The organism is Bacillus sp. CZDM1, from assembly GCF_055502545.1.
The window spans coordinates 230,686-273,127 of record NZ_JBUESO010000009.1; the positions used below are offsets into that span (position 1 = coordinate 230,686).

Genomic DNA, 42,442 nt, shown 5'->3' on the forward strand with positions numbered 1-42,442 from the left:
CGTAAAGGTATCTAGCCCAAGGGGAAGTATCGAACTCCCAGCAAGAGTTACAAAAATAACGAGAGAGGACATGGTATTCGTTCCCTATCACTGGGGTAAATCCTTGGCAATCAATCATTTGACAAACCCCGCATTAGAACCGAAATCGAAAATACCAGAATTCAAGGTTTGCGCAGTCAAATTAGAAAAGATTGCACAGCAGGCAGGTGAAAAGCTTGGCTAAGGTTTTATATATTGATTACGAAAGATGTATTGGCTGCCGAGCTTGTGTCATTGGATGTGAAGAATGCAGCGGGCATGACCATTTATCGAGGATGTTTGTTGATGAGTTAAATCCAGGAGAAACGGTGGCAGCCTCGCCAACTCCCTGTATGCACTGTGTAACACCAGCATGCGCGGAATCATGCCCTGTTCAAGCCATTGCAATTGCAGATGATGGAACGGTATTATCTGCCTCATTAGAAAAATGCATTGGCTGTAAAAACTGTACATACGCTTGTCCATTTGGAATTCCAAGAGTGGATGATGTGAAAAAAGTAATGTACAAGTGTGATATGTGTTATGACCGGACTTCTAAAGGAAGACCGCCAATGTGTGCCAGTGTTTGTCCGACAGATACGATTCGTTTTGTGGATGAACACGAAATTAAAGCAGAACCACCTAAGGAAGTTCAGTTTAAGTGGGATTTTGGCGGTACAGTGATTGAAACAAGGACTGTTATTGGAATGCCGGATACGGAAACAAATAGATATGGATTCAGAGAAGGCGATGGTGTTCAATCATGAAGAAAATAGAGGGATTTCTTCGAAAGTTGTCTTTTAATATCAGAAGAGATAAAGAATTAGAATTAAATAGAAGAGGTTTTATCGCCTCTTCCTTATCGTTAATGGGCGTATTATTTGTAAGTTCAACCCCTTTAATGGCATTATCGAAAAATCGCGAAGAAGAAGCCCATGATTCTGAGGTATTTATTGTAAATGAAAAAGATATCGCTGTTGGACAGAGTGTTTCATTCTATTATCCTGATGAGAATGATTCTGCGATACTGGTTAGAATCTCTGAAAAGGAATATAGGGCATATAACAGTAAATGTACACATTTGATGTGTCCGGTTTATTGGGAAAAGGATACTGGGAAGTTAACCTGCCCGTGCCATAATGGCTTCTTTAATGTGGAGGATGGGTCCGTTCTAGCAGGACCGCCGCCGAGGGCGCTTCCGTCCATTAAGTTGAAATTTAAAGGTAAAAAAATCTACGCTGTTGGAATCACTCAGGCTCAGCATTAGGAGGCGGGTTTTATGAAAATGGCATGGTGGGTTTTTATGAGTCTGCTGACCGTGCAAATTATCCTTATTCAATACATGGTAGAGGAGTATCTAGCAGGTCATTACGACAATCTTTTCTATTATGTATTGGCCTTAGGCTTTATGTTTGTTTTGACACTGATAACGTATCTATTCTTTAGAAGAGTGGACAAAGTAATGGATCATTAAAGGAGGACGAAAGGGTTGCAAATGAATGATGAAAAAATAACATCTGTCGTAAAAGATTTCTTTCATAAAATTCATGCAGATGATTTGATGAGCAAATTTTTTAAAGATCATGATCAGGAGAGAATTCAGCATCACCCTCAGACATTTTTACAGCATGGATTGGGCGAAGGAAAATATAGCAATGAACAGATAGCAAACGCACATAAAGATATCCCGATCAATGATGAACATTTTGAAGCAATGGTCGGGAATTTCATCGCAACACTAGATGAGAATGGGTTTAGTGCAGATGACAAACAAAAGATACATGGAATATTACAAGGATATAAAGGCGATATTTTAGGTAAATAAAATAGTGGTGCCCCGTTATCGGGACACCACTATTTTTTTAGGCAATTGAATTCTGTACTGTATCAGCTAATTCGTTGTATTTATCAAACAGCAAGGAACCTCGTTTATAGATAGAAGGTTCATAATCATCTTCTTTTGGAGCTAATATGGGCAGCTGGGCAATGAGATCAGTCCCCAATTTTGATGCTAGCTGCTCCGAACCGCCTTTACCGAAAAGATAATACTTTTGCTCGAGATCTGGCGGCTGAAAATATGCCATATTTTCGACGATACCTAAGATATTATGATTATTGATTGCCGCCATTTTACCTGCTCGTTCTGCAACATGTGAGGCGGTTGGATGTGGAGTTGTGACAACAATCTGATTGGAGCTTGGAATCAGGCGGTTCACGTCCATGGCAACATCACCTGTCCCAGGCGGCATATCGATTATGCAGTAATCCAGAGGACCCCAAATCACTTCATTAATAAATTGGTTGATGACTTTTCCGAGCATAGGTCCGCGCCAAACTACTGGATCATTATTTTTAACAATAAAACCCATTGACATGATTTTTACACCATGGGATTCAACAGGAATGATTTTATTATTCATCGATTTCGGACCAAAACTAATATTCATCATGTTCGGAATGCTGCTTCCATATATATCAAAATCAATTAATCCTACCGCTTTTCCCTGTCTAGCCAACGAAACAGCAAGATTTGCAGATACAGTAGATTTACCGACCCCGCCTTTACCCGAGATCACCGAAATAACTTTTCCAGATAACATACTCTCACCTCTTTTTGTTTAATGCTGTTCTCGTAAAAATTGTTGTTAAAATCTTAAAGCCGATTTTAACGTGGAATAAGCTGTTTTGAGCTATAGAACTAAGTTTGAAGGCTCTTTTCTCAATAATTTAGGCTATTCACAATGAAAATACGGCCAAATAAATCGTTTTTACTTTTAGGCTGTGTTATTATTCAAAGTTGATTTTCGTGTAGGGTTGATCATTCATAGGCGGAGAATTTCCGCCTATTGTAGAAAAGGAACCTTAAGAAGCAGATATAAGCGGAGATATTCCGGTTAGCTGCTTCAAATAAGACAAAATCCAATGATTTGGATACCCATAAGCGGAAAAACTCCGCTTATTATGAAAGAAATATGGGGATTTCCCAATTTAAGCGGAAATTCTCCGCTTATTTTCCCAACACAGTAAAATCAACATTCAGCTTTAACACAGCCTACTTTTATAAAGCAACAACATTTGAGAAAAGAGACTTGTTTAAAGACAATTTTTCATCGAGCTCTGAAGGTACTCTATCCAAGGCTCCCAATTTTTTATCATATATGCTGGTTCTCCATCAGACAAATAACCTAAAAAGCTCTTCGAATCATCGACGACCACATCATTTCCTTCTCGCAGTCGAGAGATTAAGTCATGAATAATGATATATTCCTCTAACAATAATTCACTTGAATACTCAAGCTTAACCCCGTTCTTGGCGATATGGACATCGCCTAGTGCCTTATCAGAATTGTCAAGATAGATTTCATAGTGGCTATCCGACCTCTTCTTTAGAAAAGGCAAGTCATATTTGGCAAAATCAACTTCTTTATGAAAAGTTAATGTTGTAGTTAACAGTCGACATACCTCCTTACTCATCTCTAACAGTATTTACCATTAACTCTCATAAAAAACATCTTTTTCAAGGAAGTTGCGACATGAATAAATCATGCATAATATTTGTATATTCATACACAGATAAATGAAAGCGTTTCCAAATATAAAAGTAAAAAAAGTTCAATAAAAACTGAAAATTAGGCAATTTATTTCTTGAATAAATATTACTGAGTATGTATAATAATTCATTATATAAGAGACTTAGGAGTGGGGAAAATGAGGGCTGCAATTATCGGTGGAACGGGATATGGTGCAATAGAGTTAATAAGGCTTATAAACAAGCATCCGCATTTGACAGTTGGTTCAGTTGTTTCCAACTCTCAGGCTGGGAACGACATTAGCGAATCCTACCCACACCTTACTGAAATAATAAATCAACCATTTGAAAGCTATGATCCGGATAGATTAGCAAAAGAGAATGATATTGTATTTTTAGCTACACCGTCAGGCGTCAGTAGTAAGATGGCGCCGCAGCTTGTAGATAAGGGTATTAAAGTAATCGACCTTTCAGGAGATTTCCGGCTAAGGTCGCAAAATGAATATGAAACCTGGTATAAGCATTCAGCACCAGATGAGGAATACTTAAGTAAGGCAGTTTATGGATTGAGTGAGATTTATGAAGAAGAAATTAAACGTGCCACTTTCATTGCTAATCCGGGCTGCTACCCAACGGCAACCAGCCTCGGTTTGCTGCCAATTTTGAAAGCAAATCTTGCAGACCCAAATTCTATTATTATAGATGCAAAATCAGGGGTATCTGGTGCCGGCAGAGGTCTTTCTTTAACAGCACACTACGCTGAAATAAATGAAAATCTAAAAGCATATAAGCTCGGAGCACACCAACATATACCGGAAATTGAACAAGTACTTAAAGATGAAAGCGGCAGACTGGTAACGATTTCGTTTACAACTCATTTAGTTCCGATGTCTAGAGGAATTATGATAACAGCCTATGTTAATTTACTTGGGAAAATATCAACGAGTGAAGTGAATGCGTTGTATAAAGAGTTTTATGAAAATCATCCATTTGTCAGGATTAGGCCAGAGGGAATCTATCCTTCAACCAAAGAGGTTAGTGGCAGTAATTATTGTGACATCGGATTACATGTTGACCAGCGAACGAATCGTCTAACCGTGATTTCAGTAATTGACAATTTAGTTAAAGGTGCAGCAGGGCAGGCGATACAGAATGCAAATTTAATGAATGGCTGGGCTGTAAGTACAGGGCTTGAAGACATATCATTATATCCTTAATAAATTTATTGATTGAATAATAGATGGAAAGTTATATAGAGACTTGGGTTGACAAACAATGAAGACATTCAAGGGGGAAATTAAATTGATACCAGCCATTTCAAATAAAGAGATTGTAGTTTTAGAAGAAGGAAGTGTCACTCTGCCGAAGGGGTTTGTGGCTGGGGGTATGCATTGCGGGATAAAAAGAAAACGTCTTGACCTTGGTTATATTGTATCAGAAGTTCCAGCATCGGTTGCTGGCGTGTATACAACAAACATTTTCCAAGCAGCTCCCCTTTTGGTTACTCAAGAGAGTATAGCAAAAGAGAATAAAATTCAGGCTATCATCGTCAATTCCGGTAATGCCAACGCCTGCACAGGGGAACAGGGATTGTTAGACGCTTTTGAAATGCAAAAAGGATTTGCCAACGAGTTAGGCATCGAGGAACACCTTGTTGCAGTTACTTCAACCGGAGTTATTGGTGAACTATTACCGATGGATAAAGTAAATACAGGGATAAATCAAATTCTTCAGACAAAATATGCAACAGAAGAAAATTTCAAGAATGCAATATTAACAACTGACACGTGTATTAAGCAGGTTGCTGTCCAAATGAAAATAGACGGAAAGACAGTCAGCATTGGCGGTGCGGCTAAAGGATCTGGGATGATTCACCCAAATATGGCAACCATGCTCGGTTTCGTCACATCAGACGCCAATATAGCGCATGAGGATTTGCTTTCTGCCCTTAAAGAAATAACAAATCAGACCTTCAACATGATTACGGTTGATGGAGATACAAGTACGAATGACATGGTTTTAGTCATGGCAAACGGGTTAGCAGGGAATGACCAGCTAACAAAAGATCACCCAGATTGGGATTTATTCAAAGCAGGCTTAAAGCTCGTAAGTGAAGAGCTTGCGAAAAAAATTGCAAGAGATGGTGAAGGAGCAACTAAGCTCGTTGAAGTTCAGGTAAACGGTGCATACAGCCATGAAGCAGCAAGAGCTGTAGGGAAATCAATTATCTCTTCTAACCTTGTAAAAACAGCTATTTACGGCACTGACCCGAACTGGGGAAGAATTGTTACAGCCATAGGATATTCAGGAATACCGGTTGAGCCTAATGCATTGAAAGTGGCAATTGGCCCTTACAAGGTATTTGAAAATGGCTTGCCTTGTTCATTTGTAGAAGAAGAAGTAAAAGAGTACTTAGAACTAGAAACCGTTAAAATTCTTGTTGAACTAAATCAAGGTGATGAAAGTGCAACGGCGTGGGGCTGCGATTTAACGTATGATTATGTGAAAATCAATGCTTCCTACCGCACCTAGTGGGAGGGTCTATGATGAACTATATAGTCATTAAGTGCGGCGGAAGTGTGTTAGAAAATCTCCCAAGGTCCTTTTATGAAGATGTGATTTCGCTTCATCAAATAGGGAAATGGACTCCGATTATTGTTCATGGCGGCGGTCCACTTATCAATAAATTATTAAAAAACTTAAACGTTGAAACCTCCTTTGTAAATGGACTAAGAGTAACCAATAATGAAGTGTTGGATATAGTAGAAATGGTGTTAAGCGGAACTGTGAATAAACAAGTTGTACGGAACATCATTGAAACAGGCGGAAGTTCATTCGGTGTCAGCGGGGTGGATGGGAGTTTATTAAAAGCCATTCCGACTTCAGATGAAAGTTTAGGTTTTGTAGGAGAAGTCGTTGAAGTGAATACTTCAGTTATCGAAGGTATCGTAAACCAAGGACATATACCTGTTGTTTCACCAATCGGGATTGGTGCAGATGGACAGCGTTATAATATAAACGGCGACGTTGCAGCAAGTGCGGTCGCCAAAGCACTGGGAGCAAATCTCTGTTTTATAAGTGATATTCCTGGTATCTTAGTCGAAAAAAATGGAGAAAAGTCTAAACTTGATAAGGTTACCAAAACAAAGGTGGAAGAACTGATTGAAGATAAAACTATCTACGGCGGGATGATTCCTAAGGTCAAAGCCGCAATCGATGGGTTAGTTCATAAAATTCCGATGGTCGGTATTATAGATGGATTTGAAAAAAATAGCCTGATAGATTACGTGAACGGCAAAAATATTGGAACAAAAATTGTTTTAGAAGAGGAGATTGCATAATGACCATTAACACTTCCGTTTCCCCTATTTCGTCAGTAATGGCTACGTATAGCCGCTTTCCTATTACGTTGGTTAAGGGGAAAGGAAGCTATGTATGGGACGATCAAGGGAAAAAGTATTTAGATTTTACTTCAGGCATTGCGACTTGCAACTTAGGCCATGTGCCGGATGTGGTTAAAGCAAAGCTTGAGGAGCAGCTGCAAAATCTTTGGCACTGTTCAAACCTTTACAACATTCCAAATCAGCAGGAGCTGGCGGCGCTGCTTACAGCCAATAGCTGTGGAGATCAGGTTTTCTTTTGCAATAGCGGAGCGGAAGCAAACGAGGCGGCCATTAAGCTGGCAAGAAGGTACGCACAGAAAGTAAAGGAAACAGATTCTTTCGAAGTCATTACCTTTCAGCAATCCTTTCACGGCAGAACATTGGCAACATTATCGGCCACAGGGCAGGAAAAAATCCAACAGGGATTTGCTCCATTAGTCAAAGGCTTTAGTTATCTGCCATTTAATGATATAGAAGCACTTGATCAGTTAAAAACGCTCCAGCCTGCAGCCATTTTACTAGAACTTGTCCAAGGTGAAGGCGGAGTCATTCCGGCAAATCCGGAATGGGTAAAGAAAATTGCAGAAATCTGTAAGGAGAAAGACATCCTTTTAATGGTTGATGAAATTCAAACAGGAATCGGCAGGACCGGCACACTGTTTGCATACGAACAATACGGTATTGAGCCGGATGTAATTAGTGTAGCAAAAGGTCTTGGATCAGGATTTCCAATTGGGGCAATCATTGCGAAAGAAAAGGCTGCAAAAGCATTCGAACCTGGTACTCACGGAAGTACCTTTGGCGGCAACCCATTAGCTACAGCAGCAGGAGTCGCAACTCTTTCCCATATCATTGAAAGTAATTTACTAAATCATGTTAATGAAATTTCAGAGTACTTTGATGAACTCTTAATGAAGTTTAAAGAAAAGTACAATTATATAGAAGAAATTAGGGGAAAAGGTCTCCTAAAAGGAATCGTTGTCGGAAACAAGGCTCCGCAAATTGTTCAAAAGGCAATTGAAAATCAACTGTTGATCCTAACAGCGGGACCAAATGTAGTAAGATTGCTGCCGCCATTAACGGCCACTAAAGAAGAAATGAATGAATTCACCCATGCATTGGAAAAAACATTCCAAGGTATAGAGAAAGGCGAGTGAGTGTTTTGGAACAAGGTTATCTTACTTTGGAAACAGGGGAAGTTTTTGAAGGAGTACTAATAGGTGCAAATAAGGATTCTATCGGAGAAGTTGTATTTAATACAAGTATGACTGGCTACCAGGAGATCATTACAGATCCTTCTTATGCAGGACAGCTCATAACATTCTGCTATCCAATTATCGGAAACTATGGAATCAATGCGATGGACGATGAATGTATTTCCCCTTCCTTAGCAGGTGTGGTGATTGGAGATTTATGTGAAACACCAAGCCATTACCAATCCATTAATAATTTCTCCGAAAAACTAATGCAGGCAGGCGTTCCAGGAATTGCAGGCGTGGACACAAGATTACTTGTCAAAACGATCCGAAGCCGCGGAACGGTAAAAGGATATTTAAGTAAGACTAAACAAGAAAATTTTGATGAAAACAAAACCATACCATTTTGGGTAGAGAAGGTTTCAACTAGAAAAATGCAATTTTTCAAAAATGAGGGACCACACGTTGTCCTAATCGATTTTGGATATAAAAAGTCGATACTGAATGCGTTACTCGATGAAAATTGTTCGGTTACCATCGTCCCTTTTAATACCTCTTTTGAAAAAATCAATGCCTTAAAGCCAGACGGTGTGCTATTAAGTAACGGGCCTGGAGATCCAATGGCCTTGAAACAATGGTTTCCAGAAATCAAAAAGATTACACAGCACTATCCGACTTTAGGTATCTGCTTAGGTCATCAGTTAATTGCACTAGCTTATGGAGCAAAAACAGAAAAACTTGCCTACGGACATCGAGGCGGCAATCATCCAGTAAAAGAATTAGCAACGGGTAAGGTAAAAATTACAGCACAAAATCATGGGTATGTTGTCGTTGATGAGAGCATTGATGCCCAGGTATTCCAAATCTCATACCGTAACGTGAATGATAAATCCATCGAAGGGTTAAAGCACCGACGCTTTCCGATTCAAACCGTTCAATTCCACCCGGAAGCACACCCAGGACCAAGTGACACCCAATACATTCTAGAAGAATTTGTTTATCAGATAAATTCCGTGGGAGATAAACGTTATGCCATTAAATAAAAACTTAAAAAAAGTATTAGTAATTGGATCAGGACCGATTGTAATCGGGCAGGCAGCAGAATTTGATTATGCGGGGACACAAGCCTGTATCGCTCTTAAAGAAGAGGGAATACAGGTAGTACTAATCAATAGTAATCCAGCGACGATTATGACGGACGAAACTGTTGCCGATAAGGTATATATCGAACCATTAAATGTAGAAACCATTGAAAAAATTATTCAAAAAGAAAAACCTGATGGAATTATTGGAACGTTAGGCGGTCAGACAGGTTTAAATCTAACGGTAGAACTCTATGAAAAAGGTATTCTCCAAAAATACAATGTAGCGTTGTTAGGAACCTCTGTAGAATCGATAAAAAATGGCGAAGACCGTGATCGTTTCCGCAGTTTAATGATAAAGATTGACGAACCGATTCCAGAATCTGCGATTATTCATACGTACGAAGAGGGTGTATCGTTCGTCAACGAAATAGGCTTCCCTGTTATTATTCGACCGGCCTACACACTTGGCGGACACGGCGGCGGCTTTGCTCATAATGCGGAGGAACTTGAAAATGTTCTGAAAAAGGGATTAACAGCCAGCCCAATCCACCAAGTTCTTGTTGAGAGAAGCATTAAAGGCTGGAAGGAAATTGAATACGAAGTCATAAGAGACGCTAATGACACATGTATCATTGTTTGTAATATGGAAAATATAGACCCTGTTGGCGTTCATACTGGTGACTCTATTGTTGTTGCTCCATCGCAAACCTTAACGGATGTTCAGTATCAAATGCTGCGGAACTCTTCTTTAAAAGTAATACGAGAGTTAGAGATTATCGGCGGCTGTAACATCCAGTTTGCTCTTAATCCAGAATCCAACCAATATTGCATTATTGAAGTAAACCCAAGGGTAAGCCGTTCTTCGGCATTAGCATCAAAGGCTACCGGTTATCCAATTGCTAGGACGGCAGCTAAATGTGCGGTTGGTTATCATTTAGATGAGATTGTAAACCCAATAACAGGTAACACCTTTGCATCCTTTGAACCTGCGATTGATTATATTGTTGTTAAGCTTCCACGATTTCCATTTGATAAATTTCCAGAAGCAGATCGTACATTAGGTACGCAAATGAAAGCAACTGGAGAAGTCATGGCGATTGACCGTACCTTTGAAGGCGCACTAAATAAAGCAATTCGTTCAATGGAATTAAATATATTTGGACTTTGTCTGGAATCAAATAAAAATATAGATAATGAGGTCTTATTTGAAAAACTTGAAAGACCAAATGACCAAAGGTTATTTATAATAGCAGAAGCATTCAGAAGAGGGATTTCCCTAGAGGAAATTAAACAGATAACAGAGATCGATTCATGGTTTTTAAATAAAATCAATTCGGTCGTTGACTTAGAAATGGAATTATCATCTTATGCATGGAGTGAAGTACCGCTTTCATTATTAAAAACAGCGAAGCGTCATAATATTTCCGATAAGTTACTTTCACAAATATACAGCATCGAGGAAAAGCAAGTAAGAAGTAAATGGAAAGAACTCAACTGGAAACCTGGCTACAAGATGGTTGATACCTGTTCTGCAGAGTTTGATGCCGTTACTCCTTATTACTACTCGACATGGCTTGGGGCGGATGAGGTAGAGGAAACAAACAGTAAAAAGATTCTTGTTCTTGGTTCAGGACCGATTCGGATTGGTCAAGGAATTGAATTTGATTACTGCTCTGTCCATGCTGCAAAAGCAATTAAGAAGATGGGCTATGAGGCAGTCGTCATCAACAATAACCCAGAAACAGTTAGTACAGATTACTCAGTCGCTGACCGCCTTTACTTTGAACCATTAACGGCTGAAGATGTTCTTACGGTTATTGAAAAAGAGAAGATTGAAGGCGTGTTAATCCAGTTTGGCGGGCAAACGGCAATTAATTTGGCTCATGACCTCGAAGAAGAGGGAGTAAAGATTTTAGGCACAACGGTAGAAAATGTCGACACTTTCGAGGATCGGAAAGAATTTTATCAGTTACTTGAAGGTTTAAACATCCCGCATATTGTAGGTGAGACCGTATCACATAAAGATGAATTGCTAGCAGCTGCAGCAAGTCTTGGTTATCCAGTATTGGTTCGTCCCTCCTATGTAATCGGCGGCCAATCGATGTTTACTATTTTTACAGAAGAAGAATTAAACTATTATATCACTCAGCTTGAAGAAAACTCTTCGCAGGATAAAATGTGGCCATTATTAGTAGACAGATATATTCCTGGATTAGAATGTGAAGTGGATGTCATTAGTGATGGTAAGAATGTAATCGTACCAGGAATCTTTGAACATATCGAAAGAGCTGGCGTACATTCTGGGGATAGTATTAGTGTTTTTCCACCTATTTCACTAGCGGATGAGGTTAAAGAAACATTAATTGATTATGCTGAAAAAATTGCCAAAACTTCTCCGATTATTGGTATTATGAATATCCAATTTGTGATTTATCAGAATCAAGTTCTTGTCTTAGAAGTAAATCCGCGTTCTTCACGTACGGTACCTATAATGAGCAAGGTTACAGGCATTCCAATGATTGAGTGGGCAGTAATGGCTCAGTTAGGAATATCATTGGATTCTCTATCGAATGAAACTGGTTTAGTAACAGAGCCTAAATACTATTCGGTTAAGGCACCTATTTTTTCAAGAAGTAAATTAAAGGGAGTCGACCACGTTCTTGGACCGGAAATGAAATCAACAGGTGAAGTGTTAGGTTTAGGAACAACCTTCCATGAAGCGCTCGAAAAGGCTTTCCCTGCAACAAGTGGTGAAACAGAGAACTATCTATTATGTTCGATATCTGACCGGGAAAAACCAGCCAGTCTTCCGATTCTCCAGCAGTTTGTGAATGAGAATTACAAGCTAATTGCAACAGAAGGGACAGCAAGATTCCTTCAGGAAAAAGGATTTACAATTAAAAAGGTTATTAAGGATAACGAAGATGTAAATGAACTTTTCAAAAATAATAGTATTCAAGCAGTAATTAATATACCGAACCAAGGTAGAAATAAAATTAAATTTGGTTTTTACATTCGTGAACAAGCGACTCGCTACAATGTACCGGTATTTACTCATCTTGATACAGTTGAGGCAATGATTAGCCTTCAGGCCCAATTGATTACACAATCAGAGGTAAGGACAGTAACGGAATATTACAATATAAAAGAGAGCGGTGTGGAACATGTCAAATGTGATTAAATGGAACGCAAAGGGAGTATTACCAAAGCCACAATTTAAAGGCAAGGATTTCTTAGCCTTGACCGATTTACAGACTGATGAAATTCTCTATCTTTTAGAGGAAGCGAAGGAATTAAAAAGTCTTCAAAAACAAGGAAAACCACATCCTTATTTGAGCGGAAAGGTTCTAGGGATGATTTTTGAGAAGGCTTCTACCCGTACTAGAGTTTCCTTTGAGGTAGGGATGCTTCAATTAGGGGGCCATGCGATTTTTTTAAGTCCAAAGGATCTCCAGCTTGGCAGAGGTGAAAGTATTTCGGATACAGCTAAAGTTTTATCACGATATATTGATTGTATGATGATTAGGACGTTTTCACATAGCACCGCTGAAGAACTAGCAGAGCATGCCACGGTACCGGTTGTTAACGGCTTAACAGATTTACATCATCCAGTACAAGTAATGGCGGACTTACTAACGATTCAAGAACACAAAGGGAAATTGGCAGGGTTAAAAATGTGTTATTTAGGGGATGGCAAAAATAATGTCACTCACTCATTAATAGAAGGTGCAGCAAAGGTTGGAATGCATATTTCGGTTGCCAGCCCGCCTGGATACTTACCTGATGGAAAGATAACAGAGAAAGCAATTGAATCTGCCAAATTAACAGGGAGCAAAATAACATTTACACATAATCCGGTAGAGGCTATCACGGATGCCGACATTGTCGTTACAGATGTTTGGACCAGTATGGGTCTGGAAGCAGAAACGGAAAAAAGATTGAAGGACTTTGCACCATATCAAGTAAATGCGGAAATTTGTCAGTACGCTAAACCAGATTATATCTTTTTACATTGCTTGCCAGCACACCGAGGAGAAGAAGTAACAGCAGAAATTATTGATGGTCCTCATTCAGTCGTGTTTGATGAAGCAGAGAATCGACTGCATGCGCAAAAGGCAATTTTAAAACTTTTACTAGAATAGTAGATTTTTTTGAAATTTAATGTATAATAATCCTATTGGTTGAATAATAATACATGCGAACAAGAGGAGAATATAAAATGGCTAAGGAAAAAATTGTTTTAGCATACTCAGGTGGACTTGATACTTCAGTTTCAGTTAAATGGATTCAGGAGAAATACGGATATGATGTCATTGCACTAGGTCTTGATGTTGGTGAGGGTAAAGATCTAGAAGCAATTAAACAAAAGGCATTGAATGTAGGAGCTGTTAAAGCTTACATGATCGATGCGAAAGAATTATTAGCTAAAGAATATATTTTGCCAGCTTTAAAGGCGAATTGTTTATATGAAGGGAAATACCCACTGTCATCAGCGTTATCTCGTCCATTAATTTCAAAATTATTGGTTGAAGTAGCTGAAAAAGAAGGAGCTGCAGCTGTTGCGCATGGCTGTACTGGTAAAGGAAATGACCAGGTTCGCTTTGAGGTTTCCATTCAAGCTTTAAATCCAAACCTGAAGGTTGTTGCACCAGTTCGTGAGTGGGGTATGACTCGTGATGAAGAAATTAAGTATGCTGAGGAAAATGGTATTCCAATTCCAGTAGATTTAGACAATCCATTCTCGATTGATGCTAATATCTGGGGACGTGCTTGTGAGGCAGGAGTTCTTGAAGATCCTTGGGCAGAGGCACCGGAAGCAGCATTTGATTGGACAGCACCAATCGAATTAACACCAGATCAAGCTGAGTATCTTGAAATTGAATTTGAGCAGGGTGTTCCAGTTGCACTAAATGGCGAGAAGCTGCCATTAGTGAAATTAATTGAAACTCTGAACGAACTTGGCGGCAAGCATGGCGTCGGTCGTATTGATCATATTGAAAATCGACTAGTAGGAATTAAATCTAGAGAAGTTTATGAAAATCCAGCAGCTTTAATTTTAATTAATGCACATAAGGAATTAGAATTCTTAACACTAACGCGTGAAGTAACACAGTTCAAAACCCAAGTAGAACAGCAAATGGCAAAAATCATCTACGAAGGTCTTTGGTATTCACCAATAAAACCAGCTCTCGATGCTTTTATTGATGAAACGCAAAAGGTTGTATCTGGGACTATCCGAGTGAAACTTCATAAAGGCAACCACACCGTTGTTGGTCGTAAGTCACCAAACAGCCTTTATAATGAAGAATTGGCAACCTATTCAAAAGGCGATGCCTTCGATCATAATGCGGCTGTTGGATTCATCAAAATTTGGGGTCTGCCAACAAAAGTATATTCAGAGGTAAATAATAAAGAAACGATAATGAAATAATAATTGGGTGCCCTCGAAACCTTTCGGGGGCAGCCGTATTTATTGCGTAAAGGAGAGCTATTGATGTCCAAATTATGGGGCGGAAGATTTACGAAAGAAACCAACAAGTTAGTCGAAGAATTTACGGCTTCAATTTCCTTTGATCAAAAGCTTGCCAAAGAGGATATTGCCGGCAGCATGGCACATGTTCAAATGTTAGGGGAATGTGGCATTATTCCCGCTGAGGATGCCGATAAAATTAAAGCAGGCCTGCTTGAAATTAAAAAGATGGTTGACAATAATGAAGTTGAGTTTTTAGTAGAAGATGAAGATATTCATATGAATATCGAGAAATTATTGATTGAAAAAATAGGTCCTGTCGGAGGCAAGCTTCATACTGGCCGTAGTCGAAATGACCAAGTGGCAACTGATATGCACCTTTACTTACGAACAAAGACAACGGAATTGATTAAATTACTTGAAGATGTTCAAAATTCTTTGCTTGTACAGGCAAAAGAGAATGTTAACACGTTAATCCCGGGGTATACCCATCTACAGCGTGCTCAGCCAGTCTCCTTCGCTCATCATGTCATGGCTTATTTCTGGATGTTTGAACGAGATAAAGAGAGATTGATTGATAGCTTAAAGCGTGTTAATTGGCTTCCACTTGGTTCTGGTGCCTTAGCAGGAACTACTTTTCCTATCAAACGTGAACGGGTGGCAGAGCTGCTCGGGTTTGAAACGATCTATCCAAACAGCATGGATGCAGTTAGTGACAGGGATTTTATTTTAGAATTCCTTTCGATTGGTTCCATCATCATGACTCATATTTCAAGAATATCGGAGGAGCTTGTGATTTGGTCAAGCCAAGAGTTTCAATTTGTTGAGCTCGATGATTCTTTTTGCACGGGATCCAGCATTATGCCGCAAAAGAAGAATCCAGATGTTCCTGAGTTGTTAAGAGGAAAGACTGGCCGTACTTTTGGTAATTTGATTGGCTTACTGACAGTCCTTAAGGGCTTGCCGCTAGCTTACAATAAGGATTTGCAAGAGGACAAGGAAGGGATGTTTGACACAGTGGAGACACTGGAAGGATCCCTTATGCTGTTAGCGCCAATGATTGAAAGTATGACTGTAAACAAAGATATCATGCGAAAAGCGATTAATAATGACTTCTCAAATGCAACGGATATTGCCGATTACTTGGTTAGAAAAGGTCTGCCATTTAGAGAGGCACATGAAGTCATCGGGAAGATTGTTTTATATGCGATTCAGAAGCAAAGGTTCTTACTTGATTTAAGCTTTGAAGAATACCAAGAGTTCAGTTCTTTATTTGAAGAGGATATTTATGAGGTATTATCACCAGAGCATGTAGTAGCCGTTCGAAATAGCTTCGGAGGGACATCACCAGAACAGGTGGTAAATCAAATCGAGCTTGCTGAAAGTAAACTAGGTAAATAATCGAAAACCACCTAAGGGTGGTTTTTGTCATTGTATGAGAGCCCGAGAATAACTAAAAAAGGAAAGAGCAGTCACTCATAGGGGCGATGAGGGCCCGATAATAGCTAAAAAGAGAAAGAGCGGTCACTCATAGGGGTTATGAGAGCCCGAGATTTCCTAAAAGAAGTATTGGCGGTCACTTATATAGCAAAGCTGCTTTTCATTTGTATTACTGTCGAAAATATTAGATAATTTCCTCATATGATTTTTTCTAAAGGAGGAAAACCATGAAAATACGTGTCTCAGTTGTTCAGTATCACTTACATACGATTCAGTCCTTTGAAGAATTTGCCGCACAATGCGAGCATTATATAAAAACGGCTGAGGAATTTGGAGCAGAGTTTGTTCTTTTCCCTGAGTTCTTCACCACACAGCTGCTATCGATAGGAAAGGGCCAAGGGCAGAGTCTGACTATCAATGACTTGCCAGGTTTCACTGACCAATACCGAGAATTATTTTCTAATTTTGCTAAACAAACCAACATGCACATTATTGCTGGAACACATGTGATTGAAAAGGGCGGCAAGCTATATAATACGGCTCATTTATTTTATCCCGATGGAAGGATTGGCGAACAGGCAAAGCTCCATATTACCCCTACAGAAGTGAACGAGTGGAACATGGAGAAAGGTGACAGCTTTCAAATTTTTGAAACAAGCAAAGGGAAAATTGCCTTGCTGACCTGCTATGACATTGAGTTCCCTGAAATCGTCCGGATGGCAAAGGCTAAAGGAGCTGATGTGATATTCTGTCCTTCATGTACAGACGACCGCCATGGCTTCCATCGTGTTCGTTACACTAGCCATGCACGTGCTGTTGAAAATCAGGTATATGTTGTTTTGACTGGAACTGTGGGGGCGCTGCCAACCGTCGATTTCATGCGTGCTAATTTCGGTCAGGCGGTAATCATAACGCCAAATGATATTCCGTTCCCTCCAAAAGGTATTCTTGTGGAAGGGGAACTGAACAACGATATGGTTGTGACAGCAGACCTTGATCTGGAGTTATTATATGAAGTTAGAGAACGAGGATCCGTAACAACCTGGCGCGATCGTCGGACAGATTTATATCCGGATTGGGAAAAATAAATGACAAAGGGTGGAGCTGCCTTGTATCATAGTGAATTTTATGTTTTTGACCAAGAAAAGCCAGTCCCTGTAGTCATTCGCAATTACACTCAAGTAGATTTTGATGAGCTCATTCAAATTCAGTCAGAATGCTTTCCACCTCCATTTCCGTCAGAGTTATGGTGGAATAAAGAGCAATTATCCAATCATGTTATGCGTTTTCCAGAGGGTGCTATATGTATTGAAGTGGGTGGTGTGTTAGCCGGTTCCCTTACAGGTCTTTGTGTCCACTTTGATTCTAACCAAATGGATCATACATGGGAAGAAATCACGGACCATGGATTCATTACAAATCATAATCCTAGTGGTAACACACTATACATTGTGGATATCAGTGTACGGCCAAAGTTCCGAAAGCTTGGTCTTGGAAAACTAATGATGCAGTCCATGTATCATGTAGTAATTCAGAAAAAACTTGAGAGGCTGCTGGGCGGCGGCAGAATGCCCGGGTATCATAAATTGGCTGATACGATGACACCTGAGCGGTATTTAAATAAAGTCCTAACAGGGGATATAAAAGATCCTGTTATTACCTTTTTGCTTCGTTGCGGAAGAGTGCCAATTGGCATTGTAGAAAATTACCTTGATGATGAAGAATCATGTCATTATGCAGCATTAATGGAGTGGAAAAATCCATTTTTAAAAGAATAGGGGAGTCTTAGCTAATGGAATATAAACGTATAACAAGTATTACAGATCCAAACTTTAAAAAACTGCATGATTTAATGAAAGATATTTTCCCGCCAGAGGAAGTATTAGAGTATGAATTATGGAAGGAACCTCTAGAAGATTCAGGTATTCGTGTATTTGTTGCTGTGGAAGGCAGTGAAGTTGCAGGGGCAACTGAGTACCGTTATTATCCTGATTGGAATATTGCGATGACAGATTTCACGATCATTAGTAAGCCTGGTCTTAGCCTAGGAAGATTCTTAGCACAGAACCGCTTAAAGGACTTGCAAAAGCTAGCTGCAGAAAACGGTAAAGAGCTTTTCGGTATGTTTGCTGAAATATATGATCCTTATCGGGTAGGCCATGAATTTGGCGGTGTGAAGGTTATGGATCCATATGTACGCCGCGAGGTTCTTTCACATTTAGGTTATAAACGAATTGATTTAGACTATGTACATCCATCTTGGGAGAATGATGGTGAGGCCGTTAAAGGACTCGATTTTTGCTTTATGCCAATGAACGATGAGTTAGAATCTATATCTGCGGCACTTGTAGCTGATTTTCTTACTACCTATTACGCCATTCTATCAAATAAGCCACAAGAATGGCTCGAAATGATTGAACAAATAAGAAGTAAGGAAACCATCTCCTTACTACCGCTTTAATCTTATTTATTCGGGAGTCTGTTATTACGGACTCTTATTTTTTTATTTTTATCTACAAACTTGTCCACAGTTCACAGGCTATTCATATTTCTAACGTTATTATGTTAAAAAACTGTGAAAGTAATTGTCATTAGAGTGGAACGGGAGTATAGTAAAGATGTAAAGGAGATAGTGAATATATTCACAATCGCCTATATCGTTTACCGGGTCCTATTGCCTAATGGCAGAAATCTCTCTATAGGACACGATGATTTAATCATTTTTCCCCCTTATATATTTGTAAAGAAGCAGGAATATCCTGCTTCTCTTTTTTTGCAGCAATAAAATGCTGCCTGTTTTTTTAAAAGGGTTATTTTCTACGCTTATTTGTAACGCGCTGGTTGGCTGCATTTGCTCGTGCCATTGCTTCAAGGTCTGCATGATCCGCAAATTCAGCAGAATACTCCACATCGTTTCCATCTGATTTCATGTTTTTAGGTACCTGTGGAAGAGATGCTTTATTTTTATCACGAGAATTATGTCCACGCGAACGGCTCATTAGTAAAAAACCCCTTTCAAAGTTAACTAAGTGAGAACAGAAAAGTTCCCACTAATAGCTTTTACTTATTTGAGGAGTTCATGAATGGAAAAAATTTTTATCTAGCTCAGTCGCCGACAAGCAGGCACCTTCCGCTTATTTCTTATAAACGAGTTTTTTTGTCATGGAAGCCGCCAGCACGGTCTGCCATTTTAAACTCACGCTGGTATGATACTTCCTGCATACTTGTAAGTGAATATTTTCCTCTATCCTTATCTTTTTTCTTCTTTTCTGCCATATTGCTCAGTCCTTTCAACATTTTATTTTGTTAATCGTTAAAAAGCTTATGGAAAAAATTAAGCACATTCTCCATTTTTACCTTTTCAGAACGGAATGATACTCCATTGTGGAAAAAATATGATAAAGTATTGGAGAGGTGAATGATATGGCTGTTATTACAAAAATCACCACACAGCAGAAAAATAAAGATCGCTTTAATATTTTTATGGACTATGGAAAAGGCGAGGAATATGCCTTTAGTGTCGATAGTGCTGTATTGATTCGATTTGAATTAAAAAAAGGGATGGAGATTGATGAATTTTCCATCTTAGAGATACAATTTCAAGACGATATCAGGAAGGCCTATAATCGTGCAGTTCATTATTTGGCAAGAAGAATGAGATCTGAAAAAGAGATAAAGGACTATCTTGCACAAAAGGAAATAGAAGAACCTATTATTAAAGAAGTTATTCATAAATTGGCTGCTCAAAAATATATTAATGATGAGGAATATGCCCTTTCATTTGTAAGAACCCAGATGAATACGACAGATAAAGGTCCAGACTTAATCCGTATGGAGTTAAAAGAGAGAGGCATCAATGAGGGGATAATCAAACAAGCAATAACGGAATACTCTTTAGAAGATCAAGTTGAAAAAGCCATTAAGGTGGCAGAAAAGTTAATCAAAAAGAGTTCAAAGGAATCTCAACGAATCGTTAAGCAAAAAGCAGAGCAATTCCTATTAAGAAAGGGCTACCCCTTCGATGTGATTCATCTGGCGCTAACAGAAGCAAATACGGATAAGGAACAAGATGAGGAAATGGAAGCCATAAGGTACCAAGGCGAAAAAACACATCGAAAATATAGTAATTTTACCGGTTTTGAATACAGCCAAAAAATGAAACAAGCTCTTTTCCGTAAAGGATTTTCAATGGATTTGATTGAAAGGTATTTAGAAGAAGTCGAAAAATCATGACGCAGATCCGTCATGATTTTTTACTTTCGATGATAATCTCATCTTGATCGAGTTGACTCATTATTATTTCGGCAACTTCTTTAGGTGAACGAAAACGGGAAGTGTCGGCAACGTGATTGCTATCTGCCCAAAATGGGGTATCCATTCCGCCCATATAAATGGCTTTAATTTTGATCGAGCTATTGTCGTACTCTTTTTGCAGGCTTTCCGTAAAGCCCCTAACAGCAAATTTACTTGCTACATAAACAGCTTCATTAACTTTTCCTCTTAAACCCGCTGTTGAAATGATATTTATCAACAGACCTTCACCTTGTTCTTGCAGTAAAGGTAATACAGCTTTTGTCATTAGTATCGTTCCGAGAACATTCGTGTTAAGCATTTCGCTGATTTCGTTCTCCGTTATGTTAACAAAAGGTCCGAAATGACCAACACCGGCATTATTAACCAAACCAACAATTCTGTGATTTTTGCTTATTTCTTTTATCTTTATAAAAATATCTGTTTCTTTTTGAACATCAAGAACAATGAAATCCGCTGCACCGCCAGCTCGTTCGATTACGGTTTTTACAGCTGAAAGTTTATCCACAGCCCTTCCCATCATGAAGACATGATAACCCTGCTGCGAAAATAATATGGATAATTCCTTACCCAATCCAGAACCTGCTCCGGTAACAATGATGGTTTTCACTGAAATCTCTCCTTCAACCTTTATTATTTACATAAAAATAACTATACTAAAATAAGAGGAAAAACGAAAATGGGAGTGGACTTAAATGCAACAGGAAAAACGATATAGTACGATGTCTGAGCATGAATTAAAGCAGGAAATTGCCCAATTATTAGAAAAGGGGAGGAAAGCAGAGCAAATGGGAATGGTCAGTGAATATGCTGTATTAGAAAGAAAAGCAGCGATGGCTAGGGCCTATTTATTAGATCCTACTGCATTTAAACCTGGTGAAATTTATGAGCTTGAAGGCGACCCTGGGGAATATTTTAAGATAGACTATATGAATGGTGTATTTGCCTGGGGATACCGATTAAAGGGAGATGGCAAAGAAGAAGCACTGCCAATATCGATGTTAAAATGGTTAAAATAGAAAAAAGACAAACCAGAGAGTAATATCTCTGGTTTATCTTTTTTGAGCAGTTAGGCTTGCTTCCGGGTTTGGCGTTTTAAAATGATCAGGTCTTGGGATTGTTGGGTTTCACCATTTATTTGTGAATGAGCATGCTTTGATTTAGCCCAAGGGGTTGTAAATGGCTTGCCTTCATGATTTTTCTGGTTTCCCATAATTAAAACCTCCCAAATTTTAGAAATACTCAGGTGTATCATTTTCACGCTCACCAGAAGCACGCATACGCTCCTGTGGATGGGTGTTGATCGTTCCGTCGGCCCGTCTGGAAGCATATTCTGCTTTCGCTCGTGGCTCTCCCTCTAACTTGTTGTTATTTTGGTTCGGGAAATTCCTTGCTTTATTTCTCACCATGTTGGTACCTCCATCGAAAGGGAATGAGAAACCGTGAAAAGCAAAGTGTCTTCACACCAGTGCTTATCACGTAATAATAGTATTCGATATTTAGCTTAAGGTTATGTTATAAGAAATTGGCAATGAGGTGAATGTATGAACGATTACCATGAAAGATTAGCAAAGCTGTTGTTAGAAAAAAACGAATTGCTCTCCTACAATCAAGCCCGGACCTGGGTTGAGTTAATGTGGGAGGACTTTGAAACCACCGCTGCTAAGGCAGGAAGAGATTATCTTGGCAGTGAAATGACAGAAAGAATTGTCACGCAATGGATTCAGAATTACGGCGGGAGACTCCATGATTTTGTTGCCAAAAATCCAAAATATAAAGACTTCCTCATTCAAGACAAGAATTCATTGAATTAAAAAGGCGAGCGACTATTAGTCACTCGCCTTTAACATTAACTGGGGATAATACTGAGTTTTTTCCTTAATTTACTTTCGCTGAACACCCAGCCAGTATAGGAACTAATTGGATTTAACTCTAAATCTAACTGCACGACTGCAACGAACGGATAATGCCCATTACTGCGGTACCTCAAGTCAATAAATCGAACTTCGTAATAGTCATCGTACTCATCTAATTCCCATCGATAAACAGGCGAGAATGACAGGAAGGCAGCTAGGTTTTTATCCTTTTTAGCAGCTTCGAGCACAGGTGTTTCCGGTACGGGCACTCGCTTAAAACGGTCTAGTATCTCAACATTCGTTCCTGCCGCCCTGCCGACAAAGAACTCACCTTCATTCATCGCAGCTATTCTCCAAAGATGATACTTCATAGTTGGTGCAATAATGATTTCTGTTGCGTCTGGAATTAATTTCTTAACCGCTGCCTTTACTTTACCTTGAGCGTAAAACCGGAGGAGGTAATATCCAAATAACACAACAAACATCGTTAAAAATGTATAACCGGGGTCTGCACCAAAAACCCAAATAATAATGGCGACTACGTGTATTCCAAAGATAATCGGGTCAAAGGTATTGATTACTCCAAGCGCGACCCATTTTGATGTGAAGGGTCTAAGAGCCTGCGTACCATAGGCGTTAAAAATGTCTACAAACACATGAATAAACACCGCGGCAAATGTCCATCCCCAAAGGTGGAGGAGATTTGCATTAGGGAAAAAAGGATATATCACTGCTAAAAGAATAAGAGGCCATAAAAGTACAGCTGGAATTGAGTGGGTGACACCTCGATGATTACGAATATAGATGGCATTATTTCTTAACTTTAATACGGTATCAATATCAGGTATTTGTGAGCCTGCAATGGTAGCAATTAATACACTCGTTGCCGTTACAGAGCTCCCAGCTACTACAGGATCAAGAGTCGCAAGACCGCCAAGGGCAATTCCCATTACAACATGAGTTCCAGTATCCAAAAGGAAAATTCCTCCTCTAATAAAATCTTGTCAAATTGAACAATTTCGCTTATGGTTAAAAAATGCTTATTATTATATTCCCTTATTTCTTTTTGTTTAACAGGCTGGAGGCATTTTAGTAATGGTAAATGAGTTGAAAAATATAGAAAAAATCTCAATAGAAAATTTTCAAGAGGATTTAATCTCCTGGTTTAAAGCCGAACAACGCGAATTGCCATGGAGAAAAGACCAAGACCCTTATAAAGTATGGGTTTCGGAAATCATGCTGCAGCAAACAAGAGTCGATACGGTTATTCCTTATTTTAATCGATTTATTGAATGGTTTCCAACAATAGAAGACCTTGCGAAAGCAAATGATGATAAAGTTCTAAAAGCCTGGGAAGGACTAGGTTATTATTCGCGAGTAAGAAATTTACATTCTGCTGTAAAAGAAGTAAACGAAAAATACGATGGTCAGGTACCAAATACTCCAAAAGAAATTTCAAACCTTAAGGGGGTTGGTCCCTACACGGCTGGCGCAATTTTAAGTATTGCCTATGGTATACCTGAACCCGCGGTGGATGGTAATGTCATGAGGGTTTTATCACGTATCCTCTCGATTTGGGAGGATATTGCAAAGCCATCTACTAGGAAGGTATTTGAACATGCTGTTAGAAAGCTAATCTCCCATGATGATCCTTCTGCGTTTAATCAGGCTTTAATGGAACTAGGTGCATTAATTTGCACTCCAACATCACCTTCATGTTTACTCTGCCCTGTTCGTGATCATTGTCAGGGATTTCATGAGGGAGTAGAATCCGTACTTCCTATTAAGACGAAAAAGAACTCACAAAAAAATGTTGAGCTTGCAGCAATTATTGTGAAAAATGAAATGGGAAAAGTTTTAATTCATAAACGTCCTGAAACTGGACTATTAGCAAATTTATGGGAGTTTCCAAATGTTGAAATTCATCAACCGTTACTGATGGATCGTACCCAAATCACTGATCTTTTCAAAGATACCTTTGATATGAATATTATGCTTGAAAAGGGTATTGGTCAAATAGAACACATTTTTTCCCATTTAATCTGGAATATCCGTGTATTTACAGGAACAATTAGTTCCGATTTTTCAGAAGATGATGGATGGAAATTTATTTCATTAGATGAAATGGAAGACTATGCATTTCCTGTTTCTTTCCAAAAGATGCTGAAGTTGTATAAAGAAAATATTTAAAAAAGAACGCCTGAGGGCGTTCTCCTTTATTAATCATAACTAGTTTTTGTGCCATGTGTATAATCTGCTTCTTGCCGCTTTATCCCGCCGCGATTTTCAATTTCTTCAATGATTTCACGATGAATCGTTACGCCTTCACTATTTAAGTAGGGTGCTATTTGCTGCAATGAGTGGTGAAAGAAGGCTAGTTCGCTGTCCCTCCATTCGGCTTTGGAGACCATAGAAAGTTCTGTCATATCCCGTCCTACATACATAATCTTCTTCCTTTCTCAATTAATAGCCTTAGGTTTTGTAATCAATTGTCTTCTATACATTAAAACGCTAAAATGAATAGAAAACTTGTTTATGAAGGGAATTAGAGTATATGACACAAAAAGTAGCACTTATAACAGGCAGCAGCAGGGGAATAGGGAAGGCGACAGCCTTAAGGCTTGCTCAAGCAGGGTATGATATTGTCATCAACTATGCAAGAAGTAAAAGCTCTGCACTTCAAGTAGCTGAAGAAATTGAAGCACTGGGAAGAAAAGTTTTAGTGGTAAAAGCAAATGTTGGCGATGTAAGTAAAATTAAGGCAATGTTTCAACAAATTGAGGAAGAATTTGGCAGATTAGATATTTTTGTAAATAATGCTGCCTCTGGAGTTCAGCGCCCAATAATGGAACTAGAAGAAAGTCACTGGGATTGGACATTAAATATTAACAGTAAGGCATTATTATTCTGTGCTCAGGAAGCAGCAAAGTTAATGGAGAAAAATGGCGGAGGCAAGATTGTCAGCATCAGTTCTTTAGGGTCTATTCGTTATTTAGAAAATTACACCGTAGTAGGTGTTTCTAAAGCCGCATTAGAAGCCTTAACGAGGTATTTAGCAGTTGAGTTAGCAGCTAAAAATATTGTTGTAAATGCGGTCTCTGGAGGAGCTGTCGATACAGAAGCGTTAACGCATTTTCCAAACCGCGAGGAGCTTCTTCAGGAGGCCAAGGAGAAAACTCCAGCAGGGCGAATGGTGGAAATTGAGGACATGGTTAATTGCGTTATGTTCCTATTATCAGAAGAATCCAGCATGATTAGAGGACAAACGATAATTGTTGATGGCGGAATTTCCTTACTGGTTTAAAAAAATTTTTTAAAAAATTATTAGGATAATCTCCACGAAGCGGGACATATTAATTTCGTGGAGGTGATTAACATGGCAAACAATCAACAACCAAACAAAACTTCTGCTGGAACAAACATCCAAGAGGTTAGACAACAAAACGCTCAATCTCAAGGCGGTGCAGGTTCAGCAGGTCAATTTGGAACTGAATTCGCCAGCCAAACAGATGCTGCAGAAGTAAGAAGACAAAATCAGCAATCTCAAGCTGGACAAGGTTCTGCTGGAGCTGCTGGTTCAGCAGGCCAATTTGGAACTGAATTCGCTAGTCAAACAGATGCTGCACAAGTGAGAAAGCAAAACCAACAATCTCAAGCTAATAAAGGCCAAGGAAACTCAGGTCAATTTGGTCAAAGCTAAAGTAGTAAGAAGAAGGCACCCTAAGTCGAAGGGTGCCTTCTTTTTGTTTTCGACAAAACTTCTCTTTAGTCTACATAAGTAGTCAAAGGATAAATCTGTTTATTAAAGAATACATATTAGGAAGTAAAAATAAGGCGGTGTGGTATATGGATCATTTTAACCGTTTAGTATCTGAGCAGATGATGACAATGGAAAAATTACTATACCTTCAAGGTGAGCTTGAGCGGTGTCAAGAAATTGAAGAGCAACTACAGACCCTGCAAAATGAAACGGAGTTAGAGAGTGTCCAATTTGATATTAATCAAATGAAAAAAGAGTTAAAAGAGATTCAGGAAATCTTTGAAAAACAAACGGAGGAAGTTATCCAATCCTATCGTGAAACTGATTTGGAGCCGTCAATTTAGGTCAAAAATCAAAAAAAGATTGAAAAATATGCAAATTTTTTCAAAGAGTCATTGAATTCAATGGCTCTTTTGTTTTAAATTCTTTACTCAACCGTTATAATAATAAGAAATAGTAAATGAACTTTGTTGCCATTTGTCGTTTAATTGCAGGAAGAAAGGTTACAAAGCGTTTAGGAAGGAAGTAGGGGAGAATCATGGGCGTACCCATCGAAGGTGAACCAATACAAATACATAGCTATAAACACAATGGGCACATCCATCGCGTCTGGGATGAAACTACCGTTTTAAAGGGATCGCAAAATCTGGTAATTGGCGGGAATGATCGCACAATTGTAACGGAGTCAGATGGAAGAACATGGATTACAAGAGAACCAGCGATTTGTTATTTTCATTCACAGTATTGGTTTAACATTATTGGAATGATTCGTGAAGATGGTATTTATTACTATTGTAATCTCAGCTCACCATTTATATTTGATGGTGAAGCAGTTAAATATATTGATTATGATCTTGATATTAAGGTATTCCCTGATATGACGTTTAATTTGTTAGACGAAGATGAGTATGAACGCCACCGACGTGAGATGAAGTATCCTGAGGTTATTGACCAAATCCTGAAAAGAAATGTAGAAAAGCTAATTCACTGGATTCGGCAGCGTAAAGGACCTTTTGCGCCAGATTTTATTGATATCTGGTATGAGCGTTATTTAACATACAGACGATAATGGAAGAATGTTCGGAAAGATGATGAAGGCATCTACACGTATAGTAGCTGTCTTCATCATCTTTCCCTGTTCTTATTAATGTGACAGCAGGAAAGAGGGGCCAATCTTGAGCAGTGTTCGCAGATATCTCGAATTTGTTAAGCCATATCGCCTTCAAATTATAGGGACGATTATTATTGGGGTTTTAAAATTCGCCATCCCGCTTATGATACCCATGCTCATTAAGTATGTAGTGGATGATATTATTGGGGCAAGTGGTCTAACAAATGATGAGAAATTAAATAAATTACTAATCATAATGGGAATTATGATTGTTGTTTTTGTCGTCGTAAGGCCGCCGATTGAGTATTATCGTCAATATTTCGCGCAATGGACTTCAAGTAAAATTCTTTACGATATCCGTGATCGGATGTATACACATATCCAGAAACTCAGCTTTAAGTATTATGCCAATACACGGTCAGGAGAAGTTATTTCACGCGTTATTAATGATGTTGAGCAGACGAAAACATTTGTTATTACTGGTCTTATGAATCTTTGGCTTGATATCGCAACGATTATTATTGCAATCATTATTATGTTTTATATGAATGTGAGTCTTACTTTTGTATCCATCTTGCTATTCCCGCTTTATGCTATTTCTATAAAGTACTTTTTTGGTAATCTTCGTAAGCTCACCCGTTCGCGCTCACAAGCACTTGCAGAGGTACAAAGCTATTTACATGAACGGGTTCAAGGAATGCCAGTGATTAAAAGCTTTGCAATTGAAGAGTTTGAACAAAAGCAGTTTGACAAACAAAATAAAAACTTTTTAGATAAGGCATTAGAGCACACGAGCTGGAATGCAAAGGCATTTGCTGCCGTTAACACAATTACCGATATCGCACCTTTGCTCGTTATCGGATACTCAGCTTACCTTGTTATTCAAGGAAGTTTAACGCTGGGAACAATGATTGCGTTTTTTGCGTACATTGATAAATTGTACAATCCGTTAAGAAGGCTTGTGAATTCTTCCACAACCCTGACCCAGTCATTCGCCTCGATGGATCGGGTGTTTGAATTCCTTGATGTGAAATATGACATTGTCGATGCTCCCAATGCGGTTGATTGTAAGGATGTGAAGGGGGACATTACGTTTGATCATGTTCAATTTACATACAATGAATCAGAGGAAATGATACTGAAGAATATCAATCTTGAAGTGAAAAAAGGTGAGACGATTGCCCTTGTTGGGATGAGCGGAGGGGGAAAGTCGACACTTGTCAGCCTGATTCCTCGTTTCTACGATGTCACGGAAGGAAAAATTCTCTTAGATGGAGTAGATATCCGTCATTTTAATGTTCAGTCCTTACGGGACAAAATTGGAGTAGTGTTTCAAGACAATATCTTATTTAGTGAATCTGTAAAGAACAATATCTTATTAGGTAAACCTTGCGCAAGTGATGAAGAGGTTTATCAAGCTGCCAAAGCGGCCAATGCGCATGATTTTATCGTGAATCTAGCAAATGGGTATGATACGAAGGTCGGCGAAAGAGGCGTAAAGCTTTCAGGCGGTCAAAAGCAAAGAGTGGCCATCGCCCGCGTATTTTTAAGGAATCCGCCGATTTTAATATTAGATGAGGCAACATCAGCTCTTGATTTAGAGAGTGAACACCTGATCCAAGAAGCGCTTGATAAGCTGGCGAAGGATCGGACGACGTTTGTTGTAGCCCACCGATTATCGACCATTACCCACGCTGATCGAATTGTCTTAATCGAACATGGGAAAATTGTCGAAGTGGGCAAACATGATGAATTAATGGAGAAACAAGGCAATTATTACAAATTATTTCAAGTTCAGCAGCTTGAACAGCATAAAGAAAAAAAACCGCTGGAAGCATAGATATAAACAGCAAGAAATGACGTATGGAATTGCATACGTCATTTTTTATTAAGGCTAATTTCATACGAGATGGATTTGCTGGTAAATACTCGATTTTGGCAGGTAGAATAGTTAATCTCAAATGGTTTTTTAATCGCGGATTGCTCCTGCCTCTCGGGAAGTCATTGCACCTTGTCCTTCACTTACATCTTTTTGAATTTCTTGTTTTACTTTTTGTGCATCAGTGCCAGCAAATTCTGGTTTCATAATAGTACCCAAATTCTCTTTAGCTCGTTGATCCTGTTGCATAAAGGTCCTCCTCAATTTACTGATTAACAATCATATTATTTACAAAAAAACACTCGGTATATCCCTAATGATTTAAGCGAATTTCACCTAACAGTAAAAAGGCTGCCATTTCGGCGGCTTTTTCTAATTGAACTAAAGGATTTTCAATACCCTAACTATTTCTCTATGGTATAATTAGTGTAATATTACACTAATGGAGACGGGAGGGGGAATTGTGAAATTATTTAGAGGTTTTAGTTTTTGGCTTTCTATACTGTCTTTTTTTATTTGCCTTTTTAACCTATTTGGCTTTGATGATAAAAACTTACTGTTATTCTTTACAAGTCCACCGTTTTGGATAATTGAAACACATTGGTTCGTCGTGAACTTTATGCACCCTTCTGAAATTCCCTTGGCTATAATCTATGTTTCGGCTATATTATTTTGGTTCCTAATAGGTATAATATTGGATAGAATTCTTGGAAAACTGTCAAACAAATGAAATAGCCATCAAACATTTTTATAGTCTTGTTAAACTAGCGGCTGTTAGTTTAACAGATAACATAAAAATGAACGTATCTAAGGTGTTATATTAATTTGAAGAAGCAAGAAATAAAAACAAAAACAATCTTAATATGTATAATAAAAAAACTTACCAAATTCCTCCGGTAAGTTTTCTTTGTTTATTCGATCTCCTTCTGTTCAATGGATACCTCATTGTGATGAAAGGAGTGAAAGCTGGTTATTAGTGTATCAAGATGTTCGACCTGCTCCCCGTAATCAATAATAGAAGAAATTATTTGCATCGTATGATATAAATGCGGATCGTCTTGATTGCTGTAAAGCTTTTGATGAGTCAAGAATAACTCGAATAGTTCCTTTTTATTAATACAGGTATTCGTTTCACTATCCAAGGGTGTTGGCACTTTGCCAATAAACCGGAGCATTAATTGCTCATGATGGTAGATGACGCTGTCGAGCTGTTCCTGTATGGACTGTTGAAAGTTTTCAGGAAGATGAAGCATTTCATTTTCAAATCGATGGAGTTTCTTTAAGGTATCAAGTGCTCTTTTGGCAGCGGATGTCATTTGCCTGAAAATCACTAGCTTTCTAGATTTTTCTAAACTATTCTTTTTGAAATAGCTTCTTTCTTCTTTATACATTAAATAAAACTGACTCATTTTTATCAAATTATCTTTTAATTTTTCAATATCGGCTTTCAACAAATTGTGGTCAAAGTCATGCCGGGTACTTAATCGTATCCAGCGAATAATTTCCTCTGTTGTCCCAGATATTTTAAAATAAAGCTTCTTTTCATATTTTGGCGGCAGAAACACAAGGTTTACCACGAAGGCGGAAAAGACTCCAATCATAATCGTTGAGAAGCGGATTCCTGCAAACGGAATAAAATCAGTGCCAGGGGTTTCCATAATTGAAACTAGCGTTACAAGAGAAAGTCCGATTGTATTTTCAATTTTTAATTTAAGGTTGATAATAATTACAATCACTGCGGCTAAACCAATGATGATAATGTGATTTCCTAGTAGAAGGACAAAAATGACTGCAAGAATTGCCCCAATTAAATTTCCTTGTATTTGTTCAACAATCGTTAAATAAGAACGATATATGGTCGGCTGAATCGCAAAGATTGCAGCAATACCTGCCAATACAGGAGAGGGTGAGTGCAGCAGCTGTGCTAAATAAAGGGATAAAACAATTGCAATTCCCGTTTTAAAAATGCGGGCACCTAACTTCATTCTAAATAATTTCCTTTCAAATATAAGTGGTGTGTACTTAGTTTACTTCATAATGAGCATTAACGTACTATACATGGATTAAAACATTTAATCAAGAGATATTGTATGAATTTTTGTAAGTAATAGTTAAAGATATTTTCCTAAACGCAAAAAAGAACGTCCGCGGTAAAATGCGAACGTTCTTTTCATATCATTCTGTTGATACAGCTGGATCAGCCTGTTCTTTTACTGGAACAATTTGAATAAAGTGATCTTCAGGGTTAGAAAGAAGTGCTCGAAGCTGGTTAGCTTCTTCTGTCTGACCATCATTAGCAAGTACTTCGGTATATTTACCAAGAAGCTCATTTACATCTTTTTTTCCATTTTCGGTTAAGCTCATGACTGAAACCTTAGCACCTTTCGCAATCCTTCTCATAATTGCTTGGGCTGTTAAACCAACCTCAGGCTGTTGGCGAACATAAACGACTCCGCCAGTCATTCCGGCACAAATCCATGGACCTGGATCTCCTAACACTAAGCCGCGGCCGTTTGTCATGTATTCAAATGCAAAGCCTTTAATATTTGCATTGCCTCCAATATTTCCAGCTTCATTTTCAGGAAGTGGCTGCTTAACAGAGCCACCGATAATCAGATCTGCACCTGAGAGACGAATACCTGCACGAGCATCAGCATTACCTTGAGCGACTAACAGACCTTTTTGAGCCCCATATCCGAAACCTTTTCCGACAGAACCATTATAATAGCTGCCATTTTTTCCTTTTGATTTAAGGATAAAGATATTGCCGCCAAAAGATGTTTTTCCAACACCATCTTGACCGCCGCCATTAACCGTGATTTCAATTCCGCCGCTATTATAAGCTCCTAAGCCGTTTCCAGGAATGGAACCATTCTTGTACTTAAGCTGCACAGGAGGAAGCTGCTGGTATGAACCATCAAGTCTTCCACGAACACGGTGACAGGAAACTCTGCTGCCTAAGACGCGCTGTTCAGAAGTAACACTGTCAAATTCGCGTGAAGAATGTAATTGGTCAACGCTTGCGTCTAAATACTCGGCACCAACGGCCACTTGCATTTGGACTTCTTGGAATGCCTTTGTTTCTTCTGTTTTTGAGAATTGGCTAATTTCAAGCGGTTTTAATAGATAAGATAGGCTAAGCTGATTCTTTCCTTTCGCCTGTTCTAATAAATCAGACCGTCCAACTGCATCCTGCAAGTTTGTAATCCCAAGAGAGGCAGCAAGTGCTTTTAATTCACTTCCAAAGGATGAAAATAGATTCATGATTCCATTCACAGCTAAGTCCAACTGACGTGGGACAAAGCGGCGAAGTCCATGTTCCTTAGCTTGAACTTCAGATTCAATTTGGGTAGCGATACCAACATGACAAGTATCTAAATGACATCCACGGCAAGTAGTACAGCCGATTGCCAGCATGGAAAGAGTTCCAAAACCAACGCGGTTTGCACCAAGAAGCATAACCTTCATGACGTCCATGGCACTCTTCATACCGCCATCTGCCCAAATTTCTACTTTATTCCGAAGTCCGCTTTCAAGCAGGGCATTATGGGCTGCTTTTACACCGATTTCGACAGGAAGTCCAACGTGCTGAAGTGCATGGATTCTGGCTGCACCCGTACCGCCGTCAAATCCGCTTAAAGTGATGATATCCGCACCTGCTTTCGCAATCCCAACAGCAATAGTGCCGATATTTGGGACAACAGGTACTTTTACGGCAATTCTCGCTTGGTCATTACCTGTTTTTAATTCTAGGATCATTTGGGCTAAATCTTCTATTGAATAGATATCATGGTTGTTTGATGGTGAAATTAAATCTGATCCGAGTGTAGCGTTACGTGCAGCAGCAACCTTAGCTGTTACCTTTGAACCAGGTAAGTGCCCACCTTCACCAGGCTTTGCACCCTGCCCAATTTTAATTTCTAATAGATTAGAAGAATTCAAAAGCTCAGCGTTGACTCCAAATCGTCCAGAGGCAATCTGCTGTCCTCTTGTTTTTGGATATTTACCCAGCATATCCTTGATTTCTCCGCCCTCACCATTTAGACTGACCATGTTTAGACGGTCAGCACCTTCAGCGTAAGCTCTAAAGGCAGTCTCATTTTGTGAGCCAAACGACATGGAAGAAATAATAAACGGCAAATCATGATCGCCGACTGTAATATCAACGTCCGATGGAGAAATGGCTTGATTGCTCTTCTTTAATTGAACTAAATGGCGAATCGTTGTTGGATTCTGCTCTTCTTGTTCACTAATTTTATCACGGTAAGCACTGTAGTCACCTGTTGCTGCAACTTCACCAATAGCCTTCCAAATACGCGGGAAAAGGTGGAAGGTTTTCCCTATTCTTTCCTTCTCATTATGATAATCCTCTGCTCTTTGAAAAGCATCATTCTTCATTGCTTCATAATTATTCTCGATATCAGCAGAGCCAAAAAAGTTAACGATATTTAATACATTTGCAATCTCTTCGTGTAGACCAATACTTGAGAACAGTCTGCCATAGCCGCGTAATTCGTGAATACCAATCGTTGAAATTACTTTTTCAAGCCCCTTAGATAATGCACTATAAAGGTTAATTAAAGGTTTATTGGATTCATCGAGGACTGTCATGAACATGTAATAGGGGCTGATTAAATCTGCACCTAATCCAAAAACAGTGATCATGTCGTGCAGCGAACGAATAGATGCAGAGCGCAGCACGATTGAACAATTTCTTCTTACTTCTGCCTTTACCAATGCCTGGTCAATTGCAGATGTTACTAAGTGCGGGTCAATCCAATAAAAGTCTTCCTGATGAGCATTCGCATCGTCAAGAACGATTAAACTCTTTCCTGAAAGTACAGCTTGAACGGCTTCTTCAGAAATTCTGGTTAATGCTGTGTCAATGTTCTCTTCTTTTCTAAAGGTTGTTGAAATAAACGCAGCCAGCTTTTCTTTTAGGAAATGCTGTACCACTTGGTCGAAGCTCGGTTGTCCAATAGTCTCGAAACAGCTATAACCTGCTTTACCTTCTAATAGAAGGGGAGTGGTTAACTCAAGAACAGTTTCTGTTTTTGAATTTTTAAATAAATCAGGACGTTTCCCAATAATCACTCGTGTGGAAAAATGCTCCGTTTCACGGTCGCGGTCAATCGCAGGATTCGTAACAACGGCTACACTTTCTTTAAAATAATCAGCAAGGTTTTTACGCTCAGGATTTAGAGCGGCAAGCGGTGCATCATGACCAAGTGAACGAATCGGCTCAACACCTTTTTCAGCCATTTGCTCGATTAATTGAATGTGGTCTCTTTCCCAGCCAAATGCCTTATATTGTCCATTGTGGATTTTATCTGGATAATTCATCGTAATTGTTTTTTCTAAAGCAGGTGCTTGTAAACGAACTCTTGCACCTTGGAGATTCAAGCGATTTGAATAGCGGTTATAAACTTCTTTTTGAAATTTGTTTTGCTCGTAAACTTCTAATTTACTATTGCTCCACTTAAAGCCAACTTTTTCACCAGGAGCTAGCGGCTTAGGGTCATTGACATACTCAGTCGAAGGAATGATGCCTGGTTCGGATGAGAATAAATAAGAAGTTTCAGTTTCGAGCATCCAAAGTGGGCGTAGACCTAAAGCATCAACACTAAAAACAGCTTCATCCCCATACCTAGAAATAATGCCAGCAGGACCTTGGGCAAAATGGCCCCATGCTTCACGAATATAAGTATATAAATCTTGTAAATCTTCTGAGTAGGCTTTAATTTCATTGATAATTGGCGGGAATAAAAGGTCGATTGCCTCGAATAACGTATATCCTTCACGGCAAATTAATGTTTCCATTGTCCGGCTTAAATCTTGTGAGTCACTGCCATCTTTAACGAGTGGAACCCCAATCATTCTAGCTTCATCACGAAGTTTTGCGATGGTATTAATCTCTCCATTGTGTCCAAGAACACTAAATGGCTGAACTCGGAAAAAGCTTGAAAGTGTATTGGTGGAATAGCGGTTATGGCCAAGTGTTACGGTTGAGGCAACAATGGGACTTGCTAAATCCATGTAGTAGCGAGGTAGAATATCTCCGGCACCCATAACTTTATAAACAGCATGGTTTTGGCTTAAGGATGCAACATGAATTAATTCATTGGTTTCAAAATCAATAATCGCATCAAATAAAACCTTAGTTAATTCTTTCCCTGCCTTTTTGGAGATACATGCAAATTGCCAGAATACTGGATTTTCTTGAATGGCGATTGGGCCGAGAGCACTAGAGTCGGTAACCTGATTTGTATCAAAGATGATTTCTAAATCGTAGTTTTTTAGTTTTTGAAGTAATTCTTGTTTAGTAGAGTCCCAGTTAGCTTTTTGGCTGATAAAAACATGACCAACAGCAAAGCTATCTGTGTCAGCTAGGGAGGGATCAAGATTTGCATTTTTTAACTTTTCTTTCCATAGTGCCTTAGGAATATCAACATGAATTCCAACACCATCACCCTCACCGTTTATAAAGCCAGCACGATGATTCATCGTAACAAGTGCATCTATGCAATCAAAAATGTTTTTTCTAGTAGGCTGCTTGTTTTTTTCAAGACAAGCTACAATTCCGCAGGCATCATGTTCATGCTTATGGAAATCTTTAAAAAGGGAAGGATTCCATCTTTCTGTCATATAATTTGGCTTCAGCGAAATTTCCTCTAAAGCCGTTCACCTCCTATTAGCTTATTAATGTAAGAATTGTTGACAAAAAATTTAGGGCACAACTAAATAAGATTGCGTGAAAATAATATATCATATGAATTTTCAGAAATCAAATAAATATGCAAAAAAGTGGATAGGAAAATGTAGTGAATGAGAGAGTTGTTTTATTAAAAAAGTATAAATGTAAACGTTTTCATTAGAGTGGAGTAAAAATAGAGAGTGATTACCACTCTCTATTAATGAATAAAAAATGTATATTTATTCGTCTGCAAGTAAGGAAAATGCATTGTTTACTGCATGAAGTGTTGCTTCGATGTCTTCTTCTGTATGTGCAATGGTTAAGAACCAGGCTTCGTATTTGGAGGGAGCCAAGTTTATTCCTTGTTCTAGCATTAACTTGAAGAACCTGCCAAAAATTTCACCGTCTGTATTTTCTGCTTGCTCATAGTTTTCAATTTTTTCATTTGTAAAATAAACGGTAAAAGCACCCTTTAAACGATTAATCGTAATTTGGATACCGTGCTCTTTTGCAGCCTCTAGAATTCCTTCCTCAAGCATTGCCCCTAAACGATCAAGGTAGTCATAAACCCCTTCTTGCTTTAATACTTCGAGGCATGCGATTCCAGAAAGCATGGAGGCTGGATTTCCTGCCATCGTTCCTGCTTGATAGGCAGGTCCAAGTGGTGCCACTTCTTCCATAATTTCCTTCTTTCCACCATATGCTCCAATTGGCAGACCCCCGCCAATAATTTTTCCAAGAGCTGTTAAATCAGGCTGAATACCTAATAAATCCTGTGCGCCTCCATACATAAAGCGGAAAGCAGTAATAACTTCATCATAGATAACAAGTGCACCTGCAGCATGGGTAAGATCGTTCACTTGCTGTAAAAACCCTGGTTTTGGTTCCACAATTCCAAAGTTCCCGACAATGGGTTCCACTAAAACCGCTGCAATTTGATCGCCCCATTTATCTAACGCTTCTTTTAAAGGCTCAATATCATTAAATGGAACCGTAATCACTTCTTGGGCAATACTCTTTGGAACACCAGCAGAATCAGGGGTTCCGAGCGTAGATGGCCCTGACCCGGCAGCAACAAGAACAAGATCAGAGTGACCATGATAACATCCGGCAAACTTGATAATTTTATCTCTGCCTGTATAGGCACGGGCTACACGAATCGTTGTCATGACTGCTTCAGTACCTGAATTTACAAACCGAACCTTTTCTAAAAAGGGCATGGCTTCCTTCAGCATTTTTGCAAACTTTACCTCATGTGGGGTCGGAGTGCCATAAAGAACTCCGCTCTCAGCCGCCTTTTTGATGGCTTCTGTTATATGTGGATGAGCATGCCCTGTGATGATTGGTCCGTAAGCTGCAAGGTAATCAATGTACTGATTTCCGTCGACATCCCAAAAATAGGCGCCTTGCGCACGTTCCATAACGACTGGGGCACCACCGCCAACCGCCTTATAGGAACGGGAAGGGCTGTTGACCCCGCCAACAATGTGCTCTAAAGCTTCATTATGTATACGTTCTGAATTTGTAAGTTGCATTACTTTTCCTCCTTGAAATGGATTCCTTCCTATAATAGCACTTTTTTAATAGACTTTTATTTGTTTTACTTTTGAAAAATTTCACGGTGTCGCCACTTTAGCAAGGATTGTTGATATTTTATCGTCCAAGCCTGCATAGAATGAGACTAATGACGTCTACCTGAGGTGACTGCTGATGTTCTATTTCTTATTGCCAATAGTTATCTTCTGCATCTTTATGAGTATAAGAACGTTGTTTATACCAAACACAATAAAAGGGAAGTTTGTATCGATTGAAAATGCCCTTTTTTTAGGGTCCATCTATCTAACAGTTATTCTTGGATTTGGGCTCATCTATTTATTATTTGAATTAAAGGGTGTTTCATTGTTAGTAGAAACAAATCATGAAAATAACTATAACTTGTTTGAAACAAGCTTTTATTTCAGTGCAATGACATTATTTTCTGTTGGTAATGGAGATGTTGTTCCGCACGGGCTGGGCAGAATGGTTGCCGTTGTCGAGGCTTTAATTGGCTATACACTGCCTGCCGCCTTTGTTGCACGTGCATTAATGGATAGAGAGGTTAAAGAAATTAAATAGTTGTATTGTTGATTATGTTTGGTTAGGCTTATGGAAGAGAATACTTTCCATGAGGTGATTAAGTTATGACAATAGAGTTAGGGAAAAAAGCACCTGATTTTGAATTATTAGCTAGTAATGGTGAAAAAGTAAAACTGTCAGATTTTAAAGGTAAAAATGTTGTATTATATTTTTACCCAAAGGATATGACACCTGGGTGTACGACACAAGCATGTGATTTTAGGGATTTTCACGGTGATTTTTCAGAGCTAGATTCAGTTATTATGGGAGTCAGCCCCGATCCTATAGAAAAACATGAAAAATTCATCAATAAATACAACCTACCTTTCATACTTTTATTTGATGAAGACCACCATGTTTCTGAATTGTATGAGGTTTGGAAATTAAAAAAGAATTTTGGTAACGAGTATATGGGGATTGAAAGATCTACCTTTGTCATTGATAAAGAAGGTAAAATAGCGAAAGAATGGCGAAAAGTAAAAGTAAAAGGGCATGTCGAAGAAGCGCTACAGTATGTAAAAGAAAATTTAGTCTAAAGATCAGCAAAAAAGCGGGGGAACTCCCTCGCTTTTTGTTAATATTCGTTCTTATAACACCTATCACCGATAACCGAAACTGCCTGAAATTTCTTTGCTGATATCTATTAAATAACGAGATAGTTCGTGATGTTCATTTTGAGGAATAACCTCAGAAAATCCTACAACGGTAATGGACCCAAGAAGTTTTTTCTTATAGTTTAATACAGGAATGGAAACGGATGACACCGATGGTACTAAAGGTTCCCTTGCGAAGGAAATTTCTTTCTCTCTAATGATTTTACATTCGTCTTCAAGCAAACCTACCTTTTCTGGAGGTATTTGCATAATTTCTTTCTCTTTCCATTCCCGAATCATTTGCTCATCCAGGAAGGCCATGAACACTTTGCCGGATGCAGAACGTAAGGGAAGTAAGGTTCCTATTTGAGCGCCAATATTTAACCCGCGATTTTTGTTCAATTCTTTAACAATCATAGGACCATTATGAGTCCAGCTTGAAAATAGAACGGTATTCGAAAACTTCTCGTTAATTTCATGCATAAAAGGTGTAATCCGGTCGATAACATTTTCTTGATCTACAGCCGCCATCCCATATTCAATCAACTTGCTCCCCAATACATATTCTCCCGTATCCTTGTAACGATACAGGATGCCTAATAGTGTGAAGGTATTCAAATATTTATAAAGATTACTTTTAGTAATCTGTGTTAACTCTTGAATATCGGAAAATTTTAGCGGCCTGCCCTGTTGGGCGATTGCTTCAATAATACTCATCCCTACTTCTAATGATTGAATAGTCGTTCCTTTTTTAATGACTTCCATATGTAACCCCCTATAGACTTTAATTTCAATATTACCATAGCAGGGGGGCATTCTCGAATTAGAAATCGTCTTCTACAAAATTAGATTCGTATTCTTTGACCGTTTAGTAATTAAACAGCACCTGCTAAAGTGCATTCATCTCCGAATGTTGATGCCAGTGCCGAGTATAGTTTTAATTTATAAGTACTATATAGCCTATTTTCTATAGAAAAGGCATTTGTCCAATGCAAACAACTGTAAATTGAATATCATTTTATTAGGGCATACCTCCTCAGATAAAACTTGTTGGGTCGATTATCGACCCTTTTTTTATTAAATTAATACCATTGGTTATGTACATATATTAGTATTAAGAAATATGAACGATAATGGGGGAAATATAATGAAGATTTATACAAAAACCGGTGATAAAGGAACGACATCTTTAATTTATGGGCAAAGGGTTGCAAAAAATGACTTGCGGGTAGAAGCATATGGTACCTGCGATGAAACGAACTCAATGATTGGACTTGCATTAAGTTATTTGAATGGTGAATCTTTTCAAAAGAAAGAATTAATAGAGAATGTGTATCATAAAATACAAACAAATCTGTTTCATGTTGGTGCAGAGCTGGCTACACCAAAGGGAAAGGAAGTAAAGTGGTCACTTAATCCTAGTGATATTGAGGAAATGGAAAAACATATTGATGAATTAAATGAATCACTTCCAGCCTTGAATAATTTTATCTTGCCTGGAGGACATTCAGCTGGTGCTGCATTTCATGTTGCCCGGACGACGGCGAGAAGAGCAGAAAGATGTGCCGTTTCTCTGGGGGAAGATGTTAATCCTCTTGTTTTGGCATATTTAAACAGGCTTTCTGACCTGCTATTTGTAACGGCTCGTTTTGTAAATCATGTATTAGGGATTACCGAGCAAACGTTACACAATGAAAAAGAATAAACATTTGCTTCATTATGATATAACAATATTGACAAAAGTATTAATTCCTTAGTAAACTAATTATAACAATTATAATTTAAGAATATTTTTGGAATAGAGGTGCATGGCGATGAATCAGTTAAAAGAAGCGTTGGAAACATTGAAGGAAACGGGAGTACGTATAACTCCACAACGTCATGCGATACTTGAATTTTTAATAAACTCGATGTCACATCCTACAGCAGATGATATTTATAAAGCCTTAGAAGGGAAATTCCCTAATATGAGTGTGGCAACAGTTTACAATAATTTACGAGTATTTCGTGAAGTAGGTTTAGTAAAAGAATTAACATATGGTGATGCTTCAGCTCGCTTTGATTTTGTAACATCTCACCATTACCATGTGATTTGTGAGAGCTGTGGAAAAATTGTTGATTTTCATTACCCAGGACTAAATGAAGTAGAACAACTTGCTTCACATGTTACAGGCTTTAAAGTGAATAACCATCGAATGGAAGTTTACGGAACATGTCCTGAATGTACGAGTAAAGAAGTACATTAATACAGCAAAAAAAGCCGATTAAGAAAATCGGCTTTTTATTTTTTTGATTTTTTATTGTAAGATTCATCGAACTCTTTACCTACAAGGTTAGGATCAAGGGTTATAGGTTCTCGACAATGCATACACATATCTACTCTTCCAAGCATTTTTGTGTGTTTTCCGCAGGTTGGACATTTTACTTGTATTGTTTTAGTTGATAACATCCCAATCCAAAAATAAACAACAGTACTAGCAATAATGAATAAAAGTCCAATTAGCATGAAAATGGTCATAATAAGTGGAGAGTTACGAAAATAAATTCCACCATACATAACAATAAAACCAATAAAGATTAAGGATAATGCAAAACTACGGATTTTATTTATTTTACTTGAATATTTAGCCATAATTACTCCCTCCTAGACAAACTATACCATATTTACAACTCGTGAAAAAATGTTATGGTAAAGAATGTCGAAATTTGTCTTCTTAATAAGAAGGAGATTTATTATTACTGTCGAACATATAGTTTATCGAAAATTATGGAGGAATGATGAATGAAAGACATTCTTCGGCCCATTTATCAGGAACGGGCTAGTCAATCCAATACACTTGGAGTATTGATGGTAGAAAAAAGACATAAATCAAGCCATACCACAGACACTTTTGATGTAATACTTTTAATTATTGTAAAAGAGGGAGAGCAGCCACTATTAATAAAGCACTATACGTATACTGACAGAAAGGCGGCAATGCACATCGTCACAGAAGGACAATTAAATGATTGGCTACTATTAGGTACAAATCGAAAAATATTTGAATGGCTTCAAAATGCAAAGATATTGTTTGATCGAAATGAGTATATAGAAAATCTAAAAACAGAATTACGTGAATTTCCTTTTAATGGCCGTAAGGTAAAAATGGGCTTAGAATTTGCAAAACTGATAAGACGGTATATCGATGGAAAGGCACTCTTTGAAAACAAACAATATCTGGACGCATATAATTATGTTGTTCATTCTTTACACCACTTAGCAAGACTTGCTGTGATTGAAAATGGTCTTCATCCGGAATTAACAGTTTGGCTGCAGGTAAAACAAATTGAACCGGAAATTGTAAAATTATATGAAGAGCTTGTTAATAGTGAAGAGGCGATTGAAAAAAGGCTGGAGTTATTATTTTTAGCCAGTGAGTTTATGATTCACTCTCGTACGAAAGTTGGCTGTGCTCATCTTTTAGAGGTTCTAAGTACAAAGGAATATTGGACTTTCAACGAGATTCAAAATGAAAAAGAGTTAATTCCTTATTCTGTAGATTTAGCCGTTCTGGTTGAGTTCCTAATTGAAAAAGGATTAATAGATGTTGTTAGTCTTGATACAAAGGGACATGGGATATTTCATCGATGTTATCAGGTGAGTAAAAAATTATCGTAAAAAAACAATAAAAACTATTGACCTTTTGTGAGATACTTGATATATTAATAACCGTCGCTGCGAACGAATGATGCAAAGTTATTCGCGAGTGACGGTTTTCTTTTTTAAAAAATAATGTTGACACTGTGAAAAGAATTGTGTTATATTATGAAAGTCGCTTACGAGCGAAGAAAGAATTTGTTCTTTGAAAACTAAACAAACAAGAACGTCAACAAACAATTTTTTAGCTTTTTATAAAAGCTAAGCCAACGTAACATTTTTGAGCTAATCAACTTTCTTGGAGAGTTTGATCCTGGCTCAGGACGAACGCTGGCGGCGTGCCTAATACATGCAAGTCGAGCGAA

At 38.4% G+C, this 42,442-nt stretch carries 46 protein-coding genes and 1 rRNA gene (1 of these 47 cut by a window edge); 32 read left to right on the forward strand and 15 right to left on the reverse strand.

Features of this window, described 5'->3' with window-relative positions; all coding sequences use genetic code 11:
- The 5 genes in view from fdhF to ACY3XC_RS20690 are tightly spaced (at most 21 nt apart) and all read left to right on the forward strand, a layout consistent with a single transcriptional unit that may run on beyond the window.
- Positions 1-223: the final stretch of a formate dehydrogenase subunit alpha gene (fdhF, locus tag ACY3XC_RS20670; RefSeq protein WP_464870199.1), read on the forward strand. 1,940 nt of this gene lie to the left of the window's left edge; 223 of the gene's 2,163 nt are visible here — the last part of the coding sequence; the start codon falls outside the window, past its left edge; the stop codon is at positions 221-223.
- On the forward strand, positions 216-785 hold the full coding sequence (locus tag ACY3XC_RS20675; RefSeq protein WP_179161400.1) for a 4Fe-4S dicluster domain-containing protein: 570 nt from the start codon (positions 216-218) through the stop codon (positions 783-785). The genes fdhF and ACY3XC_RS20675 overlap by 8 nt, the downstream gene beginning before the upstream one ends.
- Complete coding sequence (locus tag ACY3XC_RS20680; RefSeq protein ID WP_133370531.1) at positions 782-1,285, forward strand: QcrA and Rieske domain-containing protein; 504 nt, start codon at positions 782-784, stop codon at positions 1,283-1,285. Before ACY3XC_RS20675 ends, ACY3XC_RS20680 begins: the two co-directional genes overlap by 4 nt.
- 12 nt (positions 1,286-1,297) lie before the next feature.
- Positions 1,298-1,492 carry a hypothetical protein gene (locus ACY3XC_RS20685; protein WP_179161402.1) on the forward strand — a complete coding sequence of 65 codons (195 nt, stop codon included), beginning with the start codon at positions 1,298-1,300 and terminating at the stop codon, positions 1,490-1,492.
- 21 nt (positions 1,493-1,513) lie between these two features.
- Positions 1,514-1,843 (forward strand): group I truncated hemoglobin, encoded by a 330-nt coding sequence (locus ACY3XC_RS20690; protein WP_256989296.1) that lies wholly within the window; start codon positions 1,514-1,516, stop codon positions 1,841-1,843.
- A gap of 37 nt (positions 1,844-1,880) precedes the next feature.
- Here ACY3XC_RS20690 and ACY3XC_RS20695 read toward each other — a convergent pair whose 3' ends face one another.
- On the reverse strand, positions 1,881-2,618 hold the full coding sequence (locus ACY3XC_RS20695; protein ID WP_464870200.1) for an Mrp/NBP35 family ATP-binding protein: 738 nt from the start codon (positions 2,616-2,618) through the stop codon (positions 1,881-1,883).
- Positions 2,619-3,111: 493 nt separating this feature from the next.
- Positions 3,112-3,492: a hypothetical protein gene (locus ACY3XC_RS20700; protein ID WP_464870201.1), complete on the reverse strand. Its 381-nt coding sequence runs from the start codon at positions 3,490-3,492 to the stop codon at positions 3,112-3,114.
- Between the two features lie 234 nt (positions 3,493-3,726).
- On the opposite strand from ACY3XC_RS20700, the gene argC reads away from it, so the two are divergent.
- From argC to ACY3XC_RS20760, 12 genes are all read left to right on the forward strand, one after another.
- A complete protein-coding gene (gene argC, locus ACY3XC_RS20705; protein WP_464870202.1) occupies positions 3,727-4,764 on the forward strand; it encodes an N-acetyl-gamma-glutamyl-phosphate reductase in 1,038 nt (345 codons plus the stop codon).
- A gap of 88 nt (positions 4,765-4,852) precedes the next feature.
- Positions 4,853-6,079 (forward strand): bifunctional ornithine acetyltransferase/N-acetylglutamate synthase, encoded by a 1,227-nt coding sequence (gene argJ / locus ACY3XC_RS20710; protein ID WP_464870246.1) that lies wholly within the window; start codon positions 4,853-4,855, stop codon positions 6,077-6,079.
- An 11-nt stretch (positions 6,080-6,090) separates the two neighbouring features.
- Positions 6,091-6,888: an acetylglutamate kinase gene (argB, locus tag ACY3XC_RS20715; protein WP_464870203.1), complete on the forward strand. Its 798-nt coding sequence runs from the start codon at positions 6,091-6,093 to the stop codon at positions 6,886-6,888.
- Positions 6,888-8,087 (forward strand): acetylornithine transaminase, encoded by a 1,200-nt coding sequence (locus ACY3XC_RS20720; RefSeq protein ID WP_464870204.1) that lies wholly within the window; start codon positions 6,888-6,890, stop codon positions 8,085-8,087. The genes argB and ACY3XC_RS20720 overlap by 1 nt, the downstream gene beginning before the upstream one ends.
- A gap of 5 nt (positions 8,088-8,092) precedes the next feature.
- The gene (locus ACY3XC_RS20725; protein ID WP_464870247.1) at positions 8,093-9,169 is read left to right on the forward strand and encodes a carbamoyl phosphate synthase small subunit; all 1,077 of its coding nucleotides are present in this window, start codon (positions 8,093-8,095) and stop codon (positions 9,167-9,169) included.
- Positions 9,156-12,392, forward strand: coding sequence for a carbamoyl-phosphate synthase (glutamine-hydrolyzing) large subunit (gene carB, locus ACY3XC_RS20730; RefSeq protein WP_464870205.1), 3,237 nt, complete (start codon positions 9,156-9,158; stop codon positions 12,390-12,392). Before ACY3XC_RS20725 ends, carB begins: the two co-directional genes overlap by 14 nt.
- Entirely contained in the window at positions 12,376-13,353 is a 978-nt protein-coding gene (argF, locus tag ACY3XC_RS20735; protein WP_464870206.1) for an ornithine carbamoyltransferase, read from the forward strand. The genes carB and argF overlap by 17 nt, the downstream gene beginning before the upstream one ends.
- 77 nt (positions 13,354-13,430) lie before the next feature.
- Positions 13,431-14,642, forward strand: coding sequence for an argininosuccinate synthase (locus ACY3XC_RS20740; protein WP_464870207.1), 1,212 nt, complete (start codon positions 13,431-13,433; stop codon positions 14,640-14,642).
- A 63-nt stretch (positions 14,643-14,705) separates the two neighbouring features.
- Positions 14,706-16,082 (forward strand): argininosuccinate lyase, encoded by a 1,377-nt coding sequence (gene argH, locus ACY3XC_RS20745; RefSeq protein WP_464870208.1) that lies wholly within the window; start codon positions 14,706-14,708, stop codon positions 16,080-16,082.
- Positions 16,083-16,348: 266 nt separating this feature from the next.
- Positions 16,349-17,209 carry a carbon-nitrogen hydrolase family protein gene (locus tag ACY3XC_RS20750; RefSeq protein WP_464870209.1) on the forward strand — a complete coding sequence of 287 codons (861 nt, stop codon included), beginning with the start codon at positions 16,349-16,351 and terminating at the stop codon, positions 17,207-17,209.
- Positions 17,210-17,899 (forward strand): GNAT family N-acetyltransferase, encoded by a 690-nt coding sequence (locus tag ACY3XC_RS20755; RefSeq protein WP_464870210.1) that lies wholly within the window; start codon positions 17,210-17,212, stop codon positions 17,897-17,899.
- Positions 17,900-17,913: 14 nt separating this feature from the next.
- Complete coding sequence (locus ACY3XC_RS20760) at positions 17,914-18,582, forward strand: GNAT family N-acetyltransferase (RefSeq protein WP_464870212.1); 669 nt, start codon at positions 17,914-17,916, stop codon at positions 18,580-18,582.
- Positions 18,583-18,931: 349 nt separating this feature from the next.
- Here the strand turns inward: ACY3XC_RS20760 and ACY3XC_RS20765 are convergent, their stop codons facing one another.
- Together ACY3XC_RS20765 and ACY3XC_RS20770 are read right to left on the reverse strand one after the other, a co-directional pair.
- Complete coding sequence (locus tag ACY3XC_RS20765) at positions 18,932-19,120, reverse strand: YfhD family protein (RefSeq protein WP_464870213.1); 189 nt, start codon at positions 19,118-19,120, stop codon at positions 18,932-18,934.
- Between the two features lie 142 nt (positions 19,121-19,262).
- Positions 19,263-19,397 (reverse strand): YfhE family protein, encoded by a 135-nt coding sequence (locus ACY3XC_RS20770; protein WP_081825373.1) that lies wholly within the window; start codon positions 19,395-19,397, stop codon positions 19,263-19,265.
- Positions 19,398-19,544: 147 nt separating this feature from the next.
- Between ACY3XC_RS20770 and recX the strand changes: the two genes are divergently transcribed.
- A complete protein-coding gene (recX, locus tag ACY3XC_RS20775; protein ID WP_464870214.1) occupies positions 19,545-20,354 on the forward strand; it encodes a recombination regulator RecX in 810 nt (269 codons plus the stop codon).
- Between the two features lie 10 nt (positions 20,355-20,364).
- Here the strand turns inward: recX and ACY3XC_RS20780 are convergent, their stop codons facing one another.
- Positions 20,365-21,042, reverse strand: coding sequence for an SDR family NAD(P)-dependent oxidoreductase (locus tag ACY3XC_RS20780; RefSeq protein ID WP_464870215.1), 678 nt, complete (start codon positions 21,040-21,042; stop codon positions 20,365-20,367).
- Positions 21,043-21,127: 85 nt separating this feature from the next.
- Here ACY3XC_RS20780 and ACY3XC_RS20785 point away from each other — a divergent pair, with 85 nt between their 5' ends.
- On the forward strand, positions 21,128-21,451 hold the full coding sequence (locus ACY3XC_RS20785; RefSeq protein ID WP_464870216.1) for a YfhH family protein: 324 nt from the start codon (positions 21,128-21,130) through the stop codon (positions 21,449-21,451).
- 50 nt (positions 21,452-21,501) lie between these two features.
- On the opposite strand, the gene ACY3XC_RS20790 is transcribed toward ACY3XC_RS20785, so the two are convergent.
- Positions 21,502-21,645 (reverse strand): YpzG family protein, encoded by a 144-nt coding sequence (locus tag ACY3XC_RS20790; RefSeq protein WP_179161420.1) that lies wholly within the window; start codon positions 21,643-21,645, stop codon positions 21,502-21,504.
- A gap of 19 nt (positions 21,646-21,664) precedes the next feature.
- Positions 21,665-21,838 (reverse strand): small, acid-soluble spore protein K, encoded by a 174-nt coding sequence (locus ACY3XC_RS20795; protein WP_179161444.1) that lies wholly within the window; start codon positions 21,836-21,838, stop codon positions 21,665-21,667.
- 138 nt (positions 21,839-21,976) lie between these two features.
- On the opposite strand from ACY3XC_RS20795, the gene ACY3XC_RS20800 reads away from it, so the two are divergent.
- Positions 21,977-22,246: a YfhJ family protein gene (locus ACY3XC_RS20800; protein WP_464870217.1), complete on the forward strand. Its 270-nt coding sequence runs from the start codon at positions 21,977-21,979 to the stop codon at positions 22,244-22,246.
- Between the two features lie 35 nt (positions 22,247-22,281).
- Here the strand turns inward: ACY3XC_RS20800 and ACY3XC_RS20805 are convergent, their stop codons facing one another.
- Positions 22,282-23,262 carry a metal-dependent hydrolase gene (locus ACY3XC_RS20805; protein WP_464870218.1) on the reverse strand — a complete coding sequence of 327 codons (981 nt, stop codon included), beginning with the start codon at positions 23,260-23,262 and terminating at the stop codon, positions 22,282-22,284.
- Between the two features lie 121 nt (positions 23,263-23,383).
- Between ACY3XC_RS20805 and mutY the strand changes: the two genes are divergently transcribed.
- A complete protein-coding gene (mutY, locus tag ACY3XC_RS20810) occupies positions 23,384-24,478 on the forward strand; it encodes an A/G-specific adenine glycosylase (RefSeq protein WP_464870219.1) in 1,095 nt (364 codons plus the stop codon).
- 29 nt (positions 24,479-24,507) lie between these two features.
- Here mutY and ACY3XC_RS20815 read toward each other — a convergent pair whose 3' ends face one another.
- On the reverse strand, positions 24,508-24,732 hold the full coding sequence (locus tag ACY3XC_RS20815) for a hypothetical protein (RefSeq protein ID WP_464870220.1): 225 nt from the start codon (positions 24,730-24,732) through the stop codon (positions 24,508-24,510).
- A gap of 110 nt (positions 24,733-24,842) precedes the next feature.
- Here ACY3XC_RS20815 and fabL point away from each other — a divergent pair, with 110 nt between their 5' ends.
- The 5 genes from fabL to ACY3XC_RS20840 all read left to right on the forward strand — a co-directional run bounded on the left by fabL (position 24,843) and on the right by ACY3XC_RS20840 (position 28,999).
- Positions 24,843-25,592: an enoyl-[acyl-carrier-protein] reductase FabL gene (fabL, locus tag ACY3XC_RS20820; RefSeq protein ID WP_464870221.1), complete on the forward strand. Its 750-nt coding sequence runs from the start codon at positions 24,843-24,845 to the stop codon at positions 25,590-25,592.
- Between the two features lie 72 nt (positions 25,593-25,664).
- Positions 25,665-25,988 carry a gamma-type small acid-soluble spore protein gene (locus ACY3XC_RS20825; protein WP_179161426.1) on the forward strand — a complete coding sequence of 108 codons (324 nt, stop codon included), beginning with the start codon at positions 25,665-25,667 and terminating at the stop codon, positions 25,986-25,988.
- Between the two features lie 146 nt (positions 25,989-26,134).
- Complete coding sequence (locus ACY3XC_RS20830) at positions 26,135-26,392, forward strand: YgaB family protein (RefSeq protein WP_090760403.1); 258 nt, start codon at positions 26,135-26,137, stop codon at positions 26,390-26,392.
- A gap of 194 nt (positions 26,393-26,586) precedes the next feature.
- Positions 26,587-27,117 (forward strand): nucleoside tri-diphosphate phosphatase, encoded by a 531-nt coding sequence (gene ntdP, locus ACY3XC_RS20835; RefSeq protein WP_179161427.1) that lies wholly within the window; start codon positions 26,587-26,589, stop codon positions 27,115-27,117.
- Between the two features lie 106 nt (positions 27,118-27,223).
- Positions 27,224-28,999, forward strand: coding sequence for an ABC transporter ATP-binding protein (locus ACY3XC_RS20840; protein ID WP_464870222.1), 1,776 nt, complete (start codon positions 27,224-27,226; stop codon positions 28,997-28,999).
- A 129-nt stretch (positions 29,000-29,128) separates the two neighbouring features.
- Here the strand turns inward: ACY3XC_RS20840 and ACY3XC_RS20845 are convergent, their stop codons facing one another.
- From ACY3XC_RS20845 to ACY3XC_RS20860, 4 genes are all read right to left on the reverse strand, one after another.
- On the reverse strand, positions 29,129-29,287 hold the full coding sequence (locus ACY3XC_RS20845; protein ID WP_464870223.1) for a hypothetical protein: 159 nt from the start codon (positions 29,285-29,287) through the stop codon (positions 29,129-29,131).
- 662 nt (positions 29,288-29,949) lie between these two features.
- Positions 29,950-31,023, reverse strand: a complete 1,074-nt coding sequence (locus ACY3XC_RS20850) for an FUSC family protein (RefSeq protein ID WP_464870224.1) — start codon at positions 31,021-31,023, stop codon at positions 29,950-29,952.
- Positions 31,024-31,213: 190 nt separating this feature from the next.
- Entirely contained in the window at positions 31,214-35,683 is a 4,470-nt protein-coding gene (locus ACY3XC_RS20855) for a glutamate synthase-related protein (RefSeq protein WP_464870225.1), read from the reverse strand.
- Between the two features lie 288 nt (positions 35,684-35,971).
- On the reverse strand, positions 35,972-37,267 hold the full coding sequence (locus ACY3XC_RS20860; RefSeq protein WP_464870226.1) for a glutamate-1-semialdehyde 2,1-aminomutase: 1,296 nt from the start codon (positions 37,265-37,267) through the stop codon (positions 35,972-35,974).
- Between the two features lie 175 nt (positions 37,268-37,442).
- Here ACY3XC_RS20860 and ACY3XC_RS20865 point away from each other — a divergent pair, with 175 nt between their 5' ends.
- Positions 37,443-37,847 carry a potassium channel family protein gene (locus ACY3XC_RS20865; protein WP_353057468.1) on the forward strand — a complete coding sequence of 135 codons (405 nt, stop codon included), beginning with the start codon at positions 37,443-37,445 and terminating at the stop codon, positions 37,845-37,847.
- A 65-nt stretch (positions 37,848-37,912) separates the two neighbouring features.
- A complete protein-coding gene (gene bcp, locus ACY3XC_RS20870) occupies positions 37,913-38,383 on the forward strand; it encodes a thioredoxin-dependent thiol peroxidase (protein ID WP_464870227.1) in 471 nt (156 codons plus the stop codon).
- A gap of 63 nt (positions 38,384-38,446) precedes the next feature.
- Here bcp and ACY3XC_RS20875 read toward each other — a convergent pair whose 3' ends face one another.
- Entirely contained in the window at positions 38,447-39,205 is a 759-nt protein-coding gene (locus ACY3XC_RS20875; RefSeq protein WP_464870228.1) for an IclR family transcriptional regulator, read from the reverse strand.
- 382 nt (positions 39,206-39,587) lie between these two features.
- Between ACY3XC_RS20875 and ACY3XC_RS20880 the strand changes: the two genes are divergently transcribed.
- Both ACY3XC_RS20880 and perR read left to right on the forward strand, forming a co-directional pair.
- On the forward strand, positions 39,588-40,145 hold the full coding sequence (locus tag ACY3XC_RS20880) for a cob(I)yrinic acid a,c-diamide adenosyltransferase (protein WP_464870229.1): 558 nt from the start codon (positions 39,588-39,590) through the stop codon (positions 40,143-40,145).
- A gap of 103 nt (positions 40,146-40,248) precedes the next feature.
- The gene (gene perR / locus ACY3XC_RS20885; protein WP_464870230.1) at positions 40,249-40,686 is read left to right on the forward strand and encodes a peroxide-responsive transcriptional repressor PerR; all 438 of its coding nucleotides are present in this window, start codon (positions 40,249-40,251) and stop codon (positions 40,684-40,686) included.
- A 35-nt stretch (positions 40,687-40,721) separates the two neighbouring features.
- Here the strand turns inward: perR and ACY3XC_RS20890 are convergent, their stop codons facing one another.
- The gene (locus tag ACY3XC_RS20890) at positions 40,722-41,075 is read right to left on the reverse strand and encodes a YgzB family protein (protein WP_179161446.1); all 354 of its coding nucleotides are present in this window, start codon (positions 41,073-41,075) and stop codon (positions 40,722-40,724) included.
- A gap of 147 nt (positions 41,076-41,222) precedes the next feature.
- Between ACY3XC_RS20890 and ACY3XC_RS20895 the strand changes: the two genes are divergently transcribed.
- Positions 41,223-42,098 carry a nucleotidyltransferase-like protein gene (locus ACY3XC_RS20895; RefSeq protein WP_464870231.1) on the forward strand — a complete coding sequence of 292 codons (876 nt, stop codon included), beginning with the start codon at positions 41,223-41,225 and terminating at the stop codon, positions 42,096-42,098.
- Positions 42,099-42,372: 274 nt separating this feature from the next.
- Positions 42,373-42,442, forward strand: a 16S ribosomal RNA gene (locus ACY3XC_RS20900); the annotation flags it as partial.

Coding starts and splice junctions, on each gene's coding strand:
- ACY3XC_RS20740 (WP_464870207.1), top strand. CDS start 13,431: ATGGCTAAGGAAAAAATTGTTTTAGCATACTCAGGTGGACTTGATACT.
- fabL (WP_464870221.1), top strand. CDS start 24,843: ATGACACAAAAAGTAGCACTTATAACAGGCAGCAGCAGGGGAATAGGG.
- ACY3XC_RS20680 (WP_133370531.1), top strand. CDS start 782: ATGAAGAAAATAGAGGGATTTCTTCGAAAGTTGTCTTTTAATATCAGA.
- ACY3XC_RS20760 (WP_464870212.1), top strand. CDS start 17,914: ATGGAATATAAACGTATAACAAGTATTACAGATCCAAACTTTAAAAAA.
- mutY (WP_464870219.1), top strand. CDS start 23,384: ATGGTAAATGAGTTGAAAAATATAGAAAAAATCTCAATAGAAAATTTT.
- ACY3XC_RS20845 (WP_464870223.1), bottom strand. CDS start 29,287: ATGCAACAGGATCAACGAGCTAAAGAGAATTTGGGTACTATTATGAAA.
- ACY3XC_RS20865 (WP_353057468.1), top strand. CDS start 37,443: ATGTTCTATTTCTTATTGCCAATAGTTATCTTCTGCATCTTTATGAGT.
- ntdP (WP_179161427.1), top strand. CDS start 26,587: ATGGGCGTACCCATCGAAGGTGAACCAATACAAATACATAGCTATAAA.
- ACY3XC_RS20815 (WP_464870220.1), bottom strand. CDS start 24,732: ATGTATGTAGGACGGGATATGACAGAACTTTCTATGGTCTCCAAAGCC.
- ACY3XC_RS20720 (WP_464870204.1), top strand. CDS start 6,888: ATGACCATTAACACTTCCGTTTCCCCTATTTCGTCAGTAATGGCTACG.
- recX (WP_464870214.1), top strand. CDS start 19,545: ATGGCTGTTATTACAAAAATCACCACACAGCAGAAAAATAAAGATCGC.
- ACY3XC_RS20855 (WP_464870225.1), bottom strand. CDS start 35,683: ATGACAGAAAGATGGAATCCTTCCCTTTTTAAAGATTTCCATAAGCAT.
- argH (WP_464870208.1), top strand. CDS start 14,706: ATGTCCAAATTATGGGGCGGAAGATTTACGAAAGAAACCAACAAGTTA.
- ACY3XC_RS20860 (WP_464870226.1), bottom strand. CDS start 37,267: ATGCAACTTACAAATTCAGAACGTATACATAATGAAGCTTTAGAGCAC.
- ACY3XC_RS20850 (WP_464870224.1), bottom strand. CDS start 31,023: ATGAAGTTAGGTGCCCGCATTTTTAAAACGGGAATTGCAATTGTTTTA.
- ACY3XC_RS20800 (WP_464870217.1), top strand. CDS start 21,977: ATGAACGATTACCATGAAAGATTAGCAAAGCTGTTGTTAGAAAAAAAC.
- ACY3XC_RS20825 (WP_179161426.1), top strand. CDS start 25,665: ATGGCAAACAATCAACAACCAAACAAAACTTCTGCTGGAACAAACATC.
- ACY3XC_RS20755 (WP_464870210.1), top strand. CDS start 17,210: ATGACAAAGGGTGGAGCTGCCTTGTATCATAGTGAATTTTATGTTTTT.
- ACY3XC_RS20785 (WP_464870216.1), top strand. CDS start 21,128: ATGCAACAGGAAAAACGATATAGTACGATGTCTGAGCATGAATTAAAG.
- perR (WP_464870230.1), top strand. CDS start 40,249: ATGGCGATGAATCAGTTAAAAGAAGCGTTGGAAACATTGAAGGAAACG.
- argF (WP_464870206.1), top strand. CDS start 12,376: ATGTCAAATGTGATTAAATGGAACGCAAAGGGAGTATTACCAAAGCCA.
- ACY3XC_RS20895 (WP_464870231.1), top strand. CDS start 41,223: ATGAAAGACATTCTTCGGCCCATTTATCAGGAACGGGCTAGTCAATCC.
- ACY3XC_RS20880 (WP_464870229.1), top strand. CDS start 39,588: ATGAAGATTTATACAAAAACCGGTGATAAAGGAACGACATCTTTAATT.
- ACY3XC_RS20695 (WP_464870200.1), bottom strand. CDS start 2,618: ATGTTATCTGGAAAAGTTATTTCGGTGATCTCGGGTAAAGGCGGGGTC.
- ACY3XC_RS20770 (WP_081825373.1), bottom strand. CDS start 19,397: ATGGCAGAAAAGAAGAAAAAAGATAAGGATAGAGGAAAATATTCACTT.
- carB (WP_464870205.1), top strand. CDS start 9,156: ATGCCATTAAATAAAAACTTAAAAAAAGTATTAGTAATTGGATCAGGA.
- ACY3XC_RS20685 (WP_179161402.1), top strand. CDS start 1,298: ATGAAAATGGCATGGTGGGTTTTTATGAGTCTGCTGACCGTGCAAATT.
- ACY3XC_RS20700 (WP_464870201.1), bottom strand. CDS start 3,492: ATGAGTAAGGAGGTATGTCGACTGTTAACTACAACATTAACTTTTCAT.
- argB (WP_464870203.1), top strand. CDS start 6,091: ATGATGAACTATATAGTCATTAAGTGCGGCGGAAGTGTGTTAGAAAAT.
- ACY3XC_RS20790 (WP_179161420.1), bottom strand. CDS start 21,645: ATGGGAAACCAGAAAAATCATGAAGGCAAGCCATTTACAACCCCTTGG.
- bcp (WP_464870227.1), top strand. CDS start 37,913: ATGACAATAGAGTTAGGGAAAAAAGCACCTGATTTTGAATTATTAGCT.
- ACY3XC_RS20750 (WP_464870209.1), top strand. CDS start 16,349: ATGAAAATACGTGTCTCAGTTGTTCAGTATCACTTACATACGATTCAG.
- argC (WP_464870202.1), top strand. CDS start 3,727: ATGAGGGCTGCAATTATCGGTGGAACGGGATATGGTGCAATAGAGTTA.
- ACY3XC_RS20690 (WP_256989296.1), top strand. CDS start 1,514: ATGAATGATGAAAAAATAACATCTGTCGTAAAAGATTTCTTTCATAAA.
- ACY3XC_RS20875 (WP_464870228.1), bottom strand. CDS start 39,205: ATGGAAGTCATTAAAAAAGGAACGACTATTCAATCATTAGAAGTAGGG.
- ACY3XC_RS20765 (WP_464870213.1), bottom strand. CDS start 19,120: ATGAGCCGTTCGCGTGGACATAATTCTCGTGATAAAAATAAAGCATCT.
- ACY3XC_RS20830 (WP_090760403.1), top strand. CDS start 26,135: ATGGATCATTTTAACCGTTTAGTATCTGAGCAGATGATGACAATGGAA.